The organism is Nocardia carnea (genome assembly GCF_029868855.1).
GTDB lineage: Bacteria > Actinomycetota > Actinomycetes > Mycobacteriales > Mycobacteriaceae > Nocardia > Nocardia carnea_A.
In genome coordinates this window covers 1-40,539 of sequence record NZ_JARWOV010000199.1, presented here as the reverse complement: position 1 = coordinate 40,539, position 40,539 = coordinate 1, and the positions used below count along the sequence as shown (strand labels likewise).

Below are 40,539 nucleotides of genomic sequence, written 5' to 3'. Positions count from 1 at the left end.
GAATACCGAACCGGCTCGGCCGGGAATCCGGGAATCCGCTGACCCGCAGCAGCACCGGGACGGGCGCCTCCGGCCGGGCGAGGCCGGCCAGCGTTTCCAGCTCCCACTGGTTGTCGATATTGACCGTGGCCCCGCTCCCCGCCAGAGCCCGCAGGAACGTCTCGCCTTTCGGTCCGGTGACCTCTATCCGGTCCGGGGTGAAACCCGCCCGGCGAGCCGATTCCAGCTCCCCGGCCGAAGCCACATCCACGGACGCGCCCAGCGCCGCCGCGGTCCGGACCAGCGCGGCCGAACGATTCACCTTGTGCGCGTAGCAGATCCGATACCCGATCCGCTCCGCGTCGAGTACCGCGGTCAAGCGGGTGAGGTTGCGGGCGAAGACCTGCGGGAAGATCAGGTGCAGTGGAGTTCCGAACCGATGGGCCGCACGGTCGAGCGCCGACCGGTCTGCCAGGAAATCCCGCACCAGCGGATCCCACCGTGCCGGTAACGCGGGCGGTGGGACACCCTCCGCCGTGGTCCGGGCACAAGGCTGCCGCGTGGTCTGTGGCACTGTCATCGCCCGGGCACCGCCGGTGTGGTGTCGGTCCGGCGGTCCACCGGGTTGTATCCGCCGTCGCGCAGCGCCTCGAACGCTCGTGCCCGGTTGCGCGGACTGCGGAATTCGGCAACCACCCGTTTACTGTCGAGGTCGATATCGACAACCCGGATCTCCATGGATTCCAGGACGCCGCCGATGGTGCGGACACAGTGTTTACAGGTCATATCGGGTACGTAGAAGATCCGGTCCTCGGCGGTCACGGGGAGATGCTCGGGGGCCTCGGCGGCCGCCCGCGCTGCCACCGGTTCGCACCGGAGCACGAGGTCGCTGAACATGTCCACCAATTGCCGGGCGACGAGCGGAAGCAGACTGTAGTTCTCGCCGCCGGCACGGTGAGTGGCCGCCGCCAGGCATACCGGATGTTCGTCCGCAGGCAGCAATGCGTACTGGCGGGAGATGAGGTCGAGATCGTCGTGGTAGCGGGCGATGGCCTCGTCCACGGTCAACCCCTCGTCTGTGGTGGCCCGGTGCATCACCTTGTGGGCGTCGGCGATGGTGGCGTCCTTCATCGCGCGCAGGGTCGCGACCGTTTGCTCCGGGTAACGGATCGTGCCGCCGCCGGTGACCCGCAGATCCACCGGGATCATGCCGCGCCGGTACGTCGAGGCCTGGAGTTCCCAGAACCAGCGGGTCGCGACCGCGGTGAAGATCCCGGAATCGAGGAGTCCGCGCGCGAATTCGGCCGGGGACGAATACGGCGTCCGGTTCGCGAGCAGGGCATGCTGGGCCAGCGCGCGCCCGGCGGATTCGACACCGACCCGGAAGATATCGATCGGCTCGTGGTCTGTGGTGGTCGCCGCCAGTATGTCCCGCGCCTCGGGCCCGAGCGTGGCGATACGTTCGGCCAGCGCACCCTCGGCATCGATCTGTTCCCAGAGCACGAGCACCGCCTCCCGGGTGGCAATGGGTACCCTCGGCCCGAATCCGTCGTCGCGATAGAACCCGGTATTGGGGATTCCGGCGCTGTCGGTCCAGGTCATCCGGTGGGTCGCGGAGGTGACCTCGCCGGCCGGGCAGGGCTGCATGAACCGTTCCAGGTATAGCCGCTGCGAGAAGGTGAGGTGGCTGCCCGGTTCGGGCTGCAGCTCGGTCGTGGTGTACTCGAAACGTCGCGCGGGACGCGGCTCGGTGGGGCCGAAGAGCCCGGGCCGGGCGAGCTCGGCCAGGATCTGTGCGGCGGTACGCCGGTGGTAGCGGGCCGTCTGGATCCGCCCGGTGGATGTGCCGGTGTCGATGGTCATGCAATCTCCTGGGCCAAGGCGCGGACACGGTCGGTGAAACGGTCGATATCGTCGCTGCCGGTGTAGATCTGGGTACTGACCCGTACCGCGTCACCGGCGGCGCCACCCGGAACGCAGTGCGAGCCGGTGCGGACCAGGAAGCCGTATTCGGCGAGCACGAAACCCAGATCGGCCGCGGAGATACCGTCGAGGGTGAACGAGACGATGCCGTGGCCGGTGCCGGGACCGCCGTACGCCGGGCCGGGCAGGAAGTCCACTCCGCGGACTTCCCGAAGCCCGGTCAGCAAACGGCGCGTCAACGCGGTGTTGTGGGCTGAGATCGCGGTCATCCCGTACGACTCCAGGACCTCGAGAGCGGTGCCGAGGGCGAGAATGCCCGGAATGTTCGGGGTGCCGCCCTCGAGCAGCCCGGGCATCCGCCCGGAATCGAATCCGCCGGCCGTCAGCTGTACGTCCGTGGTGCCGCCGGGCAGGAACGGGCGTAGTTCCGGGTGTACCCGGCGGTGGCAGTACAGGACGCCGGTACCGGGCGCGGCGAACATCTTGTGCGCCGCGAACACCGCGAAATCGGCGGCCAGCGCGGTCACATCGACCGGTATGTGACCGCCGCTCTGGCTGCAGTCGTAGCACAACAGCACCCGGTCGGGCAGCAGCGCGCGGATATCGCTCAGGACGGTTGTGCTGCCGAATACGTGGTGCAGATGGGCGACGGTCAGCAGCCGGGTGCGCGGGCTCACCTTTTCGGCGATATCGGTGAGGTCGGCGGCTCCGGTTGCGGTCACCCGGTACGGCACGAGATCGATCCGCCGCCCGAACCGGGCGAGGGTGTCGCGCAGGAGATACCAGGGATGGACGTTGGCGGCGTGATCGCGGGGACTGTAAAGGATCTCGTCGCCGTCACGCAGGGCGGTGAGCCCCCAGCAGAGCGCGACGGCGTTCAGGGCCGCGGTCGCGCCGCCGGTGAAGACGATCTCGTCGGAGTGGGTGGCGCCGACGAATCGGGCGGTATGTGCCCGGACCGCGGCGATCCGCTGCGTGAGCGCGGTCGCCCACGGATAGGTTCCGCGGGCGGCGTTGGCCGTCGCGGACGAGTGATACTTCCGCACGGTCTCGATGACCGCACGTGGTTTCTGGGTGGTGGCCGCACTGTCGAGATACACCTCTCGGGCCTCGGCCAGCGCGGGAAAGGAGTCTCGTACCTGCGGCGGCAACAGTTCTCCGGCGGGCGCGGGGAGTGGCTGTGCCATATGGTCCCGGCCGGGCAGGGGAGATCGCATCGTGTTCGCTCCCTCCGCCGATCCGCCGGACTGCAACAACGATACCGATCACCGGCATTCCCGCCCAGTGCCTTTGGCAGGCAATCGTTTTGGGTGGTCGGTGAGGCTACCGCCGTCGCCTCCCCGGTTTTGTCGGGGGTGCGCGTTAGGGTGCGCGTATGTCCCTGACTCCCGAAGAAAGACAGTCGTTCCTGGCCGAACCGCATATCGGTGCGCTGTCGGTATCCGCCGGGCCGGATCGCGGTCCGCTGACGGTCCCGATCTGGTATCAGTACACGCCGGGGGAAGACTTGTGGCTGGTCACCGGTCCGGAATCGGCGAAGATGCGCCGGATCCGCGCCGCGGGCCGGTTCAGTCTGATGGTGCAGCGGGTGCAGCCGACGGTCCGCTATGTGAGCGTGGAAGGACCGGTCACCGCGGTGGAACCGATGCCGGATGCCCGGCACCGTGAAATGGTGGCGCGCTATCTTCCGCCGGATCAGGTAGAGGGTTACCTTGCCTATGCCGAGGCCGAGCTGGGGGAGCACGTCATCGTCCGGATGCGGCCGGAGCGCTGGTTGTCCGCGGATCTGGGCTGAGCGGGTTCAGTACCCGCCCTGCAGATATCCGACGAGCTGCTCCCGCTCGGTCGTGAGTTCGGACAGTGCGCTTTTGACGACGTCACCGATACTGACGATGCCGGTGAGGCGGCCCTGGTCGACGACGGGGAGGTGGCGTACCCGGTGATCGGTCATGATTCCCCGGAGGCTGTCGACCCGGTCGCCGGGGCTGCAGGTGCGGACCTCGGTGGTCATGATCCGGGCGACCGGGAAATCCAGGAGCGCTGTGCCGTGCCGGTGCAGGCCGCGGACGACATCGCGCTCGGAAACGATCCCGGCGATACGGTTACCGTCCGGGGAGACAACCGCGGCGCCGATGTTCTGGTCGGCGAGCAGTGCCAGTAACGATCGGATATCCGTTTCGGGCCGGACCGTCGCGACGGCACTGCCCTTGGTGTTGAGGATCTCGGCGATACGCATGGTCACCATCCACATGAGCGCGGGATTTCAGAATCCCGCGACCGAGGGAGGAATACCAGCACGAATCGGCATCGACCGGACGCCGTCGTATCGGCTGGGGAAACAAACAGCAGCTCCGCGGGGCTATTCGTCGTCCAGTCCCGCGGACAGATAGGCCGCCGCGGCGAGCCATTGCCGGCACTGGGGGCCGTGGACATCGTGGATGCGCAGGATGGCGCGGGCCTGCCGGTAGGTGAGTACCGGTGGTTCGGCGCTACAGTCGGCGCCGGCCTCGGGCGCGTAGTGGCGCAGGGGGTCCGGACTGTGCCCCAGGGCGGGGGTACCGGGAACGCTTCCGACGGCGTTCCGGTGGGGACTTCGGAATGGCTGGATCATTCGGTTGCCCCTCACGTGCGATGGTGCGGGGGCGACGCTCCGGTTCGGCGAAGCGACCGGAAGATGCTGCGTATCGCCCCTCTTGGTGGTGCGAGTCTATGTCGCCGTCACTTACAAATGCAAGTACATCTGCAAACAACATTCGAAAAAACAGTTCGCCCAGGCGGCCCGCCCTCGGTGCCCGGTGACCCAGTGGCACTGCGCTTCCCACAACTCCGGGGAGTTACGGTTTGCGAGCGACACCCCCGTACGCCGGGATCGGCCGGGCGTCGCCGGCGACTGGTTCTCCGGGAAACCACTGGGTCACCGAGGTGAACCCGGGGTCGACGGGTTCGAGTCCGTCGAACAGCGCGCGGATCTCGCCCGGTGGCCGTGGCACATAGGGTTCACCGCCGATATCGGCGTACTCGGCACACAGCCGCACATAGGCGGGATCGTCATCGGTGCCGTCCCAGAGCGCGAGGTAGCTACCGGTGGTGGTCGTTTCGACCACGGTGTGCACGATCCGGCGCATTTCCGCGGTGCTGCGAACATGGCCGAGGACGCCCATGAACATCACCGCCACCGGCCGGGTGAGGTCCAGGATGTGGCGTGCATCGGCCACGACTGTTTCGGGGTGGTGATAGTCGGCGTCGATGTAGGTGGTGACTCCCTCGTCGGTGGTGCTGGTCAGCAGGGTGCGCGCGTGGGCCAGTACGACGGGATCGTTGTCCACGTACACGATCCTCGATTCCGGTGCCACGCCCTGCGCGGCCTCATGCGTGTTCTCCATGGTGGGCAGCCCGGTGCCGATATCGAGGAACTGGCGGATTCCCTTCTCGGCGGCCAGATATCGCACGGCGCGTACCAGGAACCGGCGTGATTCCCTCGCCATAGTCGCGATGCCGGGATAGACGGTGCTGCCCGCCTCTGCGGCGATTCGGTCGGCCTCGTAGTAATCGTTGCCACCCATCCAGTAGTTCCAGATCCGGGCGGGGTGCGGGATATCCGTTCGGACAGAGCGCTGGTGTTCGTCGGACATGGCGGCCTCCTCGGCGATACGGGGCCGGAAGCGTGCCGGAGGATGCGCCGCGGCCGGCTCGCGGGGCTGGTGGAACCGGTGTCGGTTTGCGACAGTACAAGGCTCGACGGCGGGCCCCCGGCAGGCGCGCGGCCGCTCCGGAGTCGAGCGGCGCTCGCTTACGGTGAGGCCGATCCGGTCCGCCCGGTCGGGCCCTGACGGGCGGCGATGTTCTACCGGAGGCTCGTTGGGGCGCGTCGGCGAACTTCGTGCTATCGTCCTGATGTCGGTGCAGATGCAAGAACACTTGCGAGTGCATCTGTAAGGACCGGCGGTATGCGACGAGTGGTGTCAGCAACCATGAGCAAGGAGTAGGTCCTATGTCGGAAGTAACCAATCGGGTGGTCGGAGCTTGGCGCAAGAGCACCTTCAGCAATCCGAGCGGGAACTGTGTCGAGTTTGCCGAAGCGGCCGGCAACCTGGTGGCCGTGCGTAATTCGCGATTCCCCGACGGCGGTGTGCTCTTCTATACCCGCCCGGAGATCGAGGCGTTCCTGCAGGGCGCGAAAGCCGGAGAGTTCGACGATCTGGCTGTATGAGAGGTAGCATGGGCCGTCGGCGTGGTGCGCCGCGGATTGCACTGTGGCGCACCGTGGGTTAACCCGAAAGCGGAGACGACTCCATGATCGCAGAGCCCGGGAATCGTGGCGGCACACAACCCGTCGAGGCGGAGCGTGGCCCCACGGTCCTACGCATCGCTCTGGGCGGCCAGCTACGGAAACTGCGTGAGAGCAAGAAGATCACCCGCGAGGCGGCGGGCGATGCGATCCGCGGCTCTCATGCCAAGATCAGCCGGCTCGAGCTGGGCCGGTCGAGTTTCAAAGAACGCGATATCCGGGACCTGCTGACGCTCTACGGCATCACCGATCCCGAAGAGCGCGAGAGTTTTCTCGATCTCGCGCGCAAAGCCAACGAACCGGGATGGTGGCATCGCTACGGCGATCTGCTGCCGTCCTGGTTCGGGCAATATCTGGGCCTGGAACAGGCCGCGAGCAAGATTCGTACCTACGAATCCCATTTGGTACCGGGACTTCTGCAGACACCGGATTACGCGCGCGCGGTGGTGACCCTCGGTTACGAGGACGCCGATACCGACCGGCGGGTGGCTTTCCGGCAGCGCCGGCAGGAGATCCTGCACCGTAACGATCCGCCGATCGTCTGGGCGGTGATCGACGAGGCGGCACTGCATCGTCCCGTCGGCGGTCCCGAGGTGCACCGAGCGCAGATGGAGCATCTGCTCGATCTGACCCGGTTGCCGAATGTGACCATTCAGGTCGTCCCGTTCTCCGCGGGCGAACACCCCGCGGCGGGGAGCTCCTTCACCATTCTGCGATTCGCCGAGCCCGATCTGCCCGATATCGTGTATCTGGAGCAGTTGACGAGCGCGCTGTATCTGGACCGGCGCGAGGATCTGGCACTGTACCTCTCGGTGATGGACCGATTGAGTGTGCAGGCCGCGACGCCGGAGAAATCCCGGGCGATTATCGCCGAATACACGAAAGGCCTGTAATTCCAGGCTTATAGCCGGATCGGGCGAATTCCTGTACCGCCCCGGCGCCGAGCCGCCGAGACGGTGGATTACGTCCGGCCGTCAGGCCCGGATGAACGTGGACGCTACGCGCCAGAAAGTATCCGGCTGCAGCGACCGGAAATCCCAGTCGTCCGAGAGCGCGTGAACCGTGGTGACGATCTGGTCGATATCGAAATCGTCACGGGTCGCTGCGCCGGTGGATTCGATTGCGTCGATTACGAACTCGACGGCGGTCTCGCGCGACGAACCAGCGCGGGAACTGCCGGCGCGGACGCCGAATGTACTCATATCAATACCGTTCGCCGGCTTGCATATCGGGGCAGGATCCATTCGGGCTGTACTACTACCGAATCGTTTCGGACCCGCTGGACTGTCCCGCAGCTGTGGCAGTAAACCACTGGCGAATGTTGTCGTCGGCTCACTCACGCGGCCTCCCCATGTTATCCCCTGTATAGCGGTGTGGGACGAGTCTAGGTCGCTGGTGCTTTCAAATGCAAGTACATCTGCACGATCGATTCATTGTGTCGGAACGGCTTTCGGATGATCTTGTCAGTCCGCCAGGGCCGCGACCGCTGCCTCGACCGGGGTGTCACCGGAGACGAGTTCCAGCGTATGACCGGCCGTATGCCCGGCATCGAGCAGGGCGACGACCACATCGGCGACATCGGCACGCGGAATATCGCCGCGACCGATTCGTGGCGGCGCGAGGGTGACCGAACCCGTGCCGGGTTCGTCGGTGAGTCGGCCCGGACGCAGAATGGTCCAATCCAGGTCCCGACTGCGCAGATCGTCCTCGGCCTGCGTTTTCGCCTCGATATAGGCGGCCCATACGTCATCGGTGCCCGGCGCCGGTGCAAGCCCGGTTCCCATGGCCGAGATCTGCACGAACCGCCGGGTACCCACTCGCTCTGCGGCTTCGGCGAGCAGAACCGACCCGTCCCGGTCCACGGTGTATTTGCGGGCCGCGCCACTGCCCGGCCCGGCACCGGCGGCGAATACGGTCGCGTCCGCTCCCTGGAGAGTCGCGGCGAGATCGGTCACCACCGCCTGTTCGAGGTCCAGGACCACCGGTTCGGCGCCCGTGGCGTAGACCTCGGAGGCGTGCGCCGGGTTGCGGATCAACGCGATGGCGCTGTGGCCGCGGCCGGTGAGCCGTTCGGCGAGCAGTAAGGCGATCTTGCCGTGTCCGCCGGCGATGACGATGCGCATACCGGACTCCTCTCGTATCTCAGCGTTCCGGACCGCCGGGGTTGCAGGCGGCGCCGACGGTCGGGTCGTAGCCCACCGGCGGCCGCCAGGGTTCCAGATTCCAGGTGGGCTTGTCGGGTGCGATGAGCCGGGCCCACTCCCAATGGCAGCGGAACTGATCCCACATACCGGGTGTGTCCGCGGCCGGGTCGAGCGTGCCGATTTCCTGCCAGGCGCGCAGCACGGCGCCGGGGAAGGTGGTGTCCCGACCCGCTCGGGTGGGGTACACCATGAGCCGGGGACCGTCGATGTTCGAGGTCCATTCCAGCCGGTCGATCAACGGCATCCCGGCGTAGGGATCGACGACCGGGGTGGAACTGCGGGCGACTGTCGACGCCGGTGAACCGGTCGGACGCACGGTCGTCGAGGCCACTGTCGTCGTTTCGGCCGCCGCGATGTTGTGCGGTTGGGGTGGGTCGGAACCGCAGCCGGTGAGCAATGCAGTACACAGAACAGCGAACGAACCCGCCACACGGGTGGTGGGGTCGGTCGGCATGGACGCTCCTGCGGTCGGCTCCGGCGGTTCGTCGCGCCGGTGCTTCCGAGCTTAGAGGCCGGGGCCGTCGTTGTGGGGATGCGCCGCGGGATTCCGGGGCGGAGGAGGAGTGTGACCGGAAGGGGTCAGCGCCACAGGCTGTGGCACGGGAGCCGGCGCAGTCCCGGCCTGATCTTGCTGTCCACGGTGACCGTGAGTCCGGCATGAACGGCAGCGGAGGTGAACTCCCATGCCTCGGTATTGGTTGCCGCGTACTCCAGGACGAGGGCATTGTCGGGCGCCGGGCCGTCGAAGTAGACCGTCACCCGGCGTGTGAGGTTGTCGCGACTGTGGTTGTCGCGTTCGGCCGTGGTCGGTGCTGTAGCGTCCACGTTCACGCCTCCTTCCGGGCGGCGTCACCCATCGACGCCGTTGTGTGTAACGCTAAGTCCTGACCATGGGTGAGAACATGTTCCGGAATCTGGTCTGGGCGATTCACAGCATGTGCCGGTTCCCCTCGGGCGGGGTCACGAAGCGCCGCGACCCGGACGGGAACGAGACGACAGCCGGGTTGCGGCCGTGGTCCGGCTGTCGCCCGTTATGAGCGGTATCGCAGCGCCGCCCGCCGCAGCAGTACCGCTGAACTGCTTCGACACGCGAATGTCGTTCACGCCACGGGAGTTTCGTTTGGTCTCCGGTGCCGCTCCCATGCGAAACTCGAATAATGGGTGCTTCTGGGATGCGATCGGCGTTGGAGACGGCTGCCTCGACGGGATCGAGGGTCACGGCGCGGGCCGCGGCAGACGGCGGACCCACTGTGCTGCGCATGGTGCTCGGGGGGCGTTTGCGGCGGTTGCGTGAGGCCAGCGGGCTGTCCCGGGAGCAGGCCGGTGATCACATCCGCGGGTCGGATTCGAAGATAAGCCGGCTGGAGCTGGGCCGGACCAGTATTCGGGAGCGTGATCTGGTGGATCTGCTCCAGCTCTACGGGGTGACCGATGCCGAGGAGCTGGCGGCGTTCCAGGAGCTGGCCCGGCAGGCCAATACCTCCGGCTGGTGGCACCGCGACAACGACTGGCTCCCGAAATGGTTCGATATGTATCTGGGTCTGGAGCAGGCGGCGCAGGTGATCCGGTGTTACGAACCGCGTGCGGTGCCCGAACTGTTGCAGACCCCGGAGTACGCGCGGGCGTTGCTCACGCTCGCGCATCCGGGGGAGACGGCCGATGCCATCGAACGGCGGGTGGCATTGCGGATGCGCCGGCAGCATATTCTGACGCGGCCCCATCCACCGCACCTGTGGCTGATCGTCGAGGAGGCGGCACTGATCCGCCGGATCGGCGGATCCCGGACCTGGTCGGCCCAGATCGACCGCTTGCTGGCCGCCGCCAAACAGCCGCATGTCACCGTGCAGGTACTGGCCGATCATGTCGGCGGCCCGGCCATGACCGACGGCGCATTCACCTATCTGCGGTTCGCGGAGGCCGATCTGCCCGATATCGTGTACCTGCAGCAACTCACCGGTGCGTTGTACCTGGACAAGCAGGCCGATCTGGACGCTTACCGGTCGGTGGCCAACCAATTGTCGGTACATGCCGCACCCCCCGAGCACACGCCCGGTCTGCTGGCGGCCCTGCGGCGGCGGCAGCCGCGGATCCTGGACCAGCCGGTGCGCCGGGAACTCGGCCGCGGTCACTGAAAGCCGGCGTCCGGCGCGGCGTAGACGTTGTCACGCACCGCCCCGTTCTCCATGTCGTTACCCGTTTGTGACCGGACCCAATTCGCGGTCACTCCACTGATGAACTCTCCGGACTCATGGCAGACGGGGTCCGCACGCCCCAAACCGTGGTTACTGTCCAGTAGTTATGGTGGGCAGTAAGGCAGTCGGCTCCGGAAGCGCAGACCTGGAAGCCGAACTCGTAGCGCATTTCCGGCGCCCTGAACCGGAAATCGACGCGGCCGATATGGTCACCACCGTCCGGCATTGCCTGGCCGCGGCGGCGCAGGACCTCGGCGCCCGGCCCGCCGCGGCAGCGACGATCACCGCCGCGGCCGCGCGGTGGGCCCGTGAAGGGGTGCCGCTGGAATCTGTGCTCACGGCCTGTCATGACTGCGCGCGCAGCGGCTTCGAATTCCTCGCGGCGCGAATGGCGGAGGCCGCCGCGAGCGGGCCACCCATGGCCGATGCCGCCCGTCTGCTGGTGCGGGTCGTCGAGGTGGTGACCACCGCGGCCGCCACCGCGTACCTGGATGAACACCGGGTGGTGGCCCGCGAGCACCAGACCTCGGCGCAGACGATGGTGGCGGCCCTGCTCGCCGGGCACGGGGTGAGCGCGCTGGCGAGAAGGTCGGGTCTACGGGTCGCACCGGCCTATCAGGTGGTGGCGCTGGCGATCCCGCCGAACGCCGAGGAGCGGGCCGGTGGCCCGGGTGCGGTGTCGGCGGCCCGCCGCAAGCTCCGCCGGGTACAGGCGGCCCTGGGGCCACCGCTGGGTTCGCGTTCACTGCCGCTGCTGCACGCCGACGGCGGAACCGTGCTGATTCCCCTGGAAGCGGCACACTACACCGGCGCCGGCCCGGTGGCCGCGGGAGTGATGAGCCCCGAAGTGCTGCAACTGGTAGCCGAGGCCGCGGAGGTTCCACCGACCGCAACGGTGGCCATCGGCCCTACCGCGCAGGTACCGGAACTGGCCGGTCGCGCCCATGAACTCCTGGACCGGCTGTGCGACGGCGGCCGGCCACCCGGCCTGTACCGGATCGCCGAAGGCGCGGCAGTGGAGCCGGAGTCGGTGGTGGACGCGATGCGGTTGCGCCGGCTGCCGCGCATTACTTCCGGTGCGCGCACCCGGCCGGGCAAACCAGGGGCGGCGTGACGGGAGACCCGAGTGACGAGTGGTACCGCGAGGTGTGAGATGAGATCCCGGTTGACGGTTCTGGCCGCACTGGCAGCGATGGGTATCGCTGCCACCACGACCCCGGCGACCGGGGTCCCGCCGGTGGAATCGCCCGGCGCGCCGCCAGGTCCGACCGCCACCGAGACCCGGTCGCCGGGTCCGCAGTTGCTGCGGGTCGAGGTGTTGAGTGATCGCCGGATCCGGCTGCACATCCGTTCCGTGGCCATGCACCGCGAAATCGCGATCGACACCTTGGTCGGCACCGGTCCGGCACCGCGGCCCACGCTGTATCTGCTGGACGGGGTGGACGGCGGTCCCACCTCGGGTTGGCTGACCGATGGTGGCGCCGCGGAATTCTTCGCCGATAAACCGGTCGATGTCGTGCTCACCACCGGTGGAACCGCGAGCTTGTACGCGGACTGGATCCGGGTCGACGCTGCCCTGGGCCTGAATCGGTGGGAAACCTTCCTCACCGAGGAGCTACCGCCGATCGTCGAGAAGTATCTGGGGTCCAATGGTGTCCGGGCCATCGCCGGCGTGTCGATGGGTGCGCAGGCAGCGATGATGCTGACCCAGCGGCATCAGGGTTTCTACCGGGGCGTCGCCGGACTCAGCGGCTGCTATTCCACCGCCGATCAGCTCGGTCGCGCTGTCACGGTGATGACGGTGGCCTCTCGCGGCGGAAACCCGGAGAATCTGTTCGGCCCGCCGGCTTCGCCGGAGTGGCTTGCTCACGACGGTCTGCTGGGCGCGGAGAAATTGCGCGGCACCGAGATCTATCTGTCCGTGGCCAACGGAACTCCGAGCGGCGCCGCCTTGATGTCGATCGGGGACAGTCCGGAAATTCTGGCGGTTCTGCTGGGCGGGGGCTCGTTGCTGGAACAGGGCGCGCGCCTGTGTACCGAGCGACTGGCCGCCCGGCTGGACGAAATCGGTATTCCAGCGGTGGTCGATTTCCTGCCCGAGGGTATGCATTCCTGGCCGGATTTCGAGGTCCAATTGCATCGGAGCTGGCCCACTCTCGCCCGCGCCCTGGACATAGCCGAATGGTCGTGACGACCATCCGGTAATTCCGGAACCGGTGCCGTAACAGGATTCGCTCAGGAACGGAATGCCCGCCGCAGCAGCATCCGCTTTTCACGGTCCCCATGCCGCCACGAAATCCGGAATCCGACCTGGTGTGAGGGTGGCGGCGATCGGCACCCCGGCGGCGGTGAAACTGTCCGCCGCGCGGCCGATATGGTTATCCGACGTCACCACCACGGCGTCGCGTGCCCCGAGCACATGGATGAGTTGTGCGCTGCGCTGGGCGTTCTGCACGGTCATCGTGGCTGCGGACTCCTGATGGACGCGACACACCGGCAGCCCGTGGCGGATGAGCCAGTCCGCCATAGCGGCGGCCCCGGTCACCCCGTTGCGTGGGTTTCCACCCGTGACGATCACCGGCGACTGCGGCGCGATCAGGGCCTGGACATACCCGGCCCGCAACCGATCCACCAGTTCGGGGCGCATGGTGCCGTCGGGAAGCAGGCCGTAGCCGAGAATCACGATCGCGGTCCCGGGTCCGTGCACGCGGGTCAGCGGACCGGTCAGCAGAGAGTCGATCCCGGCCGGTAGGCCGCCCGGGGCAGTAGGTGCCGCGCCGGCCGGCCCGCACAGGCCCGCGGTGATCGCAGCGGCGGTGAAGGCGGTGGCCAGCCCCGTTCGGAGCGAGGGGGTGCGGCGGCGGGTATCGGGCATCGAAACTCCGAAAATGAGGGGGCCGGAATCGGCCGTGTATCGGAAAGTGGTGAATCGATTTTCGAATAAACAGAAGTGATCGATTCGTGATCTGTTGCAGGATTGGAGAATCCACGAAACAAGTTTGCTTTTGTTGGGGTTCGCGACGGTGCCCGATGCCGAGTCATCCCAAAGTTGTCCTGAATTCGCTGCCGAGTCATCTGTGACCGGCACCAAACCGGTTCGAATGCTTTGGTGAGCTGTCCAATTCCACTGCCGGAAACATTGGACAAACGATCCGCGGCCGTACTGTCGGCGCAGCTTCTCTGCCGCGAAAACTCTGCGCGGCAAGGGAATCGGACGACGAAGTTCTCGGCAGAAAGGGTCCCGATGAATCGACCTACCTCCGGCCGGCTGCGCGCCGCGGTCCTGTGTGCCGCCACCGCACTCGTTTTCGGGTTCACCGGTGCGGGCGCGAACGCGGACCCACCGGTGGCTCCCACCGAACAGGACCTGGCCGACTACATCGCGGCCGGCCGGACCGCCGGCCCGGTGGCCGATTCCGGCAGCGCCAGCGGTTCGGCCTGTAACTCCGGCAGCGGAGCGGGTTCCGGTAACGGCTCCGGGGACTGCTACGGCGGTTCGGGCAGCAGTTCGGGCCTGTCGGGCGGGTACGCCTCCGATACCGTCGGCCACGGCCCCGCGCAGACGGCTTTCCTGTCGGCATTCGCGCACGGCCTGTTCAACGCCGACGTCGCGCCGCCGGGAGCCAACGATTGGAACTGCAAACCCACGGCCGAACATCCGCGACCCGTACTGCTGATCCACGGCACCTGGATGAACGCCTACAACGGTTTCGCGTTCATGGGCCGGCCGATCAAGGACGCGGGTTTCTGCACCTTCACCTTCAACTACGGCCGCGCGAACCTCGTCCAGGGCGGTGGCCTCGGTTCGGTGTTACCGGGCACGATGGGTACCGGTTACATTCAGGATTCGGCTGAGCAACTGGCCGTTTTCGTCGACCGCGTGCTCGCCGCCACCGGCGCCACCGAGGTGGATATCATCGCGCATTCCCAGGGCGGCTCGATGTCGAACTGGTACACCAAGTTCGAGGGCGGCGCCGGCAAGGTCGCGAAGCTGATCACCTACGGGGCAACCCATCACGGCACCACCCTGGACGGGATCGGCGCGCTGGGCCGGGCCATCAACAACTTCGGTATCGACATTCTCGGCTTCATCGAGATCTTCGTGGGTCACTCCGGGATCCAGCAGACCGTGGGCTCGGATTTCGTCAACCAGCTGAATGCGGGCGGCGATACGGTGCCCGGTGTGGACTACACCGTCGTCGGTACGCGCTACGACGAGGTGACCACGCCTTTCGACCTGACCTTCCTGAAACCCGGGCCGGATGCGCCCGTCCGCAACATCACCTTGCAGGACGGGTGCGAACAGGATCTGTCGGACCACCTCACCATGATGTACTCGCCGCGCGCGCTGTCCATTGCCCTGCGGGCACTGGACCCGGGGCAGTTCCCGGCGCTGCAGTGCACCTTCAATCCCTGGCTCATCGGCGGCGGCGGCAAGCTGTGATCCGCCGGTAGACGGTGCGCACCGCCGCAGCTGCCCGACTCCACAGCTCCGGTCGGTGCGCACACGACCGCCGTTTCCGGTTCGGCCGGGTCCGGGTGCCTCCGGCCCCGCCACCGAACCGGTGCGGTGGCCGCGAGCCCACCGGTGGCGTCACCGCATACCCGCCACCGGTGGGTTCGCCGGGAGCGTGACTCCCCACGGAACTGCCGGTCCCGCATTGCGTCCGGGCCGGCAGTTGCGCACCTCAGGAACGGGTGAGGAACTCGGCGGCCTGGGCGCCGATGAACACGCTCGGCGCATGGGTGTGGCCGCGCACCAGGACCGGCATGATCGACGCGTCGGCCACCCGCAGCCCCTGGACTCCCCGCACGCGCAGTTCCGGGTCGACCACACTCGTTTCGTCCGAACCCATCCGGCACGTGCCGGCGGGATGGTAGAGCGTATGTGCGTACTGTTCGAGCGATTCGGTCCGGGTGTCTTCTGCCATTCCGTCGGTGGCGTCCGGCGGATAGCACAGGTCACCGAGAACAGCCCTCATCGCCTCGGTGTCGGCGATTTCGGCGCAGTGCCGCAATCCGGCCATCAGCGCGGCCCGGTCGGCGCCGTCGGGGTCGGACAGATATTTGGGGTCGATCACGGGCTTGGCGAGCGGGTCTTTCGAAGCCAGTGTGATGGTTCCGCGGCTACGCGGTCGCAAAAGTACGGTGGCCAGGATGACGCCGTGGGCGGTCGGATCGATCAGACCCTCGTGGTAGAACGGCGCGGGCGCGTACACGAGTTCCAGATCCGGATACTGCAGACCCGGGTCGCTACGCACGAAACCATAGGCCTCGCCGACGTTCGAGGTCAGCATGCCGCGGTGCCGCAGCAGGTAATTGACCAGCTGCCCGGGTTTTTCGGCGCCGAACAGCGAATCGGCGGTCACCGAGTAGCCGAGCCCCGCGACCAGATGGTCCTGCAGGTTGGCGCCTACTTCGGGCGCATGCCAGCGGACTTCGATCCCGTGCCGCTCGAGCTCGGCCCGATCTCCGATCCCGGACAGCATGAGCAACTGCGGGCTGTTGATCGCACCGCCGCACAGGATCACCTCCGTCGTGGCGCGCACCTGCTCCAGGCGCCCGGCGCGCGAAAACTCCACAGCCACGGCGCGGTCACCGTCGAACAGCACCCGGGTGGCGGTGGCTTCCGGCAGCACGGTGAGGTTGCGGCGTTTCATCGCCGGCCGCAGATAGGCGTCCGCGGTGCTCCAGCGCCGGCCCCGGTACTGGGTGACCATGGTCTGGGTGAAACCTTGTGGTTCGGGCAGATTCGCGGTCTCGACGGGGAAACCGCGTTCGGCGACGGCCCGCAGGTAGGCGGCGGTAGAGGGGCGCGGACTGCGCTGGTGGGAGATATGCAGCGGCCCGCCGGTGCCGTGATCGTCACCGGCGGGCCCTTCGACGTCCTCGATGGTGCGGAACTGTTCGACCGCCTTGTCGAAACCCCAGTCCGGGCAGGCGGCCGCTGCCCACTCGTCGTAGTCGGCGCGGAAACCGCGGACCCACATCTGGGCGTTGAGAGAGGACGATCCACCGAAGGTCTTACCGCGCGGCCAGTAGATCTGCCGGTTGCCGAGTTGTGGTTGCGGCTCGGTGAGATAGTCCCAGTCGTAGGGACTGCGGAACAGTTTCGAGAAGCCGGCCGGGATCCGGATGAACTTGTCCTTGTCGGCCGGTCCGGCCTCGAGAACGATCACCGAACGTCCCGGATCGGCGCTGAGCCGTTCGGCGAGCACCGCGCCCGCCGAACCCGACCCGACGATCACGTAGTCCGCACTGACTTCTGTCACCTTCGCACCTTTCGACATCGTGTAGCGCAAACATACGAGAGTCGGCCGGGATATGGGGCGGGATCCTGCCGGTGTCCCGGACACCGGGGCGGGGCCCGTGATATCCGGATCGGGGGGCGCCGCCGGTGCTCCCGATTCGTGCTGCCGGATCTTCCCGCGCGGGGTATAACCGGGCCATGAGTTACCCGGTGGACCTCGGGGTGCTGCAGGCCGGCGCGATCATCGTGATCATCGCGGGTGTGGCCCTGCTGATTTCGGCGCTGACCGCACTGCGCGGGAAGGGGCCCCGATCATCGCTCCTACGTGGTGGGGGCGGGCTGGTGCTGCTGGCCGCTGCGGCGCTGGTGCTGTGGACGGCGACCCTGGTTCAGACCTACCTGGGATTGACGGGCGAAATCCGCGCCGCCCATGTGGTGGTGACCCCGGTTGCCGATGCCGAGCATCAGCTCGAGGTCGAATTGACCCTGTTCGACGAGGAGGGCGGTACGACCGAACGCAGCACCCACCGTGTGGAGGGAGATCTGTGGGCACTGCAGGCGCAGATCGTGGAACTGGAGCCGTGGGTGAACGCGCTGGGCTTCCATTCGGGCTACAAGGTGTCCCGCCTGTACGGGCAGCGACTCGACGGTGTCGCGACCGGGCAGAACCATATCTTCCTCAATGGCGGTGATCGCGACTTCTTCCGCGAGATGACCGAGGATCGCTGGTTCACCTCGCCGTTCGTGCGGTCGGCCTACGGCAACGCGGTGATCGCGATGCCGGGGGAGTACGACGTATACATCTCGCGGGACGCGATCAAGACCCGTCCCGCCGAATGACCGCCGGCCCGGCGCCCGCACCGACCGCGGACCGGCACAGCACGTTCAGCTCCTCGACCACCGTATCGAGGGCTGCGGGGTCGCGTTCGGTACGCGCAACGATGAGTGCCCCCTCCAAGGCGCTGACCACCAGCACCGCGACCGACCGGGCCCGCTGGGGCACCGCCCCGTCGCGGACGAGTTTCCCGGCGATCAGGTCACGCCACGTGTCGAAGGTGGCCCCCGCGGCGGCCACCGCATCCGGCTCGTTGCCGAGTGCGGCCGCGGCGATCGGGCAGCCGACGGCGTAGTCGCCGCGGTCGAGACCGCGGGCGAGGGTTTCGGCGAGTTCCCGCAGTGCGGCCGCGGTTTCCGGTGTATCGAGTACCCGGGTGAGTTCCTCGGTGACCCGTGCCCCGGCGACCCTGGTGGCCTCCGTGACCAATTGCGCCTTGCCCCCGGGAAAGTGGTGGTAGACCGACCCGCGGGGCGCGCCGCTGGCATTCAGGACATCGGCGAACGATACCGCCGCGACGCCGCGCCGGCGGATGAGCGAGATCGCGCTGCGGATCATCGCCGCCCGGGGCCCGTCCGGATCCTTGTGTCGTGGCATCACACCGCTCCCTGTTGCCTCCCATTCCTATGTATGTTGTCATACTTATATTCGTCCCACCACCCGACTATCGGCACTATTCCCAGGAGGACCCCGTGACCGGGATCGATGCGCCGCCCCACCCCTTCGATACCGCGATCGCCACCGAGTACCTCGGAGCGCACCGTGTCACCGGCCGGACCTGCGCCGATTACGCGAATATGGTCGGCCCGTTCGGTGGCGTCACCGCGGCGGCACTGCTGCGCGCGATCGAAGGACACCCGGACCGGATGGGTGACCCGCTGGCACTGACGGTGAACTACGCGGGCCCGATCGCCGACGGCGAATTCGAGATCACCGCCCGTCCGATCCGCACCAACCGCACGAATCAGCACTGGCAACTCGAGCTCTCCCAGAACGGTGCGATCACCACCACCGCGACCGCGGTGTTCGGGATCCGCCGCGACACCTGGTCGGATCTGGAACTCACCATGCCGTCGGTGCCGGGTCCCGAACAAGCCGATCCGCAGGAGTTCCCGGAGTTCATCGCCTGGGGCCGCAACTACGATCTGCGCTTCGTCACCGGTGCCGTCCCCGAACCCGCCCCGGCCGAGGCGCAGCCCGGAAACCCTGATTCGGTGAGCACCCTCTGGCTGCGCGATCGGCCGGCCCGCCCGCTCGACTTCGCCTCACTCACCGCAATGTCGGACGCGTTCTACCCGCGGGTGTTCCTGCGTCGCGGCCAGTATCTGCCCGCCGGGACGATCTCGCTCACCGTCTACTACCACGCAACAGCCGCCGAACTGGCCGCCCAGGGCACGGAATACCTGCTGGGCAGCGCCCGAGCCCACCGTTTCGCGCACGGCCATTTCGACCAGAACGCCCACCTGTGGGGTCATGACGGCACGTTGCTGGCGACCAGTCACCAGCTCGTCTACTTCAAGGGCTGAGCCCCGTCCCGCGGGCTGAACCGCGGCGGTTCAGCCCGCCGCGGGATCGGTGACGGGCACGATCGGCAACCGCAGCGCGGCCGGCGCCGATTCCGGTACCACCGGGGCTTTCGGCGCCACCGGCGCGATCCGTTGATACCCGGCGCCCTGCGGCGGACGGGTGTCCTGTTCGCCCTTGTTCGGCCAGTACGCGGCGGCCCGCTCGGCCTGTGCGGTGATGGTCAGCGACGGATTCACTCCCAGGTTCGCCGATACCGCCGCGCCGTCGACCACGCTCAGTGTCGGATACCCGAAAACCCGGTGGTAGGCGTCGATGACCCCGGTGTCCGGGTCTGCGCCGATGGCGGCTCCGCCCAGGAAATGCGCGGTGAGCGGGATATTGAACACCTCACCCCACGTGCCGCCCGCGGTCCCGCCGATCTGTTCGGCCACCCGCCGCGTCGCCTCGTTACCCGCGGGAATCCAGGTCGGATTGGGTTGCCCGTGCCCTTGCCGGCTGGTCAGTTTCCGGCCGAACAGGCCGCGCTTGGTGTAGGTGGTGATCGAGTTGTCGAGATGCTGCATCACCAGCGAGATGATGGTGCGCTCGCTCCAGTTGCGGACACTGAGGAAACTGATCAGCAGCAGCGGGTGCCGCAGCGCGATCCCCAGGAACCGTAGCCACCGCGGGATACGGCCGCCGCCGTCGACCATCAGAGTTTGCAGCAGCCCCATCGCGTTCGAACCCTTCCCGTAGCGCACGGGTTCGATATGGGTGTCGGGGGTCGGGTGGATCGATGAGGTGATCGCGACGCCCCGGGTGAAATCCTGCCCGGGCGCGAGTTTCTTGGTGGCGGCCCCGACGATGGATTCGGAGTTGGTGCGGGTGAGCAGGCCGAGCCGGTCGGACAGGCCGGGCAGGATCCGGCGATCGCGCATATCGTGCAGCAGCCGTTGCGTGCCGAGGGTTCCGGCGGCGACCACGACCTGCCGTGCGGTGTAGGTGGTGCGCTGTTTGCGGATCCACGCGCCGGTACGTTCGGCTGTGACGACCCAGCTCCCGTCTGCGTGCGGCCGTAGTTCGGTGACCGTGGTCATCGGCACGACCCGCGCCCCGGCCTGTTCGGCGAGATAGAGATAGTTCTTGACCAGGGTGTTCTTCGCGCCGAATTTGCAGCCGACCATGCAGTCACCGCATTCGACGCAGCCGGTGCGGGCCGGGCCGACGCCCCCGAAATAGGGATCGTCGACGGTCTCACCCGGTTCGCCGAAGAACACGCCGACCGGCGTCTGAACGAAGGTGTCGCCGACCCCCATATCCTCGGCGACCTTGCGGAACACCTCGTCCGCCGGGGTCATATGCGGATTCTGCACCACGCCCAGCATCCGTTTCGCCTGCTCGTAATACGGCGTGAGCTCGGCGCGCCAGTCGGTGATATCGCGCCACTGCGCGTCCTGGAAGAACGGTTCCGGCGGGACGTAGAGCGTGTTGGCGTAGTTCAGGGAGCCGCCGCCTACTCCCGCACCGCCGAGGATGAGCACATTGCGCAGCGGATGGATGCGCTGGATTCCGTAGCAGCCCAGTTTCGGCGCCCACAGAAATTTGCGCAGGTCCCAGCTCGTCTTCGGCAGTTCGTCGTCGGTATAGCGGCGGCCCGCCTCGAGCACGCCGACGGTGTAGCCCTTTTCCACCAGTCGCAGTGCGGTGACACTGCCACCGAACCCGGACCCCACGACGAGTACATCGAAATCCGTGGCCGCCTCGGACATGGACTGCTCCTTGCTTCGGAATGGTCACCAGTGACTGGCGGTAACATTAACACAGGCAGCTGGAGCGATGATCACTTTTGTTGACACTGCTCTCTGAAATGGCCACCCTGGTCCGGGTGACCACGCCTCGCGCCCGGGCCCGCGCCCAGACCATGTCGGATATCCTGCGCATCGCGCGCGAACATCTTGCCACCGGCGGCGCATCCGCCCTGTCGCTGCGCGCCGTGGCCCGCGATCTCGGAGTGGTCTCCTCTGCGGTATACCGCTATGTCCGCAGCCGTGACGAACTACTGACCCTGCTGGTGATCGACGGCTACGACGCCCTGGGCGACGCCGTCGACTCCGCACTCGCCGACGCCGGTGACGACCCGATCGACCGCCTGCGGATCACCGCCCGCGCCGTCCGCGCGTGGGGCCTGGCCGAACCGGCGTGGTACGGGCTGCTGTTCGGGACTCCGGTCCCCGGTTACACCGCCCCGGCCGACCGCACTGTCATCCCCGGCACCCGGGTGATCCTCACGCTGGTCCGCATCATCGCGGACGCCCACGCACAACAGCTACTGACCCGCCCGGCCGTGGACCCGCCTGTAACGACCCCCCTGTCCCGCGATTTCACCCGGATCCGCGACGAGTTCGACGTGGACCTGCCCGACTGGGCACTCGCTCGGGCACTCACCGTCTGGTGCGCCCTGTTCGGGGCAGTGAGTTTCGACGTTTTCGATATGTACGGCGGCGATACCTTCACCGATCGCGGGCAGGTGTTCGAACTCCATATCGCCGCGCTGGAATCGCTGCTCGGCGTCTGACCACCTACTTCTCGGCGGCACCCGCACCGGCATCGTCCACCGGCACCGGTTCTTCGGCGACCTCGGTGCCCCCACCGGACCGCGCGACCTTCACGTCGATCTGCTCACTGATGTAACGGATCACCACCGCCACCACGGCCACCACCGGGACCGCGAGGAACGCCCCGGTGATCCCGTACAGTGTGCCGCCCCCGGTAACGGCCAGCAGTACCACGACCGCATGCAGTTTCATGGTCCGGCTCTGCAACACCGGCTGAAGTACATTGCCCTCCAACTGCTGCACCGCGATGATGATCACCAGCACGATCAACGCCGTGGTGAATCCGTTCCCCACCAGCGCCACCAGAACCGCGAGCGCACCGGCGACGAACGCGCCCACCATCGGGATGAATCCGCCGAGGAAGGTCAGCGCGGTCAGGACGCCCCACAGCGGCACTCCGAGTATCACCAGGCCGAGGCCGATGAAGAAGGCGTCGATAAAGCTGACCAACGCCTGCGTGCGGATGAACCCGCCGAGAACCTGCCACACCCGGACCAGTACTTCCTCGAAATGCTGCCCGCTGCGGCCGCCGAGGAATTTGTGCAGCCACGGTAGGAATTTGGGTCCGTCCTTGATGAAGAAGAACGTGAGCACCAGCACGAGAAAGATGGTGACCAGGACCGAGGTCGCGGTGCTGACCCCGGTGAAGACCCCGGACGCGATCTGCTCGGCACTGGACTGCACCCGCTCGACGACCGCGTCCACCGCCGAATCCAGCTGTTCGTCGCGAATGTTCAGCGGTGGCCCTTGCAGCCAGTCCCGGACGGTGTTGATCCCGCCGGTGGCTTTGTCGGAGAGTTCGGGCATTTGATCGACGACCGATGGCACGATCAGCGCAATTCCGCCCGCGAGTACTCCGATGAATCCCACCAGGGTCAGCGATGCGGCCGCGGCAGGCGGCAGACCGGCCTTCATGAGCAGGCCGGTCGGTGGCCACAGGACGGTGGCGATCACGATCGCGAGCAGCACCGGCAACAGCACTACCCACAGTTTCGCGGCCAGGAATCCGAGCACCCAGGCCCCGACCGCGATCGCCACTATGCACAACGCCCATTTCGCCAGCCACAACACCCCGGAACCGAACACGTCCCCCCGGTCCAGCCGGGGGCCGGCGGACGCGGCGGTGCTGTCGTCGCGGATTTTCTTCTCCCCGTTCACCCGGCCAGTCTCGCACGACCGGCCGGGCCGGGCAGTGCACCACCTCCGCGGCGCGGTGGACGGTGGTTCAGCGCGGCACGGTCACTTGATCGGTACAACTGGACAAACCGTCCACGATCGAACAGGCCGCCGGCGCGCGGGTCGGCCGATAGTCGCCGGGCACACCACCTCGGCCGGTGATCGCGGTGTATGCGGCGACGGCATCGGTGGGGCGGCGGGTGAGCGCGGGATCACCCAGGACATCGACGGTGTAGAGCCCGAACCGTGGAGTGTAGGAACCCCATTCGTAGTTGTCGGTGAGGCTCCAGTAGTTGTAGCCCATCAGATTCATCCCGTCGGCGGCCGCCCGCTGCAGCCAGTAGACGGTATCGCGGAGCAGATCGGCCCTGGCGTAACCATCGTTGCGGGGCCGGCCGTTCTCGGTCGGCATACCGTTCTCCACAATGTAGAGCGGTTTACCGGGGAACCGCCGCGCGTAGTGGTCGAGCGCGTAGTAGATGCCCTCCGCCTGCAGCGACAGCGTCCACAGTTTCCCCGGGTCGGGGAACTGGGTGAGCACACTGTGCGGTGAGAACCCGTAGTAGTAGTCGATCCCGATGTAGTCGAGCCGTGCGCCGATCCGGTCGATGAACGCACCGTTGATCACGTCCTCGGCGGCCGGGATATAGGCGACATTGCTGCTGACCATCGCCCCCGGCTGCACACGGTGGATATGGTCGTAAGCGGCGTCGTGCGCACGAGCCATCCGTTCCTGCATCGCCGGGATATCGCCGACCCCGATCCCGCCGTGCCGCACCTCGTTCATGAGGTAGGCCGCGGGTTCGTTGAAGGTGATCCACAGTGGGTCCGCCGCCGCGTACCGGTCGACGACGGTTCGGGCGTTGACCAGCCAGTCGTCGACCATCCCGGCGCGCCGCCATCCGCCGAGCGCGGCCTGCCATCCCGGATACACCCAGTGATCGAGGGTGAGCATCGGTCGCATACCCGCCGCGCGGATGGCGCCGACGACATCGTCGTAGAACCGGAACCCGTCCTCGTCCCATTCGCCCGGGCGCGGTTGCACCCGAGCCCATTCCACTCCGATGCGGTAGACCCGCACACCCAATTGCGCGGCGAGCGCGATATCGGATCGGAACCGCGAGTAGAAGTCGACGGAGTCGCGGTAGGCGTCCTCGGTTTTCCCGTCCGCTATATAGCGCGTCCAGTTGCTGTCCGGCGCGTGCCCCTCGGACTGGAACCCCGACGACGCGACGCCCCACAGGAATTCGGGTCCGAGTGGTGCGACCTCCAGTGGGGGAGCGGGGTGCGCGGCGACCGGTGCCGTGCCCAGTGCGAGTGCCCCGGCGGCCAGCGTGCCGGTGGTCAGAAAACGACGACGGTTCAGCGGACCCATCGAATCGGCCTCCTCTTCTGCACCCGGCCGCGCACAGCCCGATGCTGGTCCCGACACACAGCCTAACGGCCGGAGCCGGTCCGATCCGATGTTCCGTCGGCCGGACTGGAAAGAAGTTAGACAACAAGATACGACGATATGCGCATCTAACTATGTATGCGAACCTCCTGTATTCAGTTCGATCGAATCACTCACGCCCCGAAACGACACCGAGACAGGGGAGTGAGTTCTCCTCACGAAACCTGATCTCCAGCATCGGGAAACATGGTGCGCAACACCGATTGCCACCGCGAGGTCTGCTGCGGAAAGCAGCGCTCCAGCAGCTCGTGCATGATCGCCGGGGCCGTGGAGTCGCCAGGCGACGCCCCCAGTAGGGCGGCGATGGTTCCGTCCGCGCCGGTGACCAGCTCCGTGCCGAACGTGAGGATTCCGACCTTGCGCGGGTGCGGGATGCTGCCTACACACTTTGCCGGGCGTCATCAGTACAGGTCGATGCTCTCCCATAGCTTCCGGGTCGGGTACGGGTCGTCGACGGCGGCCGGGTGGAGGTCCATCCGCATGGTGGTTCTGCGGGCGGTTTCGTAACGTGTCCAATCCACGCGACCGGTGCGGGCGAATTGCACCCAGGTGTGATGCATCAGGCCAGCCAGCTGCTGGGGTGGGTTCGGGCCGGTGATCCACTGCATGCGCCGGTCGTGCAGCCGGTCGAAGACGAACGGAACTTCGAGGAAATGGCATGCTCCGAGTTGTCCGTCGAATTGCGGCGACCGCCAGGTGAATTCGTACAAGTAGGTGGCCCCTGGTGCGCTGGTGCGGGCGTCGGCGAGTCGCAGGCTCGGGATGGTGTAGAACCAGTCGGCCTGCAGGATTGCCAGCAGCGCACCCGGGCCCGCGTCCGGGTATGCGGACCGGTAGACGGATAGTGCCCGGTCGACCGGCAGTCGATACAGGTGCATCGCGGTGGTGAGTTCCTCGTGGGTGACCGATTCCAGGCTGCGGAACGGTACCAGCGACAGCCGCCCTTCTTCGCTGTTGTGGCCGAGCAGCACATCCACATCGGCGCCGGCCCCGGCGGTGACGGCGTCTATCGGCTTGGCAGGCAGGATGGTGCCGTCGATGGTGGGCCGCCACATGTTGACCCGGCACCCCGGCTCGCCGCCCCAGCGTTGTGGATCCGGTTACTGTGCGAGATCGCGCATGACCGCGGTTTGCGCGGCGAGTACCTGTTCGACACCTGCCGCGGCGACAGCATCACGGGTCGGCGGCACGCCGAGCTTCGCGGCGAGGCGCTGTCCGATCTGATGGGCGGTATCGGGCGAATAGCACAGATTGCCTGCACCGCTCTGCATGATCGCGCGTCGGAACAGACCTTCGGCACGCGGCATCGCGAGCAGGGTGCCGACGGCCATGGCGCCGGCGGACTGACCGAAAATGGTGACGTTGCCGGGGTCGCCGCCGAAGGACGAGATATTGTCGCGTATCCATTCCAGCGCCGAGACCTGATCGAGAAGCGCGGTATTCGCCACTCCGTCGTCGAGGAACAGGAAACCTTCGGCGCCGAGCCGATAGTTGATCGCAACGAATACCACGCCGTCGCGGGCGAAAGCATGACCGTCGTAGAGGCCGCTGCTGCCGGTATCGAAACCTCCGCCGAAGATCCACACCATCACCGGCAGTCGCGTGGCCCCCGGTTCGGGGGTCCAGATATTCAGGTTGAGGTAGTCCGCTCCGGGAATCGATGGCGCGAAGAAATCCAGCGGCGGCGGTGTCGGCGGCTGCGGCGGAGTGGGTCCGAGGGTGAGCGCGTCGCGCACCCCGGTCCACGGTTGGACCGGTCGTGGTGGTAGATATCGGGCCACGCCCTCCGGTGGCGCGGCATAGGGCACGCCCATGAATGCGTGCACGCCTCCAACGACGTTCCCCCGCAACCGTCCGGCCTCGGTCGCCACGATCGATTCGGTGGTGCCACCGGCACCGCATGCCGTGCTTCCCAGCATCGCGATCGCGGGGGTCACGGCCATGGCGCGGAGAGCCTCTCTGCGGTTCACAATGCTCATCCCTTCGCCGTCTCTGTCTCCGACAGGCACCATTGCCTACCTATACCTACACCGTAGGTTTCAGGTGGACGGTATATCCTACGGTGTAGGTTTGGCAAGAGGAGGGAACAGCCGTGGCCAGGCGCGCACAAGGCACATCGGCAGGGCTCACACGCGACCGCATCGCGGCCGCCGCCCTCGCGCTCGTCGATCGGGACGGCTTGGAGCGCTTCGGAGTCCGACGGCTCGCCGACGACCTCGGAATCGACCCGATGTCCATCTACAACCACATCAAAGGCAAGGCGGCGCTGCTGGACGCGGTCGCCGAGGCCGTGCTCGCCGAAATCGCGACCGGTATCGCCGACGAGCCCGGTACCTGGGAGGAAATCGCGCGCAATACCGCGCACCGGTATCGGCAGACCGCATTCCGGCACCCCCATGTGGTTCCGTTGCTGGCCACCCGGCCGCAAACCTCACCCGTTGCACTCGCCGCAGTGGAGCGACTGGTGACCGCGATGCGAACAGCCGGCATACCCGACGAAATAGTCGCGGATACGCCATTGCTCCTGTTCGGATTCCTGAACGGATATCTGCTGGCGATCCTGGGCGAGCCCGGCAGTGCCACGACCGTGCCCACACTCGACCCGGCGCTGCACCCCACCATGGCCACTCTGGCGCCCCGTATCGCCGGCTTCGGATCTGTGCCGGAATTCGACCGGCTCCTCGACTCCGTACTCGCCGGAATCCGAGACCGGGCTGCTCAGCAGAAGACTCCTCGTCCTCGGCGGACGCCCCGGTAGTGCACCCTATTCCGGTGCCTGGAAGCCGCCGATCTTCCGCTCGAGAAGCTCGGCCAGCCGCAGCGGGGTGCGGTCCTCGAACATCGGACCGATGAGCTGCACTCCCACCGGCAGCCCGCCGGGGGAGCGGCCCGCGGGTATGGCAGTGGCGGGCAGGCCGGGCATGGTGGCCACACCGGCCCAGACGAGCTGGTCGAAGTACGGGTAATCGACTCCGTCGATGTCGATGTGCCGGTCCTCCAGACCTCCGGTGTGGTCGTGCGCGAAGGCGGGAGTGGGCGTGATCGGGCACACCACGGCGTCGAATTCGGCGAACAGCCGCCGCCAGCCGAGACGGTGGAGTTCGCGCCGGTTGTTCGCCTCGACCCAGTCGCGGTGGCCGAGAACCATGCCGCGCAGCCGCGCCGCATCGAGACTCCTGTCGTCCGCACTCAGCGCGGCCGCGTGGGTCCGCAGCTGTTCGTACACGTCGACGGGAAGGCTTGCGGCGGCGTTCGACATCATCAGCAGCATGTAGAGCGTTGCCGCTTCGGTCGGATCGGGTAGCAGAGAACTGTGCCATTCGACGCGAGCACCCGCGTCGGCCAGCGCTCCGGCGACGCGGTGCACTCCCGCCCGCACTGCCGACCCGGTGGGTATGAGTGGATGGTCCTCCATGATCAGGACCCGGAAGTCCGACAGTCGTTCGTGGCGTGCGGGCGGCAGTGTGACGTGGTAGGCGACGCCGTGGGTCAGCGGGTCCGGTCCGGCCATCACGTCGAGCAACAGTGCGAGGTCGCGGGCGGTGCGCGCCATGGGCCCGACGACGGCGAGGTCGAGGTCGATAGGCAGGGCCGGCGCCGGCGGTGCGACCATGCCGCGGGTCGGTGCCAGCCCGAGTGTCGGCTTGTGTGCGTAGATGCCGCAGAAATGCGCGGGGGTGCGCAGGGAACCGGCGAGGTCGGAGCCGATGGACAGCGCGCCGAATCCCGACGCCAGAGCCGCCGCCGAGCCACCGGAGGACCCACCCGAGGTGCGGTCGTGATCCCACGGATTGTTGGTGGTGCCGTAGATCTCGTTGAAGCTCTGGATATCGCGCAGCATCAACGGCACGTTGGTCTTACCGAGAATCACCGCGCCGGCGGCCTTCAACCGCGACACCTGTACCGCGTCCTCGGCCGGTACGTAGTTCGCGTGCTGCGGCATGCCCCACGTCGTGGGCAGACCGGCCATATCGTAGGACTCCTTGACCGTCACCGGAATCCCGAGCAGCGGCCGTTCTTCGCCGCGGGCGCGTGCCTGGTCGGCCTCGCGGGCCGCGGCCCGCGCACGGTCGAAGTCCGGCACACAGATCGCGTTGATCGCCGCGTCGTCGCGCTCGATACGGGCGATCGCCGCGTCGGTCAGCTCCACCGAGGTCACCGTACCGGCACGTAAGGCAGCCGCCAGCTCTTCGGCCGACTGATAATTCCATTCCATGAATCCGACGCTATCGGCGTGCGGCGGGGGACATAAAATGCCGCTTCACACAAGGAAAAACGGATCAGACCACCCTGCATTGGTGAAGTCGCGCACTCGTGGCGCCGGCAAGGGCGGGTGACTCCAGGTCACAGTGTCGGCGGCCGGCCGACTCCATCAGCTGCAGGCATGAAATGCCACATCGAGCAATGGGACAGATGTCTCGATGCTGATCATTTTCCTCTCCGGTAGGCGCTGCTCGTCCGACCGTAACCGCACCCCAGGTTCGATCGCGGCTCGTGGAGTGCGGGTGATGAGTACGGGCCGGCGGTTATTATGTGATCTTGTTCCGGTGTGGTCGGGGAGGTATGTGGGTGACGTCGATGGAGCGCACCGTCTATCGTTTTCCGCGGTGGTCGTCCGTGGCCTGGTCTCCGAGGGCTCGGACCATCACCGCCACCACGCGGCTCGCCGCGGCGGCGCCCAACCTTCGCTCCCACATCAGTCGCCTCGGCGGCGGCTGCACCACCGATCAACTCGCCCGCCGAAGCGGCCCGTTCGGCCTGGCGATCGCTGCGGTCGACCTCGAGATCCTCGACGCCGCCTGACGCCTGGTCGTAACAGAAAACTTCGATGGGCGGTTCTGGCGGCGGTGCAATCACCGCGAAAATGCTGCAGGCAGCCGAACGCATCGCCGAAGCGCTTGTGTACAAAGCCGCGCCGCAGATCCGCAAAAGACGCCAGGCGTTTCCGCACGAGATACGGAACGCCCTCCAACGATTCCAACACGAAGACGAGCAGCTCGCACCCAAGACCAACAAGGTCGGCTCAGCTGCGCGCTTGCGCCGCATCACCGCCGCCGAACACTCGGAATCCGGCGCAAGTGCGCAGGGGCAGGTGCGCGGGACGGATCCCGACCGATTCGAACGCCAACCCGACAACGTCGACAGTGGCGAGACGAGTGTAGGTTCTGGATCGCGGCCACATCCACTCCGTGGACTCTGGTTGGAAAGGAAGGTGCCGGCGGACTCGATCGACCCTTTCGTGTCGATCATGGACCTGCCCCATGATCAGGCAGCTGAGGTTGCGCACAAGATGGGAAAGAGGATCGCAGACGCCGATTATGTGGACATCCGCAAGCAAGCCGAAGCCTGGCTGCGATCACACGCGGCGGAGAAGGGAGATCCGTCTCCCGACAACCCCCTCTACTTCAAGCTCGTGAGCGAGCAAGGAACATATCCGCCCCCCGAAGGATCCGTCGTGATTCGAATTCCCGCAGATTCGATCCCCGCCGAGCGCCTGACTTTTACGATCGAGGACAGCTTCTTCAACTATCAGATCGTGGCGGGAATGCCTGCTTCCAATACTCCGGATGGGCTCGTTCCGCGCATCATCCATGGGGTGGATGCGGACACTTCGCTCGATTTCGATGGAGAACACCGAAACTATCTCGACGCAGTTCAGAATGGACGATACATCGAGGCGCAAGTGTGGTCGCGCGATGATCCGATCCTGGCGGAGGCGCGTATGCGGTTCCGTGAAGGAATACCCACGGATAGAACGATTATCGTGGAATCCGCTCCACAGGGTGGGACGTTGCCGGATCACCCTGCATAACCGGCCGCAGGGGAGAAGACGAAGACATGGGCAAACTGGGCAGGGGAGTGAAAGCCACCCGCACGGAAGCAGTGGGTGCCGACGGGGTGACTCGGAGAACTGAAGCGCCACCGGTTCTATCTTCTTGCGGCACGTTGTCGGAGTACTCGACCGAGAGCCATATTTGACATAGTTGGATACTTGGATATGCGCATCTGCACATGAATATCCTCTTCTTGGACCGTCACTCGACAGATCCAACCCAACTACACACAGAAGGGGGGATCCGACCTCACTCCATATCGCTCCTCGTTGTTGCCATTTCGGCGACTCGTTCGACGATGTTCGGGTATCGCATTGTGTGTGCACCGCCGTTGAGATCGATCGCTGCGCCGGTCATCCAGCCGGTGTCGTCGGAGGTGAGGAAAGCGATGGTGCGGGCGACATCTTCCGGTGTGCCGGCGCGGCCGAGCGGTGTGTTCTCGATGTATTCGTCGACCAGTCCGGGTACGAGGGTCGCGCCATAGGTGAGCGGTGTGTGGACGAAGCCCGGATTGACCGCGTTCACGCGGATTCCCCGTGGTGCGAGTTCCATGGCGGCGACCTCGGTGAGCATGAGGACCCCGGCCTTCGCCGAGCAGTACGCGCCCATCCCTACACCCGGTTGCCGGCCGTTGAGCGAGGCGACGAGCACGATGGATCCACCGTCACGCATGGTGTGAGCGGCATGTTTGACGGTCAGGAAGGCTCCGGTGAGGCAGACGTCGACGGTGGCTTTCCAGTCTGCGAGGGAGAGGTCGGTAATCGTTCCGGGGCGGGAGATTCCGGCACAGTCGACGACGGTGCCGACCGGTCCGTGGTCGGCGGCGACCGTGTCGAAGAGAGTACGCATTGCTTGTTCGTCGGTGACTTCGACCTGGCGTCCGGTCGCGCTCCCGCCTAGTTCGGTGGCTCGGGTTCGGGCAGCGGTGCCGTCGAGGTCGGCGATGATCACGGTATCCCCGCGGGCCGAGAGGAGCTGGGCGCTCGCCCAGCCGATTCCGGAGGCGCCGCCGATGATGATCGCGATCTGCCCAGATGTGCTCATACCGGTTCCTCCGTGCCTGCGTCCGGCAGGCATCACGCACACCCGTCGGATTCGGACATTTATCTATACAGTTGTCTAGCAGCTTGCCTCGTGTTTGGCTAGCATGCAGGCATGTCCAGGGGTGAGGTTCGCACGGTACGTGTCGGTGCTCTCGATTTCGAGGTGCGGGTCCACCCTGGTGAGCCGGTGCGCGGCGCCGACGTGCTGCTCCTGCACGGGTTTCCGCAGAGCGCGGCGTCCTGGGATTCCGTCTCGGAGCGCCTGAGCGCGCGGGGAGTCCGCTCGTATGCCCCGGAGCAACGCGGCTATTCGCCGGGCGCCCGTCCTGCGGACGTCGCGTCCTATCGCCTGTCCGAACTCCGCGCCGATATCGTCGGCCTCTGCGATGCGCTGGGTCTGCGACAAGTTCACCTGGTGGGCCACGATTGGGGTGCGATTGTCGCGTGGGATGTGGCGGCCCGATATCCGGATCGGGTGGCTTCACTGACCGCGCTCTCGGTGCCGCATCCGGCGGCGTTTGCCCGGGCCCGCGAGAACGATCCGGCGCAGGCCGAGAAGTCGGAGTACATGACCTTTTTCCAGCAGCCGGACGCACCGGAGGAATTGCTGCTGGCGAATGATTGCGCGGGACTGCGTGCCGGGTTCGGGGAGACGGTTCCGGTGGAGCAGGCCGCGCAGCATATTGCCCGGCTCCGGGAGCCCGGGGCGATGACGGCGGCTCTGAACTGGTATCGGGCGTCCGGCGATTCCTGGAGTTCGGTTCCCCCGGTGGATGTCCCGACGACTTTCGTGTGGAGTGACGCCGATCAGGCCGTGGCACGATCCGGTGTGGAGGCGACCGCAGAGTACGTGAAGGCGGAGTACCACTTGGTGGTGCTGGAAGGTGTGAGTCACTGGATCCCCGAGGAGGCACCCGATCCGCTGTCCCGGATAATCCTCGACCGAATCGGCTCGTGACCGTCCTGCGAATCGGTACCTTGCGCGCGGGGAGTGAATCGCCTGTCCTGTCGAGTAGGGTGCTCGATCGGTAGGCGTCGACCGCGACACGCGGTAATTATCAAAAGCGCAATTGTGAGCTACCCCAGTTACCTGTAGCGGAATCGACTGCTGGTAGACCGGGCCGGGTCCACGGAACGGGGCCCGGCGAAATCACCGGGCCCCGCGAAGGCATCGAGGGCTACTGCCCTGCGTTTGCCCGGTGCAAACTACATCTGCCGTACCTGCTGACGCATCTGGTGCATCTGCAGTTCCCACTGCATCGCGCGGTCCTGGGCCCGTGTGGACTGTTCCTCGGCCTGCTGGGCGAGGTAGGCGGCCTGGTCGGCCTGGTCCTGCGCCGACTGACAGCGCTGGTTGGCCTGGTTGGCGTCGGCCTGGGCCTGCTGGGCCTGGCTCTGCGACCGGTCGGCTTCGCTCTGGGCCTGCTGCGCTTGGTTCTGCGCCTGCTGAGCCTGCTGGCGAGCCTGTTGTGCCTGCTGCGCGGCCTGGTTGGCCTGGCTCTGCGCGATCTGGGACTGGTGCTGTACCTGGCGGGTCTGCTGTTGTACCTGACGGGCGAGGTTCTGCGCCTGCTGGGCGTACTGTCGTGCGCTCTGGGCTTCCTGCCGGATTTCGTCCAGGCCCATGCGCAGCATTTCCAGGCTCTGGACTTGTTGACCACTGCCGTTGCTGGTGCTGGAGCTGGTGCGGGCGGCAGCGGTGCTGGTGTCTTGCGCCATCTGAGCATCCTTCCAAAGGGGGTTTTTGAAACGGACCGACTCGTGGAGCGCTCAATATCCTCGCACAGCACGGCCCCGTGGCAACCCTGCGATTTCGTGTGGACCGCACTGGATATCCGCTGGTGGGACGGCCGCTCGCGGTTATCGGACGTGACGGGGGCACCACGGCGGCGGATGGGCGCACCCCCGGTGCGGGGCGATGCCCGATCGAGACCACACCGTCATACGTGTCAGCGCCGACCCCGGAAAGTTCGGCGCAGGTCGTCGACCCAGCGGTCGGGGATTTCCCAGGAGATGAAGTGGCCGCCGTGGTCGCTCCAACTGATCCAAAGTTCCAGGATCCATGCCAGGCATGCCCGCCGGAGAATCGCAGAGGGCGCGGGCGAGGGTGGTGGGGCAATCGACCAGTGTCAGAACGTCCAAGGCCAGCCGTGTGTCGGGATCAGCGGCGTCGGATTCGGTCCGACACCGGGACTGCGCATGAAATGTACGGGGACGTCGGCGAGTTCGACGTCGTAGGGCTCGTAGTTGTTGATTTCCGCTTCGGCTGCGCGCCAGTCGTCTCCGTTGGGCCGATGGTCGGCGAGTTCCCGGAGGTAGGTGCGGGGTACGCCGTAATGCCTGTCCTCGTTGCCGGCGTCGTCGCGCGTCCACAGCCGTTTCCCGGTAGGGGAATAGCTGACGCCCAGAAGACCTTCCGCTCGCCCACCGGCGGGACGTGTCCAGGTCAGAGTCCGAGTTTGGTGACGGCGTTGTCGGCGAGGGGGTCGGCGGTTCTGATGTATCGGTGGACGGTGCGTGGGTTGCTCCATCGGCCTTGGCGCATGATTTCGCGGTCGGCGGCGCCGCCGAGGGCGGCTTGGGTGGCGAATCCGGCGCGTAGCGAGTGGCCGGAGAAGAGGGCTGGGTCGAGTCCGGCGCGGGCGGCGTAGCGTTTGACGATTTCGGCGACGGCGCGGCCGGAGAGTGCGGTGCCGCCGAGTCCGCCGTGCCGGTTGACCGCGGGGAACAGGGGTTGTGCCGGGGTGAGCCGGGGGTCGGGCCGGTAGCTGTGGCAGCGGTGGATGTGGGGTTCGGCCGCGGGGAGTTCGTCGATCCAGGCGCGGACGTCGAGAGGGTTGCCGGCGTGTACGGCGAGTAGTCGTAGCCAGTCGGCGCAGGCACAGATGGGGCAGGTGTGTGCTTGGCTGCCGCGGGGCAGGGCGACGTGTTGTTCGGTGATGCCGGTGGGGTCGGTTTTGGTGGTGGGTAGGTGGATCAGTAGCAGTGGTTCGCCGGTGGTGTGGTCGGTGCCGAAGTGGATATCGGCGATGCGCAGGCCGGCGAGTTCGCTGCGGCGGAGGGCGCCGGCGAAGCCGAGGAGTAGGAGCAGGGTGTCGCGGCGGCGGGCGGGTTCGCCGGGCCATCCGGGTTCGGGTAGGCCGGTGAGGAGTTCACCGAGGGTGTGCAGCAGGATCGGGCGTTTGCGGTCGGGCCGGGTGCGGCGGGTGCGGCGGATTCCGCGGAGGGTGAGGCGGACGACGTCGCTGCGGGTGGGTGCGGGTAGTCCGTTGGCGGCGTGGACGGCGGCGATGGCGGCGGATTTGCGTTCGAGGGTGGCGGGGCTGTAGGCGTGGCGGCCGTTCGCGGCGCGGGCGTCGGCGGCCGCGGCGAGGTAGACGGCGACGTCGAGGGGGTCGGCGGGAAGGGCGGTGCGGTTTTCGCGGGTGCACCAGGCTGCCCAGGCGATCCAGTCGGTGCGGTAGGCGCGCAGTGTGTTGGGGGATTGGGAGGCGGTGAGGTAGCGGCCGAGTGCGGTGGCTTGTTCGGTGTCGAAGCGTTCGCGGACGTTGCGCAGTGCGGCGGTGTCGACGAGGACGCTGGTGACGCCGCGGCGGAGTTCGGTGCGCACGGTGTCGGGTAGGTCCACGGCTGGTTCGGTCACTGCGTGTTCTCCTCGGTCGGTAATTGAGTCACACAATACGTTTCGTTGGTTGTTACGAAACGAAACGTATTGGCCGGGATAGGTTCTTCCGCAAGCCTACCGTCCTAACCTCCGATAATGTTCACTTATCGGGGGTTAGAACCACGCAGGTCTCGATTGAATCCATTCGCCCTCTTCTGGTTTCGTTTCGTGTCATTCCGTTTGGTTTGACGAAACCAACGCTACGATTTCCCGGTGCCGACAACTTGCAACTACCCCGGCTGCACTCAGCCGATCCCACGCCCCACCGGCCCGGGCCGGCCTTCGGAATACTGTGACCGCCCGGACCACACGAGATGGCGAGCCTGGCGCGAAAGGCAACGGCTGCAACAGGAAGCCGAACCCCAACCCGATTCCGTCACCGTGACGCAAACGGGCCCGGTCGCCGCGGCCCGGCTTCGCGCCGATGAACTTCTCACCCAATTCCGCACCCTGGCCGAACAACTCGGCACCACCCTCAACGCAGCGGTCACCGAGATGTCGACGCTGGCCGACCCGTCGGCAGCCGAAGCGCAGGTCCAGGCCGTACAAGCCGATGCCGCGCGCCGCATCGCCGAAGCCGAAATGGCCGCGGCTGCCGCGGAACAGGCGCGGCGCGACGCCCAGCAGGCACGCATCCACGCGGAGGAAGCGGCCGAGGACGCGGCAGCAACCGCGGAAACCGCCGACGCCCGGATCGCGGAAGCACGGTCACAGACCGCGTCCGCCGAAACCGCCCGCGACGACGCACTCCGCGAAGTGGAGGCCGTCACCACCCGCGCCGCGGACGAGGTCTTCGCAGCCCGCTGCGCCGCGGAGGAAGATGTCCGGGCCGCGCGGAACGAGGCCGCGGCGGAAGTGGAGCGGATCCGGGCCGACTGCGCCGCGGAAATCGACCGTGCCCGCCGCGCCGCCACAGCCGATATCGAACGCGCCGAACGGGAGAACGCCCAGAAGGTGAAAGCGGCCACTGCCGACCGCGATCTGGCTGTACAGCGCGCTGCCGATACCGAGCGCGCCCTGGAGCGGGCCGAACGGTCGGCCACCGAACGCGAGGAATCGGCTCGGGAAGCGCGCGCCGAGTTGCAGCGCCTCAGAACCGAATACGACACCGTCCGGCAGGATCTCGCCGAGTTCCGTCGCACCGCGGCCGCCGATCTGGCCGCGGCCCGCGCCGAGGCCGCAGCCCACGTCGAGCAGGTACGCAAGGAAACAGCGCAGCGGATCGAGGCACTGGATCAGGCCCGTGCGCAAACCTTGGCGCGCGCCGAACGTGCGGAACGTCAACTCGACACCCTGATATCGGAGCGGGTGGTAGCGCGCACCGAACCGGATCCGGTGGTGTGATCGGGGTTCCGCCAACCCGGTAACTACCCCGCCGGCGTCGTTTCAGGACGCTACCGTGATGCCATGGCCGAGGACCCGCTGCCACGTCTACGCCGGCTGTGTACCGCGCTGCCGGAAACCACCGAACGTCTCAGCCACGGCGAGCCCACCTGGTTCGTTCGCGGCCGGAAAACGTTCGTCACCTATGCCGATCGTCATCACGACGATCGGCTGGGTTTCTGGTGCGCTGCCCCACCGGGCGCGCAGGAGGCTCTGGTGGCGGCCGAACCGCAGCGGTTCTTCCGTCCGCCGTATGTGGGGCATCGGGGCTGGCTCGGTGTGTATCTGGATGTTCCGGTGGATTGGGCGGAGATCGCCGAGCTCGTCGTCGACGCCTATCGGGTGGTGGCACCGAAGTCGTTGGTGAATCTTCTCGACGAGCCGTAGCGGCCTACCGGGCAGGGGTGTCCGTAGCAGGCGCCTCGGTCACCGGGCCGGCGCTGCGGCCGCCGAGGTGGCGGGCGAAATGCCGTTCGATCGCACGGTAGAGCAGGACCTGGTTCTCCGGGTTGTCGAAGCCGTGTCCCTCGTCCTCGGCGACCAGGTACTCCACCGGGACACCCCGATCACGTAGCCGGGCGACGATGTTGTCCGATTCGGCCTGCACCACGCGGACATCGTTGGCGCCTTGGGCGACGAGCAGCGGGGTGCGGATCTGGTCGACCATGGTGATCGGGGAGCGGGCCAGCATCTCGGCTTCCTGCTCGGGTATTGCGGGGTCGCCGACGTAGCGGTACCAGTTGTTGACGCTGTAGGCGCGAGTGAACGGCGGCAGGGTGCGCAGGAAGTTGGCGAGGTCGGAGATGCCGACGTAGTCGACGGCGGCAGCGAAGCGGTCCGGGGTGACGGTGACACCGACGAGGGCCGCGTATCCCCCGTAGGAGCCGCCGTAGATCCCGATGCGGGCGGGATCGGCGTAGCCCTCGGCGACCGCCCAGTCGACGGCGTCGATCAGGTCGTCGTGCATGGCCCGCGCGAATTCACCGATCGCGGCGGTGACGTGCCGTTTCCCGTAGCCCAGCGAACCGCGGAAGTTCACCTGCAGTACCGCGTAGCCACGGTTGGCGAGGAACTGTACGTCGTTGCTGTACCCCCAGGAGTCGTGGTACCAGGGCCCGCCGTGCACCGCCAGCACCAGCGGAAGGTTCCGCGGCTCGGCACCGACCGGCAGGGTGAGGTAGCCGTGCAGGGGTAACCCATCACGGGCCGGGAAACCGACGGGTTGCATGCGGGCCAGGGTATTCGGGTCGCGATCGGGGCAGGCACGGAAAAGCAACCGGGCCTGGCCGGTGGTGTGGTCGTAGAACCAAGTGACACCGGGGTCGCGGTCGTGGACGAAGGTGGCGATCCAGCGCTGCCCGGAATCGTCGCCGGACAGGGTGCCGAGCACACCGTCGGACAGTTTCTGCAACTGGGCGTGGATTTCGGCGAAGCGGGGGTCGAGGACCTCGATATGGGGACGGTCGGCCACGAACCGGGCGGCGAATATTTCGCCGGTACGCCGATAGGTGTGGACCGGGGGCGGAAGCACGCCGGGCAGCATCATCCCGCTGAGATCCAGGTCGTGTCCGTCGACGGCGGCGACGATGGTTTCTTCCCCGGTCTCGTGGTCGATGCGCACCAGCCGCAGGTCGTCGCCGTCCTGGTAGGACCCGACGAGCAGGCCTTTCCCGTCAGCGGTGACCTGCTGGGGGTAGACACCCATCGGGTGCTCGGCGCCACCGAGCCGGCACAGTGGCCGTCTCTCCCCGCTGGGTTCGATCGCGGAGATCTCGACGGTGCCGTCCGCGGCGAGCACGGTACGGAACACGGGTTCACCGCGGCGGTCGAGCAGGACGGCCGCGGTCGGATCGTCCTGTTCGAGGTGCAGAGTCGTTTCGCCGGTGGCGACGTCGATCCGGAATGTGTCGAAGAACAGCGGGCGCCGGTTCATCGTCACCAGCACACTGCCGGGCACCGACGGCAGCGGTTCTGCGTCCAGCGCCCGCGAACCCGGGTCCAGCGGAGTGAGGTCGACGGCGGGCGCTGCGGGATCGTCGAGGTCGACGCGGAACAGGTGCCAGTCCTCGTTACCGTCGGTGTCCTGCAGGTAGAGCAGCCAGCGGGGGTCATCGGTCCAGTAGTAGGTGGTGATCCCGCGGCGGCTGTCGTGGGTGACCGGGACCGCGTCGTCATGGGTCGCGTCCACACCGCGAACCCAGACGTTACGGCGCCCGCGATGCGGGGCGAGGTAGGCGATGCGGGTGCCGTCGGGGGAAATCGAGGGGTTCGCGAACTGCGGGTCGGCGAAGAAGGTTTCGATATCGATCAGGGCCGGCCGCTGATCGGTCGGCTCTCCGGTCATGGTCACTGTGCACTCCGCTCTGTTCCGGATCACGCTGTCAGCACCGACTCAACACTGTGCCGCGGCGGCATACTCAACCCTGCCGCACCGTGTTCCCGGCCACAGCATGATCGCGGTCGAGCCTGTCCCGAATCGTGGCGCTGCCTACGCCGGGTCGAGTGTCCAGGGAAATGCCGCCGTTCCAGTCGGCAAGGGACGCGTCGGTATGTTCGGTTTCGGGGTCGGCTCTCATCGCATGAGCAAGCCTCTGACTTGACCGTCTCCTTTCGTGGCGCCGCCGCGGGTTACATACGCAGCGGCAGTCCGGCTTCCATTCGCGCGATGCGGTCGGCGTGCACGATATGCGCCCGGTCGAGCAGTGCAACCAATTCGGTTTCGCCTTCGCGGATACGCTGCCGGTATTTGGCGGGCAGTCCGGCGAGTGTTTTCTCTTCGTCCAGCATCTTGTTGTAGGTGCGTTCCCGCAGGTTCTGGTCGGCTTCGTAGCCGAGGTCGAGGTAGCGGGTGGCGTGGCGGCGGGCGTTGCCGACCGCGGTTTGCGCGCGTCCGGCGGGGCTGAGCAGGGAGGCGACGACGGTGACCAGCAGTATCAGCACGATCAGGGCCAGCGACAGGCCGGTGGAGATCTCGGTGACCGGCACCGGTTCGCCGTGGTTGATGAACGGGACGTTGTTCTCGTGCAGGGCGTGCAGGACGAGTTTGACGCCGATGAGGGCCAGGACGGCGGCGAGCCCGAAGCCGAGGTAGATCAGGCGGTCGAGCAGGCCTTCGAGCAGGAAGAACAGTTGACGCAGGCCGAGTAGGGAGAACGCGGTGGCGGTGAAGACGATGAATACGTTCTGGGTGAGCCCGAAGATGGCGGGTATGGAGTCGAGGGCGAACAGGACGTCGGTGCCGCCGATGGCGACCATGGCGAGCACCATCGGGGTCATATGGCGGCGGCCGTCGACGATGGTGAACAGTTTGTCGCCGTCGTAGGTGTCGCTGGTGCGCAGGAAGCGGCGGGCCAGCCGCAGGACGATATTGTCGCCGGCGTGGCTGTCCTCGCCTTCGGGGCGGAGCATATTGCCGGCGGTGATGAGCAGAGCGGCGCCGAACAGGTAGAACACCCAGGCGAACCGGTTGATGAGGGTGGCGCCGACGAAGATGAACCCGGTGCGTACCACGAGGGAGATCACGATTCCGACGAGCAGTACCTTCTGCTGGGCGGCGCTGGGGACCCGGAAGGTTGTCATGATGATGAGGAACACGAACAGGTTGTCCACCGAGAGCGCTTTCTCGGTGATGTAGCCGGCGAAGTACTCCAGGCCCATATCGGATCCGCCGAATCCCCATACGGCGAACCCGAAGGCCACCGCTACCCCGATGTAGGCGGCGGACCACACCGCGGCTTCGGTGAGCGAGGGCGTGTGTGCACTGCGGACGTGGAAGAAGAAGTCGAACAGCAACAGTCCGGCGATCAGTGCGAGGGTGCACCCCCATACCAGCGCGGGAACGGTCACGACGGCCTCCTGACTGGTGCCCTCGATACGTGTCTCGCTGCGACTGTAGTGCCCGGATCGAGCCGGTGCTGCGGTTTATCGCGCGGTGTCGCCGGGGCCGGTACCGCCGGTCCGGGCTCGTACGGTGACGCGGTCGGTGGCCGGGTCGTAGGCCAGTGGCGGCGCACCGTCGGTTTCGTCCTCGCGGTACATCAGGCTGTGGTTGCGCTGCTCGAATTCGATATGTTTGGACCCCTGGAACAGTGCCGAGACTTCTTCGAAGCCGGTGGCCGCGGCGGGTGCGCGGCGGCCACGGTTCCAGGGCAGCGCGCGGCCCCCCCGGACGCGGGCGCGGTGGGCCTCGGGCGG

At 66.9% G+C, this 40,539-nt stretch carries 40 protein-coding genes and 2 pseudogenes; 16 read left to right on the top strand and 26 right to left on the bottom strand.

What is annotated here, in order from left to right:
• The 3 genes and pseudogenes from QH195_RS19150 to QH195_RS19140 form a co-directional block, all read right to left on the bottom strand.
• Nucleotides 1–559: pseudogene (locus QH195_RS19150) on the bottom strand (Y4yA family PLP-dependent enzyme); the annotation flags it as partial.
• Nucleotides 556–1,842, bottom strand: a complete 1,287-nt coding sequence (locus QH195_RS19145; RefSeq protein WP_280436426.1) for a heavy-metal-associated domain-containing protein — start codon at nt 1,840–1,842, stop codon at nt 556–558. The pseudogene QH195_RS19150 and the gene QH195_RS19145, both read right to left, overlap by 4 nt.
• On the bottom strand, nt 1,839–3,119 hold the full coding sequence (locus tag QH195_RS19140; protein WP_280436425.1) for an aminotransferase class V-fold PLP-dependent enzyme: 1,281 nt from the start codon (nt 3,117–3,119) through the stop codon (nt 1,839–1,841). Before QH195_RS19140 ends, QH195_RS19145 begins: the two co-directional genes overlap by 4 nt.
• Before the next feature lie 158 nt (nt 3,120–3,277).
• Here QH195_RS19140 and QH195_RS19135 point away from each other — a divergent pair, with 158 nt between their 5' ends.
• The gene (locus tag QH195_RS19135; RefSeq protein WP_280422166.1) at nt 3,278–3,697 is read left to right on the top strand and encodes a pyridoxamine 5'-phosphate oxidase family protein; all 420 of its coding nucleotides are present in this window, start codon (nt 3,278–3,280) and stop codon (nt 3,695–3,697) included.
• A 6-nt stretch (nt 3,698–3,703) separates the two neighbouring features.
• Here QH195_RS19135 and QH195_RS19130 read toward each other — a convergent pair whose 3' ends face one another.
• From QH195_RS19130 to QH195_RS19120, 3 genes are all read right to left on the bottom strand, one after another.
• On the bottom strand, nt 3,704–4,138 hold the full coding sequence (locus QH195_RS19130; RefSeq protein WP_280422167.1) for a CBS domain-containing protein: 435 nt from the start codon (nt 4,136–4,138) through the stop codon (nt 3,704–3,706).
• A gap of 123 nt (nt 4,139–4,261) precedes the next feature.
• Nucleotides 4,262–4,513 carry a hypothetical protein gene (locus QH195_RS19125; RefSeq protein ID WP_280422168.1) on the bottom strand — a complete coding sequence of 84 codons (252 nt, stop codon included), beginning with the start codon at nt 4,511–4,513 and terminating at the stop codon, nt 4,262–4,264.
• Between the two features lie 223 nt (nt 4,514–4,736).
• Nucleotides 4,737–5,534 (bottom strand): SAM-dependent methyltransferase, encoded by a 798-nt coding sequence (locus QH195_RS19120; protein ID WP_280436424.1) that lies wholly within the window; start codon nt 5,532–5,534, stop codon nt 4,737–4,739.
• 359 nt (nt 5,535–5,893) lie between these two features.
• On the opposite strand from QH195_RS19120, the gene QH195_RS19115 reads away from it, so the two are divergent.
• Both QH195_RS19115 and QH195_RS19110 read left to right on the top strand, forming a co-directional pair.
• On the top strand, nt 5,894–6,112 hold the full coding sequence (locus QH195_RS19115; protein WP_280417423.1) for a DUF397 domain-containing protein: 219 nt from the start codon (nt 5,894–5,896) through the stop codon (nt 6,110–6,112).
• Between the two features lie 83 nt (nt 6,113–6,195).
• Entirely contained in the window at nt 6,196–7,083 is an 888-nt protein-coding gene (locus QH195_RS19110; RefSeq protein ID WP_280422170.1) for a helix-turn-helix domain-containing protein, read from the top strand.
• Between the two features lie 81 nt (nt 7,084–7,164).
• On the opposite strand, the gene QH195_RS19105 is transcribed toward QH195_RS19110, so the two are convergent.
• The 4 genes from QH195_RS19105 to QH195_RS19090 form a co-directional block, all read right to left on the bottom strand.
• A complete protein-coding gene (locus QH195_RS19105) occupies nt 7,165–7,392 on the bottom strand; it encodes a hypothetical protein (protein WP_280422171.1) in 228 nt (75 codons plus the stop codon).
• Between the two features lie 261 nt (nt 7,393–7,653).
• Nucleotides 7,654–8,313 (bottom strand): SDR family oxidoreductase, encoded by a 660-nt coding sequence (locus QH195_RS19100; protein ID WP_280436423.1) that lies wholly within the window; start codon nt 8,311–8,313, stop codon nt 7,654–7,656.
• A gap of 19 nt (nt 8,314–8,332) precedes the next feature.
• Nucleotides 8,333–8,848, bottom strand: coding sequence for a DUF2599 domain-containing protein (locus QH195_RS19095; RefSeq protein WP_280436422.1), 516 nt, complete (start codon nt 8,846–8,848; stop codon nt 8,333–8,335).
• Nucleotides 8,849–8,973: 125 nt separating this feature from the next.
• Entirely contained in the window at nt 8,974–9,219 is a 246-nt protein-coding gene (locus tag QH195_RS19090; RefSeq protein ID WP_280422174.1) for a hypothetical protein, read from the bottom strand.
• A 434-nt stretch (nt 9,220–9,653) separates the two neighbouring features.
• On the opposite strand from QH195_RS19090, the gene QH195_RS19085 reads away from it, so the two are divergent.
• The 3 genes from QH195_RS19085 (at nt 9,654) to QH195_RS19075 (ending at nt 12,777) form a co-directional block, all read left to right on the top strand.
• On the top strand, nt 9,654–10,526 hold the full coding sequence (locus tag QH195_RS19085) for a helix-turn-helix domain-containing protein (protein WP_280436429.1): 873 nt from the start codon (nt 9,654–9,656) through the stop codon (nt 10,524–10,526).
• 166 nt (nt 10,527–10,692) lie between these two features.
• Entirely contained in the window at nt 10,693–11,700 is a 1,008-nt protein-coding gene (locus tag QH195_RS19080; RefSeq protein WP_280436421.1) for a transcriptional regulator, read from the top strand.
• A gap of 39 nt (nt 11,701–11,739) precedes the next feature.
• Complete coding sequence (locus QH195_RS19075) at nt 11,740–12,777, top strand: alpha/beta hydrolase (protein ID WP_280436420.1); 1,038 nt, start codon at nt 11,740–11,742, stop codon at nt 12,775–12,777.
• Between the two features lie 81 nt (nt 12,778–12,858).
• Here the strand turns inward: QH195_RS19075 and QH195_RS19070 are convergent, their stop codons facing one another.
• Nucleotides 12,859–13,461, bottom strand: a complete 603-nt coding sequence (locus QH195_RS19070) for a YdcF family protein (protein ID WP_280436419.1) — start codon at nt 13,459–13,461, stop codon at nt 12,859–12,861.
• A 369-nt stretch (nt 13,462–13,830) separates the two neighbouring features.
• Between QH195_RS19070 and QH195_RS19065 the strand changes: the two genes are divergently transcribed.
• A complete protein-coding gene (locus QH195_RS19065; protein WP_280436418.1) occupies nt 13,831–15,030 on the top strand; it encodes an esterase/lipase family protein in 1,200 nt (399 codons plus the stop codon).
• A gap of 244 nt (nt 15,031–15,274) precedes the next feature.
• On the opposite strand, the gene QH195_RS19060 is transcribed toward QH195_RS19065, so the two are convergent.
• Nucleotides 15,275–16,858 carry a GMC family oxidoreductase gene (locus QH195_RS19060; RefSeq protein WP_432278499.1) on the bottom strand — a complete coding sequence of 528 codons (1,584 nt, stop codon included), beginning with the start codon at nt 16,856–16,858 and terminating at the stop codon, nt 15,275–15,277.
• 176 nt (nt 16,859–17,034) lie between these two features.
• Between QH195_RS19060 and QH195_RS19055 the strand changes: the two genes are divergently transcribed.
• Entirely contained in the window at nt 17,035–17,676 is a 642-nt protein-coding gene (locus QH195_RS19055; protein WP_280436416.1) for a hypothetical protein, read from the top strand.
• On the opposite strand, the gene QH195_RS19050 is transcribed toward QH195_RS19055, so the two are convergent.
• Nucleotides 17,654–18,268, bottom strand: a complete 615-nt coding sequence (locus tag QH195_RS19050) for a TetR/AcrR family transcriptional regulator (protein WP_280423587.1) — start codon at nt 18,266–18,268, stop codon at nt 17,654–17,656. The genes QH195_RS19055 and QH195_RS19050 overlap by 23 nt on opposite strands.
• A 95-nt stretch (nt 18,269–18,363) precedes the next feature.
• Here QH195_RS19050 and QH195_RS19045 point away from each other — a divergent pair, with 95 nt between their 5' ends.
• Complete coding sequence (locus QH195_RS19045; RefSeq protein WP_280436415.1) at nt 18,364–19,197, top strand: acyl-CoA thioesterase; 834 nt, start codon at nt 18,364–18,366, stop codon at nt 19,195–19,197.
• Nucleotides 19,198–19,227: 30 nt separating this feature from the next.
• Here QH195_RS19045 and QH195_RS19040 read toward each other — a convergent pair whose 3' ends face one another.
• Entirely contained in the window at nt 19,228–20,946 is a 1,719-nt protein-coding gene (locus QH195_RS19040) for a GMC family oxidoreductase (protein WP_280423589.1), read from the bottom strand.
• A gap of 98 nt (nt 20,947–21,044) precedes the next feature.
• On the opposite strand from QH195_RS19040, the gene QH195_RS19035 reads away from it, so the two are divergent.
• Nucleotides 21,045–21,752 carry a TetR/AcrR family transcriptional regulator gene (locus tag QH195_RS19035; protein WP_280436428.1) on the top strand — a complete coding sequence of 236 codons (708 nt, stop codon included), beginning with the start codon at nt 21,045–21,047 and terminating at the stop codon, nt 21,750–21,752.
• A 4-nt stretch (nt 21,753–21,756) separates the two neighbouring features.
• Here QH195_RS19035 and QH195_RS19030 read toward each other — a convergent pair whose 3' ends face one another.
• The 4 genes and pseudogenes from QH195_RS19030 to QH195_RS19015 form a co-directional block, all read right to left on the bottom strand.
• On the bottom strand, nt 21,757–22,950 hold the full coding sequence (locus QH195_RS19030) for an AI-2E family transporter (protein WP_280436414.1): 1,194 nt from the start codon (nt 22,948–22,950) through the stop codon (nt 21,757–21,759).
• A gap of 67 nt (nt 22,951–23,017) precedes the next feature.
• Nucleotides 23,018–24,343, bottom strand: coding sequence for a family 1 glycosylhydrolase (locus QH195_RS19025; RefSeq protein ID WP_280436413.1), 1,326 nt, complete (start codon nt 24,341–24,343; stop codon nt 23,018–23,020).
• Nucleotides 24,344–24,576: 233 nt separating this feature from the next.
• Nucleotides 24,577–24,795, bottom strand: a complete 219-nt coding sequence (locus QH195_RS19020; protein ID WP_432278500.1) for a malate:quinone oxidoreductase — start codon at nt 24,793–24,795, stop codon at nt 24,577–24,579.
• Between the two features lie 27 nt (nt 24,796–24,822).
• A pseudogene (locus tag QH195_RS19015) lies at nt 24,823–26,340 on the bottom strand (carboxylesterase/lipase family protein).
• A gap of 173 nt (nt 26,341–26,513) precedes the next feature.
• Here QH195_RS19015 and QH195_RS19010 point away from each other — a divergent pair.
• Nucleotides 26,514–27,179, top strand: coding sequence for a TetR/AcrR family transcriptional regulator (locus QH195_RS19010; protein WP_280436412.1), 666 nt, complete (start codon nt 26,514–26,516; stop codon nt 27,177–27,179).
• Between the two features lie 6 nt (nt 27,180–27,185).
• Here QH195_RS19010 and QH195_RS19005 read toward each other — a convergent pair whose 3' ends face one another.
• A complete protein-coding gene (locus tag QH195_RS19005) occupies nt 27,186–28,637 on the bottom strand; it encodes an amidase (protein ID WP_280436411.1) in 1,452 nt (483 codons plus the stop codon).
• Nucleotides 28,638–28,990: 353 nt separating this feature from the next.
• Between QH195_RS19005 and QH195_RS19000 the strand changes: the two genes are divergently transcribed.
• Nucleotides 28,991–29,224, top strand: coding sequence for a hypothetical protein (locus tag QH195_RS19000; protein ID WP_280436410.1), 234 nt, complete (start codon nt 28,991–28,993; stop codon nt 29,222–29,224).
• 25 nt (nt 29,225–29,249) lie between these two features.
• Nucleotides 29,250–30,233 carry a hypothetical protein gene (locus QH195_RS18995; protein WP_280436409.1) on the top strand — a complete coding sequence of 328 codons (984 nt, stop codon included), beginning with the start codon at nt 29,250–29,252 and terminating at the stop codon, nt 30,231–30,233.
• A gap of 271 nt (nt 30,234–30,504) precedes the next feature.
• On the opposite strand, the gene QH195_RS18990 is transcribed toward QH195_RS18995, so the two are convergent.
• Complete coding sequence (locus QH195_RS18990; protein WP_280436408.1) at nt 30,505–31,299, bottom strand: SDR family NAD(P)-dependent oxidoreductase; 795 nt, start codon at nt 31,297–31,299, stop codon at nt 30,505–30,507.
• A gap of 111 nt (nt 31,300–31,410) precedes the next feature.
• Here QH195_RS18990 and QH195_RS18985 point away from each other — a divergent pair, with 111 nt between their 5' ends.
• Nucleotides 31,411–32,256, top strand: coding sequence for an alpha/beta fold hydrolase (locus QH195_RS18985; RefSeq protein ID WP_280423598.1), 846 nt, complete (start codon nt 31,411–31,413; stop codon nt 32,254–32,256).
• Between the two features lie 248 nt (nt 32,257–32,504).
• Here the strand turns inward: QH195_RS18985 and QH195_RS18980 are convergent, their stop codons facing one another.
• From QH195_RS18980 to QH195_RS18970, 3 genes are all read right to left on the bottom strand, one after another.
• Nucleotides 32,505–33,017 (bottom strand): hypothetical protein, encoded by a 513-nt coding sequence (locus tag QH195_RS18980; protein WP_280423599.1) that lies wholly within the window; start codon nt 33,015–33,017, stop codon nt 32,505–32,507.
• Nucleotides 33,018–33,427: 410 nt separating this feature from the next.
• On the bottom strand, nt 33,428–33,829 hold the full coding sequence (locus QH195_RS18975) for an epoxide hydrolase N-terminal domain-containing protein (protein WP_280423600.1): 402 nt from the start codon (nt 33,827–33,829) through the stop codon (nt 33,428–33,430).
• Nucleotides 33,745–34,941, bottom strand: a complete 1,197-nt coding sequence (locus QH195_RS18970) for a site-specific integrase (RefSeq protein ID WP_280436407.1) — start codon at nt 34,939–34,941, stop codon at nt 33,745–33,747. Before QH195_RS18970 ends, QH195_RS18975 begins: the two co-directional genes overlap by 85 nt.
• A gap of 402 nt (nt 34,942–35,343) precedes the next feature.
• Between QH195_RS18970 and QH195_RS18965 the strand changes: the two genes are divergently transcribed.
• Both QH195_RS18965 and QH195_RS18960 read left to right on the top strand, forming a co-directional pair.
• Nucleotides 35,344–36,306 carry a hypothetical protein gene (locus QH195_RS18965; protein WP_280436406.1) on the top strand — a complete coding sequence of 321 codons (963 nt, stop codon included), beginning with the start codon at nt 35,344–35,346 and terminating at the stop codon, nt 36,304–36,306.
• A 63-nt stretch (nt 36,307–36,369) separates the two neighbouring features.
• On the top strand, nt 36,370–36,732 hold the full coding sequence (locus tag QH195_RS18960; RefSeq protein ID WP_280423603.1) for an MmcQ/YjbR family DNA-binding protein: 363 nt from the start codon (nt 36,370–36,372) through the stop codon (nt 36,730–36,732).
• Nucleotides 36,733–36,736: 4 nt separating this feature from the next.
• On the opposite strand, the gene QH195_RS18955 is transcribed toward QH195_RS18960, so the two are convergent.
• From QH195_RS18955 to QH195_RS18945, 3 genes are all read right to left on the bottom strand, one after another.
• Nucleotides 36,737–38,689, bottom strand: a complete 1,953-nt coding sequence (locus QH195_RS18955) for a S9 family peptidase (protein WP_280436427.1) — start codon at nt 38,687–38,689, stop codon at nt 36,737–36,739.
• Between the two features lie 284 nt (nt 38,690–38,973).
• A complete protein-coding gene (locus QH195_RS18950) occupies nt 38,974–40,191 on the bottom strand; it encodes a TerC family protein (RefSeq protein ID WP_280423604.1) in 1,218 nt (405 codons plus the stop codon).
• 75 nt (nt 40,192–40,266) lie between these two features.
• Nucleotides 40,267–40,539, bottom strand: a 273-nt coding sequence (locus QH195_RS18945) for a DUF6191 domain-containing protein (protein WP_280436405.1), incomplete at its 5' end; no start/stop codon positions are given.

Bases quoted from the DNA above. Each gene is read 5' to 3' on its own strand.
- QH195_RS19145 (WP_280436426.1), bottom strand. From the start codon at position 1,842: ATGACCATCGACACCGGCACATCCACCGGGCGGATCCAGACGGCCCGC.
- QH195_RS19140 (WP_280436425.1), bottom strand. From the start codon at position 3,119: ATGCGATCTCCCCTGCCCGGCCGGGACCATATGGCACAGCCACTCCCC.
- QH195_RS19135 (WP_280422166.1), top strand. From the start codon at position 3,278: ATGTCCCTGACTCCCGAAGAAAGACAGTCGTTCCTGGCCGAACCGCAT.
- QH195_RS19130 (WP_280422167.1), bottom strand. From the start codon at position 4,138: ATGCGTATCGCCGAGATCCTCAACACCAAGGGCAGTGCCGTCGCGACG.
- QH195_RS19125 (WP_280422168.1), bottom strand. From the start codon at position 4,513: ATGATCCAGCCATTCCGAAGTCCCCACCGGAACGCCGTCGGAAGCGTT.
- QH195_RS19120 (WP_280436424.1), bottom strand. From the start codon at position 5,534: ATGTCCGACGAACACCAGCGCTCTGTCCGAACGGATATCCCGCACCCC.
- QH195_RS19115 (WP_280417423.1), top strand. From the start codon at position 5,894: ATGTCGGAAGTAACCAATCGGGTGGTCGGAGCTTGGCGCAAGAGCACC.
- QH195_RS19110 (WP_280422170.1), top strand. From the start codon at position 6,196: ATGATCGCAGAGCCCGGGAATCGTGGCGGCACACAACCCGTCGAGGCG.
- QH195_RS19105 (WP_280422171.1), bottom strand. From the start codon at position 7,392: ATGAGTACATTCGGCGTCCGCGCCGGCAGTTCCCGCGCTGGTTCGTCG.
- QH195_RS19100 (WP_280436423.1), bottom strand. From the start codon at position 8,313: ATGCGCATCGTCATCGCCGGCGGACACGGCAAGATCGCCTTACTGCTC.
- QH195_RS19095 (WP_280436422.1), bottom strand. From the start codon at position 8,848: ATGCCGACCGACCCCACCACCCGTGTGGCGGGTTCGTTCGCTGTTCTG.
- QH195_RS19085 (WP_280436429.1), top strand. From the start codon at position 9,654: ATGGTGCTCGGGGGGCGTTTGCGGCGGTTGCGTGAGGCCAGCGGGCTG.
- QH195_RS19080 (WP_280436421.1), top strand. From the start codon at position 10,693: ATGGTGGGCAGTAAGGCAGTCGGCTCCGGAAGCGCAGACCTGGAAGCC.
- QH195_RS19075 (WP_280436420.1), top strand. From the start codon at position 11,740: ATGAGATCCCGGTTGACGGTTCTGGCCGCACTGGCAGCGATGGGTATC.
- QH195_RS19070 (WP_280436419.1), bottom strand. From the start codon at position 13,461: ATGCCCGATACCCGCCGCCGCACCCCCTCGCTCCGAACGGGGCTGGCC.
- QH195_RS19065 (WP_280436418.1), top strand. From the start codon at position 13,831: ATGAATCGACCTACCTCCGGCCGGCTGCGCGCCGCGGTCCTGTGTGCC.
- QH195_RS19055 (WP_280436416.1), top strand. From the start codon at position 17,035: ATGAGTTACCCGGTGGACCTCGGGGTGCTGCAGGCCGGCGCGATCATC.
- QH195_RS19050 (WP_280423587.1), bottom strand. From the start codon at position 18,268: ATGCCACGACACAAGGATCCGGACGGGCCCCGGGCGGCGATGATCCGC.
- QH195_RS19040 (WP_280423589.1), bottom strand. From the start codon at position 20,946: ATGTCCGAGGCGGCCACGGATTTCGATGTACTCGTCGTGGGGTCCGGG.
- QH195_RS19035 (WP_280436428.1), top strand. From the start codon at position 21,045: ATGGCCACCCTGGTCCGGGTGACCACGCCTCGCGCCCGGGCCCGCGCC.
- QH195_RS19025 (WP_280436413.1), bottom strand. From the start codon at position 24,343: ATGGGTCCGCTGAACCGTCGTCGTTTTCTGACCACCGGCACGCTGGCC.
- QH195_RS19005 (WP_280436411.1), bottom strand. From the start codon at position 28,637: ATGGAATGGAATTATCAGTCGGCCGAAGAGCTGGCGGCTGCCTTACGT.
- QH195_RS18995 (WP_280436409.1), top strand. From the start codon at position 29,250: ATGGGCGGTTCTGGCGGCGGTGCAATCACCGCGAAAATGCTGCAGGCA.
- QH195_RS18990 (WP_280436408.1), bottom strand. From the start codon at position 31,299: ATGAGCACATCTGGGCAGATCGCGATCATCATCGGCGGCGCCTCCGGA.
- QH195_RS18985 (WP_280423598.1), top strand. From the start codon at position 31,411: ATGTCCAGGGGTGAGGTTCGCACGGTACGTGTCGGTGCTCTCGATTTC.
- QH195_RS18980 (WP_280423599.1), bottom strand. From the start codon at position 33,017: ATGGCGCAAGACACCAGCACCGCTGCCGCCCGCACCAGCTCCAGCACC.
- QH195_RS18975 (WP_280423600.1), bottom strand. From the start codon at position 33,829: ATGGAGCAACCCACGCACCGTCCACCGATACATCAGAACCGCCGACCC.
- QH195_RS18960 (WP_280423603.1), top strand. From the start codon at position 36,370: ATGGCCGAGGACCCGCTGCCACGTCTACGCCGGCTGTGTACCGCGCTG.
- QH195_RS18955 (WP_280436427.1), bottom strand. From the start codon at position 38,689: ATGACCGGAGAGCCGACCGATCAGCGGCCGGCCCTGATCGATATCGAA.